Source organism: Stenotrophomonas sp. YJH_SMC_29, from assembly GCF_059371235.1.
Genome location: NZ_JCAFUK010000008.1, coordinates 169,382 through 211,666, shown reverse-complemented (window position 1 = coordinate 211,666; position 42,285 = coordinate 169,382). Strand labels below are relative to the sequence as shown.

Annotated in this window: 41 protein-coding genes, 3 tRNA genes and 1 pseudogene (1 of these 45 running past the window's edge); 9 read left to right on the top strand and 36 right to left on the bottom strand. The window is 67.0% G+C overall.

The window, feature by feature from the left end; translation table 11 throughout:
• Nucleotides 1–125: pseudogene (locus AC5P9I_RS11280) on the top strand (IS110 family transposase); the annotation flags it as partial.
• 148 nt (nucleotides 126–273) lie between these two features.
• Here AC5P9I_RS11280 and pgsA read toward each other — a convergent pair.
• The 12 genes from pgsA to AC5P9I_RS11220 form a co-directional block, all read right to left on the bottom strand.
• Nucleotides 274–900, bottom strand: a complete 627-nt coding sequence (gene pgsA / locus AC5P9I_RS11275; RefSeq protein WP_049464736.1) for a CDP-diacylglycerol--glycerol-3-phosphate 3-phosphatidyltransferase — start codon at nucleotides 898–900, stop codon at nucleotides 274–276.
• A gap of 18 nt (nucleotides 901–918) precedes the next feature.
• Nucleotides 919–2,763, bottom strand: a complete 1,845-nt coding sequence (gene uvrC, locus AC5P9I_RS11270) for an excinuclease ABC subunit UvrC (RefSeq protein WP_049464739.1) — start codon at nucleotides 2,761–2,763, stop codon at nucleotides 919–921.
• Nucleotides 2,760–4,172 carry a nhl repeat protein gene (locus tag AC5P9I_RS11265; RefSeq protein ID WP_049464740.1) on the bottom strand — a complete coding sequence of 471 codons (1,413 nt, stop codon included), beginning with the start codon at nucleotides 4,170–4,172 and terminating at the stop codon, nucleotides 2,760–2,762. The genes uvrC and AC5P9I_RS11265 overlap by 4 nt, the downstream gene beginning before the upstream one ends.
• Nucleotides 4,169–4,657, bottom strand: a complete 489-nt coding sequence (locus AC5P9I_RS11260; RefSeq protein ID WP_049464742.1) for a low molecular weight protein-tyrosine-phosphatase — start codon at nucleotides 4,655–4,657, stop codon at nucleotides 4,169–4,171. The genes AC5P9I_RS11265 and AC5P9I_RS11260 overlap by 4 nt, the downstream gene beginning before the upstream one ends.
• A complete protein-coding gene (gene kdsB, locus AC5P9I_RS11255; RefSeq protein WP_049464744.1) occupies nucleotides 4,654–5,427 on the bottom strand; it encodes a 3-deoxy-manno-octulosonate cytidylyltransferase in 774 nt (257 codons plus the stop codon). The genes AC5P9I_RS11260 and kdsB overlap by 4 nt, the downstream gene beginning before the upstream one ends.
• Before the next feature lie 75 nt (nucleotides 5,428–5,502).
• Nucleotides 5,503–6,522 (bottom strand): tetraacyldisaccharide 4'-kinase, encoded by a 1,020-nt coding sequence (lpxK, locus tag AC5P9I_RS11250; protein WP_049464747.1) that lies wholly within the window; start codon nucleotides 6,520–6,522, stop codon nucleotides 5,503–5,505.
• Entirely contained in the window at nucleotides 6,522–8,270 is a 1,749-nt protein-coding gene (gene msbA, locus AC5P9I_RS11245) for a lipid A export permease/ATP-binding protein MsbA (RefSeq protein ID WP_049464749.1), read from the bottom strand. The genes lpxK and msbA overlap by 1 nt, the downstream gene beginning before the upstream one ends.
• Nucleotides 8,267–8,689 (bottom strand): ExbD/TolR family protein, encoded by a 423-nt coding sequence (locus AC5P9I_RS11240; RefSeq protein WP_019658998.1) that lies wholly within the window; start codon nucleotides 8,687–8,689, stop codon nucleotides 8,267–8,269. The genes msbA and AC5P9I_RS11240 overlap by 4 nt, the downstream gene beginning before the upstream one ends.
• A gap of 3 nt (nucleotides 8,690–8,692) precedes the next feature.
• On the bottom strand, nucleotides 8,693–9,355 hold the full coding sequence (locus AC5P9I_RS11235; RefSeq protein WP_019658999.1) for a MotA/TolQ/ExbB proton channel family protein: 663 nt from the start codon (nucleotides 9,353–9,355) through the stop codon (nucleotides 8,693–8,695).
• Nucleotides 9,356–9,358: 3 nt separating this feature from the next.
• Nucleotides 9,359–11,758, bottom strand: a complete 2,400-nt coding sequence (locus AC5P9I_RS11230; RefSeq protein ID WP_049464753.1) for a DNA internalization-related competence protein ComEC/Rec2 — start codon at nucleotides 11,756–11,758, stop codon at nucleotides 9,359–9,361.
• A gap of 59 nt (nucleotides 11,759–11,817) precedes the next feature.
• Nucleotides 11,818–13,161, bottom strand: a complete 1,344-nt coding sequence (locus tag AC5P9I_RS11225; RefSeq protein WP_049464755.1) for a sensor histidine kinase — start codon at nucleotides 13,159–13,161, stop codon at nucleotides 11,818–11,820.
• Nucleotide 13,162: 1 nt separating this feature from the next.
• Nucleotides 13,163–13,834 (bottom strand): response regulator transcription factor, encoded by a 672-nt coding sequence (locus tag AC5P9I_RS11220; protein ID WP_005415973.1) that lies wholly within the window; start codon nucleotides 13,832–13,834, stop codon nucleotides 13,163–13,165.
• A 176-nt stretch (nucleotides 13,835–14,010) separates the two neighbouring features.
• Here AC5P9I_RS11220 and AC5P9I_RS11215 point away from each other — a divergent pair, with 176 nt between their 5' ends.
• Nucleotides 14,011–14,295, top strand: a complete 285-nt coding sequence (locus tag AC5P9I_RS11215) for a hypothetical protein (RefSeq protein WP_049464757.1) — start codon at nucleotides 14,011–14,013, stop codon at nucleotides 14,293–14,295.
• Between the two features lie 96 nt (nucleotides 14,296–14,391).
• On the opposite strand, the gene AC5P9I_RS11210 is transcribed toward AC5P9I_RS11215, so the two are convergent.
• Entirely contained in the window at nucleotides 14,392–14,532 is a 141-nt protein-coding gene (locus AC5P9I_RS11210) for a hypothetical protein (RefSeq protein WP_164688803.1), read from the bottom strand.
• 182 nt (nucleotides 14,533–14,714) lie between these two features.
• Between AC5P9I_RS11210 and AC5P9I_RS11205 the strand changes: the two genes are divergently transcribed.
• The gene (locus AC5P9I_RS11205) at nucleotides 14,715–15,023 is read left to right on the top strand and encodes a hypothetical protein (RefSeq protein ID WP_049464759.1); all 309 of its coding nucleotides are present in this window, start codon (nucleotides 14,715–14,717) and stop codon (nucleotides 15,021–15,023) included.
• Between the two features lie 132 nt (nucleotides 15,024–15,155).
• Here the strand turns inward: AC5P9I_RS11205 and AC5P9I_RS11200 are convergent.
• The 3 genes from AC5P9I_RS11200 to uvrB all read right to left on the bottom strand — a co-directional run bounded on the left by AC5P9I_RS11200 (nucleotide 15,156) and on the right by uvrB (nucleotide 17,535).
• Nucleotides 15,156–15,230: transfer RNA gene (locus AC5P9I_RS11200), tRNA-Val, on the bottom strand.
• A 98-nt stretch (nucleotides 15,231–15,328) separates the two neighbouring features.
• Nucleotides 15,329–15,403, bottom strand: a tRNA-Val gene (locus tag AC5P9I_RS11195).
• 107 nt (nucleotides 15,404–15,510) lie between these two features.
• Entirely contained in the window at nucleotides 15,511–17,535 is a 2,025-nt protein-coding gene (uvrB, locus tag AC5P9I_RS11190; protein ID WP_049464761.1) for an excinuclease ABC subunit UvrB, read from the bottom strand.
• Between the two features lie 128 nt (nucleotides 17,536–17,663).
• Here uvrB and AC5P9I_RS11185 point away from each other — a divergent pair, with 128 nt between their 5' ends.
• Nucleotides 17,664–18,194, top strand: a complete 531-nt coding sequence (locus AC5P9I_RS11185) for a GspH/FimT family protein (protein WP_160314605.1) — start codon at nucleotides 17,664–17,666, stop codon at nucleotides 18,192–18,194.
• Nucleotides 18,195–18,265: 71 nt separating this feature from the next.
• Here AC5P9I_RS11185 and AC5P9I_RS11180 read toward each other — a convergent pair.
• From AC5P9I_RS11180 to grxD, 11 genes are all read right to left on the bottom strand, one after another.
• A tRNA-Asn gene (locus AC5P9I_RS11180) sits at nucleotides 18,266–18,339 on the bottom strand.
• 55 nt (nucleotides 18,340–18,394) lie between these two features.
• Nucleotides 18,395–18,844: a type IV pilin protein gene (locus tag AC5P9I_RS11175; RefSeq protein WP_080355550.1), complete on the bottom strand. Its 450-nt coding sequence runs from the start codon at nucleotides 18,842–18,844 to the stop codon at nucleotides 18,395–18,397.
• Between the two features lie 18 nt (nucleotides 18,845–18,862).
• Nucleotides 18,863–22,729, bottom strand: a complete 3,867-nt coding sequence (locus AC5P9I_RS11170; RefSeq protein ID WP_235645191.1) for a pilus assembly protein — start codon at nucleotides 22,727–22,729, stop codon at nucleotides 18,863–18,865.
• A 10-nt stretch (nucleotides 22,730–22,739) separates the two neighbouring features.
• Nucleotides 22,740–23,249 carry a pilus assembly PilX family protein gene (locus tag AC5P9I_RS11165; protein WP_049467547.1) on the bottom strand — a complete coding sequence of 170 codons (510 nt, stop codon included), beginning with the start codon at nucleotides 23,247–23,249 and terminating at the stop codon, nucleotides 22,740–22,742.
• Nucleotides 23,250–23,253: 4 nt separating this feature from the next.
• Entirely contained in the window at nucleotides 23,254–24,420 is a 1,167-nt protein-coding gene (locus AC5P9I_RS11160; RefSeq protein ID WP_049467545.1) for a PilW family protein, read from the bottom strand.
• Nucleotides 24,417–24,893 carry a type IV pilus modification protein PilV gene (pilV, locus tag AC5P9I_RS11155; RefSeq protein WP_049467543.1) on the bottom strand — a complete coding sequence of 159 codons (477 nt, stop codon included), beginning with the start codon at nucleotides 24,891–24,893 and terminating at the stop codon, nucleotides 24,417–24,419. The genes AC5P9I_RS11160 and pilV overlap by 4 nt, the downstream gene beginning before the upstream one ends.
• Nucleotides 24,890–25,408: a GspH/FimT family pseudopilin gene (locus AC5P9I_RS11150; protein WP_049467541.1), complete on the bottom strand. Its 519-nt coding sequence runs from the start codon at nucleotides 25,406–25,408 to the stop codon at nucleotides 24,890–24,892. Before AC5P9I_RS11150 ends, pilV begins: the two co-directional genes overlap by 4 nt.
• Nucleotides 25,409–25,568: 160 nt before the next feature.
• Nucleotides 25,569–26,957, bottom strand: coding sequence for a nucleotide 5'-monophosphate nucleosidase PpnN (gene ppnN, locus AC5P9I_RS11145; RefSeq protein WP_049467539.1), 1,389 nt, complete (start codon nucleotides 26,955–26,957; stop codon nucleotides 25,569–25,571).
• 253 nt (nucleotides 26,958–27,210) lie between these two features.
• On the bottom strand, nucleotides 27,211–30,414 hold the full coding sequence (locus AC5P9I_RS11140; protein WP_231353036.1) for a TonB-dependent receptor: 3,204 nt from the start codon (nucleotides 30,412–30,414) through the stop codon (nucleotides 27,211–27,213).
• Nucleotides 30,415–30,646: 232 nt separating this feature from the next.
• Nucleotides 30,647–31,423, bottom strand: coding sequence for an SDR family NAD(P)-dependent oxidoreductase (locus AC5P9I_RS11135; protein WP_049467535.1), 777 nt, complete (start codon nucleotides 31,421–31,423; stop codon nucleotides 30,647–30,649).
• Nucleotides 31,420–31,740, bottom strand: a complete 321-nt coding sequence (gene grxD / locus AC5P9I_RS11130) for a Grx4 family monothiol glutaredoxin (protein ID WP_049467533.1) — start codon at nucleotides 31,738–31,740, stop codon at nucleotides 31,420–31,422. The genes AC5P9I_RS11135 and grxD overlap by 4 nt, the downstream gene beginning before the upstream one ends.
• Before the next feature lie 121 nt (nucleotides 31,741–31,861).
• On the opposite strand from grxD, the gene AC5P9I_RS11125 reads away from it, so the two are divergent.
• On the top strand, nucleotides 31,862–32,440 hold the full coding sequence (locus AC5P9I_RS11125; protein WP_049467552.1) for a superoxide dismutase: 579 nt from the start codon (nucleotides 31,862–31,864) through the stop codon (nucleotides 32,438–32,440).
• Nucleotides 32,441–32,554: 114 nt separating this feature from the next.
• Here AC5P9I_RS11125 and AC5P9I_RS11120 read toward each other — a convergent pair whose 3' ends face one another.
• The 3 genes from AC5P9I_RS11120 to purE form a co-directional block, all read right to left on the bottom strand.
• The gene (locus AC5P9I_RS11120) at nucleotides 32,555–32,896 is read right to left on the bottom strand and encodes a carboxymuconolactone decarboxylase family protein (protein ID WP_049467531.1); all 342 of its coding nucleotides are present in this window, start codon (nucleotides 32,894–32,896) and stop codon (nucleotides 32,555–32,557) included.
• A 110-nt stretch (nucleotides 32,897–33,006) separates the two neighbouring features.
• Entirely contained in the window at nucleotides 33,007–34,155 is a 1,149-nt protein-coding gene (locus tag AC5P9I_RS11115; protein ID WP_049467529.1) for a 5-(carboxyamino)imidazole ribonucleotide synthase, read from the bottom strand.
• Nucleotides 34,152–34,655: a 5-(carboxyamino)imidazole ribonucleotide mutase gene (purE, locus tag AC5P9I_RS11110; RefSeq protein ID WP_005412808.1), complete on the bottom strand. Its 504-nt coding sequence runs from the start codon at nucleotides 34,653–34,655 to the stop codon at nucleotides 34,152–34,154. The genes AC5P9I_RS11115 and purE overlap by 4 nt, the downstream gene beginning before the upstream one ends.
• 58 nt (nucleotides 34,656–34,713) lie before the next feature.
• Here purE and AC5P9I_RS11105 point away from each other — a divergent pair, with 58 nt between their 5' ends.
• The 4 genes from AC5P9I_RS11105 (at nucleotide 34,714) to AC5P9I_RS11090 (ending at nucleotide 37,366) form a co-directional block, all read left to right on the top strand.
• Nucleotides 34,714–34,983: a Trm112 family protein gene (locus tag AC5P9I_RS11105; protein ID WP_005408847.1), complete on the top strand. Its 270-nt coding sequence runs from the start codon at nucleotides 34,714–34,716 to the stop codon at nucleotides 34,981–34,983.
• A complete protein-coding gene (gene nadC / locus AC5P9I_RS11100; protein WP_049467526.1) occupies nucleotides 34,980–35,831 on the top strand; it encodes a carboxylating nicotinate-nucleotide diphosphorylase in 852 nt (283 codons plus the stop codon). Before AC5P9I_RS11105 ends, nadC begins: the two co-directional genes overlap by 4 nt.
• A 115-nt stretch (nucleotides 35,832–35,946) precedes the next feature.
• The gene (locus tag AC5P9I_RS11095) at nucleotides 35,947–36,948 is read left to right on the top strand and encodes a DUF2272 domain-containing protein (RefSeq protein WP_049467524.1); all 1,002 of its coding nucleotides are present in this window, start codon (nucleotides 35,947–35,949) and stop codon (nucleotides 36,946–36,948) included.
• Between the two features lie 67 nt (nucleotides 36,949–37,015).
• Nucleotides 37,016–37,366: a DUF3301 domain-containing protein gene (locus tag AC5P9I_RS11090; protein ID WP_005415950.1), complete on the top strand. Its 351-nt coding sequence runs from the start codon at nucleotides 37,016–37,018 to the stop codon at nucleotides 37,364–37,366.
• Nucleotides 37,367–37,451: 85 nt separating this feature from the next.
• Here the strand turns inward: AC5P9I_RS11090 and AC5P9I_RS11085 are convergent, their stop codons facing one another.
• From AC5P9I_RS11085 to AC5P9I_RS11060, 6 genes are all read right to left on the bottom strand, one after another.
• A complete protein-coding gene (locus AC5P9I_RS11085; protein ID WP_014646584.1) occupies nucleotides 37,452–37,904 on the bottom strand; it encodes a ClpXP protease specificity-enhancing factor in 453 nt (150 codons plus the stop codon).
• A gap of 84 nt (nucleotides 37,905–37,988) precedes the next feature.
• Nucleotides 37,989–38,624: a glutathione S-transferase N-terminal domain-containing protein gene (locus AC5P9I_RS11080; RefSeq protein ID WP_021203577.1), complete on the bottom strand. Its 636-nt coding sequence runs from the start codon at nucleotides 38,622–38,624 to the stop codon at nucleotides 37,989–37,991.
• Nucleotides 38,625–38,758: 134 nt separating this feature from the next.
• Nucleotides 38,759–39,508, bottom strand: coding sequence for a cytochrome c1 (locus AC5P9I_RS11075; protein WP_032960911.1), 750 nt, complete (start codon nucleotides 39,506–39,508; stop codon nucleotides 38,759–38,761).
• The gene (locus tag AC5P9I_RS11070; RefSeq protein WP_049467520.1) at nucleotides 39,501–40,760 is read right to left on the bottom strand and encodes a cytochrome b; all 1,260 of its coding nucleotides are present in this window, start codon (nucleotides 40,758–40,760) and stop codon (nucleotides 39,501–39,503) included. Before AC5P9I_RS11070 ends, AC5P9I_RS11075 begins: the two co-directional genes overlap by 8 nt.
• The gene (petA, locus tag AC5P9I_RS11065; protein ID WP_004151998.1) at nucleotides 40,760–41,380 is read right to left on the bottom strand and encodes a ubiquinol-cytochrome c reductase iron-sulfur subunit; all 621 of its coding nucleotides are present in this window, start codon (nucleotides 41,378–41,380) and stop codon (nucleotides 40,760–40,762) included. The genes AC5P9I_RS11070 and petA overlap by 1 nt, the downstream gene beginning before the upstream one ends.
• A gap of 201 nt (nucleotides 41,381–41,581) precedes the next feature.
• On the bottom strand, nucleotides 41,582–42,285 hold the 3' portion of the coding sequence (locus tag AC5P9I_RS11060; RefSeq protein WP_049467518.1) for a lytic transglycosylase domain-containing protein. Its footprint extends 226 nt past the window's final position; only the last 704 of its 930 coding nucleotides appear in the window; its start codon lies beyond the right edge, outside the window; it ends in the stop codon at nucleotides 41,582–41,584.

The following is a 42,285-nucleotide window of genomic DNA, read 5'->3' as shown; positions in this document are numbered from 1 at the left end:
TTTACGCTGGCCTGAAGGCCAAGGGCAAAGCGAGCAAGGTGGCGCTCGTGGCGGTCATGCGCAAAATGCTGGTGATCCTCAACGCCCGTAAGCGGGACGCCGAGGTGGCCCTCGGCTGCCCCTGACAAGACAGTTGCTACTACAGCATCCCCGCACACCGATGGATCCGCATCCTTCGTGGATGCGGCATTTCCAGTGGATCCACGCCATGCGTGGATGGCAGCAACCGTGGGGTCAGAGCCCTTTCCTGCGGAAAGGGATCCGACCCCAGGCTCAGTTGCCCAGCTTCTTCTGCCGCGAGCGCTCGCGCGCGGCACGCTCATCTTCGCGCAGGCTCGGCCAGGCGGCGTGCAGGTACTGCAGGCCCGACCACAGCGTCAGCACCGCGGCGATGGCCAGGGTCCAGTCGCCGATGTGGAACACCGGCCAGCCCATCCAGATGTCCTGCACCGGCACGTTCGGCGCCACCGAGTACAGCAGGCACAGCAGCGCGACCATCTGCGCGGTGGTCTTGATCTTGCCGATCATCGCCACGCGCACCTTGGCGCGCTGGCCCAGCTCGGCCATCCATTCGCGCAGCGCCGACACCGCGATCTCGCGGCCGACGATCACCGCCGCCCAGAACGCCATCCACGGCGTCGGGTGGCCCTGCACGATCAGGAACAGCGCCACTGCCACCATCAGCTTGTCCGCGACCGGGTCGAGGAAGGCGCCGAAGGCCGACTCCAGCTGGTAACGGCGTGCGATCCAGCCGTCGAGCCAGTCGGTGATCGCGGCCAGGCCGAAGATCGCCGCCGAAGCGAAGTTGGTCCAGGTATAGGGCAGGTAGAACACCAGCACCAGCACCGGGATCATCACGATCCGCAACAACGTCAGCCAGGTGGGCAGGGTCAACTTCATGCTTGCGTGCTTCTCTCTCTACTCGGCCGCATCGGGCGTGGCCAACCCGTGCAGGTTAGCGTAGATGCGTGCCGCGAGGGCGTCATTGATGCCTTCCACCTTGGCGATTTCGGCTTCGCCGGCCGCTTTCAGGCCCACCAGGCCACCGAAATGCTTGAGCAGGCTGGCCCGGCGGCGCGGCCCGATGCCGGGGATATCCTCCAGCTTGCTGGTCATCCGCGCCTTCTGGCGGCGGCCGCGATGACCGGTGATGGCGAAGCGGTGGGCTTCATCGCGAACCTGCTGGATGAACTGCAGCGCCGGGTTGGCCGCGCCCGGGCGCAGCTCGCGTCCATCGGGCATCACCAGCGCTTCATGGCCTGCGCGGCGCTCCACGCCCTTGGCCACGCCCACCAGCAGCACCCCTTCCACGCCCAGGTCGGCCAGTGCGGCCTCGGCCTGCGCCAGCTGGCCGGCGCCACCGTCGATCAGCAGGACGTCCGGCAGCACGCCCTGCTCCTCCACGGCGCGGCGGAAACGGCGATCGATGGCCTGGCGCATGGCCGCATAGTCGTCGCCCGGCTCGATGCCGCTGATGTTGAAACGGCGGTACTGCGCGCGCACCGGACCGGCCGCGTCGAACACCACGCACGAGGCCACGGTGGCCTCGCCCAGCGTGTGGCTGATATCGAAGCACTCGACCCGCTTCACCGGCTCGGCCAGGCCGAGCATCTCGCGCAGTGCATCACTGCGTGCGTGCTGTGCGTTGCGGCTGTTGAGCTCGGTGGCCAGGGTCAGCTGCGCATTACGGCTGGCCAGCTCCACATAGCCGGCGCGCTCGCCGCGCACGTTCCACCTCAGCTGCACCTTGCGCTCGGCCGAGGCCGAGAGCGCGGCGACCAGCAGGTCGGCGTCGGGAATTTCGCGGTCCAGCAGGATCTCGCGCGGCGGCTCGAACTCGATGTAGTACTGCGAAACGAACGCGGCCAGCACTTCTTCCGGGCTCTCCTCACCATTGGTGCGGGGGAAGAACGGGCGGGTACCGAGGTTGCGGCCATCGCGGAACGCCAGCAGCAGCACGCAGGCCTGCGACCCCTGCATGGCCACCGCCAGCACGTCCAGGTCCGCGGCGCGACCGTCCACGTACTGCCGGGTCTGCATGCTGCGCAGCGAGGAAATCAGATCGCGCAGGCGCGCGGCCTGCTCGAACTCCAGCGCCTCGCTGGCGGCCTGCATCTGCTCGCCCAGCTCGCGGGTGAGCTCGTCGCTCTTGCCTTCAAGGAACAGGGCGGCGCGGCGCACCGACTCGGCGTACTCCGCTGCCGGCACCAGCTCCACGCACGGCGCGCTGCAGCGCCCGATCTGGTACTGCAGGCACGGCCGCGAACGGTTGCGGAACACGCTGTCCTCGCAGCTGCGCAGCTTGAACAGCTTGTGCATCAGGTTCAGCGTTTCGCGCACCGCAGTGACGCCCGGGTACGGACCGAAATAGCGGCCCGGAATGGCACGCGGGCCGCGATGCAGCGCGATGCGGGGCCAGTCCTCACGGGTCAGCAGCACATGCGGATAGGTCTTGTCGTCGCGCAGGGAGACGTTGTAGCGCGGCGACAGCGATTTGATCAGCTGGTTTTCCAGCAGCAGCGCCTCGGCTTCCGAGCGCGTCACGGTCACGTCCATGCGCGTGATCTGCGAGATCATCGACATGATCCGCGCATTCTTCGGGCTGCCGTTGAAATAGCTGCCGACACGGTTGCGCAGCGCGCGCGCCTTGCCCACGTACAGCAGCGTGTCGTCGGCGGCGTACATGCGGTACACGCCGGGTGCAGTGCTGAGCTGGGACGCGAAGGCCTTGCCGTCGAAGGCCGGGGCGGGAACGTCGGTCATTCGCTGATCGGGACTTCGCTGAGCACGCCGCTGTCGGGGTCGAATCGCAGCACTGCGTGGGCGTCGGTCTCTGCGATCCACACCGCCCCGGCGCCCACCGCCAGCCCGGCCGGGCCATGCAGGCGACGCGGCAGCGGCTGGGTGGTCAACTCACCGCCGCCCAGGCGCAGCGTGCGCAGGCGTCCATTGCCGCTATCGGCAATCCACAGCAGCGGCGCCTCCGGGCTCAGCGCAATGGCCTGCGGGAACTGCAGGCTGGCCTGCGCGCGCGGGCCGTCTTCACTGCCGAAGCGCCAAGGCCCCTGCCCGACCAGGGTCTGCACCAGATCGCCGCGCAGTTGCAGCGCACGGATAGAGGATCCCAGCGCATCGGCGACGTACAGCACCTGCTGCACCACGGCCAGCGCGGTCGGCTGGGCGAAGGCCGCCAGATGGCCGCTGCCGTCGCGCTCGTCGATGGCGCCGCTGCCGGCGCGCCACTGCAGGCTGCGCTGGCCGAGGTGGTAGCTCCAGATGCGGTTGTCGCCAGCCATCGCAATGTGCAGCTGGTTGTCGGCGATGGCCAGGCCGACCGGATGGTCCAGCGAGACCTGCCGCGCCTGCGCCACCGGGCCTTCCACCGGCGCGCCGGGACGCCCGTTGCCACACAGCGTGTCGATGATGCCGGTCAGCAGGTTGATGCGGCGCACGGCATGGTTGCCGGTATCGGCCACGTACAGCGAATCGCGCTCCAGCACCAGCGCCTGCGGGCGGTGGAAGGCCGCTTCGGCCAGGTTGCCGTCCATGAAATCGGCGGTGCCGAGGCCGAACTGGCGCAGGATGCGGCCGCCGTGGCTGCATTCGAGAATGCGGTGATGGCCGCTGTCGGCGATGTACAGACGCTCGGTGCTGACTGCCAGCCCCAGCGGAAAACGCAGGGCCTGGCGCGGTTCCGGGTGCAGTTCGCTGCCGCCACGCGGCGGCGCCGAGGGAGCGCCCTGGCACAGCGCGTTCAAGGCGCGTTCGAGTTCACCGGGTGCGCCCTGCCCGACCAGCCGTTGCTGTTCGCGACCCTGCGCATCCAGCAGCACCATGGTCGGCCAGGCGGTCACGCCGAAGCGGCGCCAGCCATCCCAGTCCGCATCGAGCAGCACCGGCATGGCCAGGCCCTGGCGGCGCAGCAGCTTCAGTGCGGCACTGGCGTCGCGCTCGAAGTCGAAGCGCGGCACCTGCAGCACCAGCGGCTGCAGCTTGCCGGGGTGGCGCGACAACCATTGGCCGAACTCGGCCAGGCGTTGCGCACTCCAGGCCGAGGCCGCGTTGACGAACAACAGCGCGACCGGCCGACCGCGCAGTTCGGTCAGGGTGCAGGGGGTGGCATTGAGCCAGGTGGCGAACTCGGGCAGGTCCGGGACGGGCTGGACGTTCATGACCCGATTATGCCGGAGTCGGCGTCATGCAACAGTCGTGCCACTGCACGTTTTGCAGCATCGTCGACCAGCGACCAGACCTGTTCGAAATGATCGCTGCCGCCGGTATAGGGATCGGGGATCGCTGCCCGCCCCTGCCCGCCGGACCAGGGCAGGTACAACGCCAGCCGTTCACGCTGGGCCGCCGAGGCCAGGCGCCCGGCATCACGCAGGTTGGCCTCGTCGGCACACAGGACCCAGTCGAAACGGTCGAAATCCACGGCCTGTAGCTGGCGTGCGCGCAGGCCGCCGATGTCCACGCCGTGCCCGGCCGCGCAGGCGATCGCGCGGCGGTCCGGCGGCTGGCCCACGTGCCAGTCGCCGGTGCCAGCCGAATCGACCTGCACCCGCCCGGCCAGCGGCGAGGCGTCCAGGCGTGCGCGCAGCGCCCCTTCGGCCATCGGCGAACGGCAGATGTTGCCCAGGCAGACGAGCAGCAGCCTCATCGCGCGGTCGTCGCCCGCAGCAACGCCTCGGCCCGTTCCAGGTCCTCGGGCGTGTCGATGCCCGGCGGGAACGGCTCGGGCGAGATCGCCACGCTGATCGGGTAGCCCGCTTCAAGCACGCGCAGCTGCTCCAGCGATTCGACCTGCTCCAGCTGGCCCGGCGGCATCGCCGCAAACTGCTGCAGGAAACCGGCACGGTAACCGTAGATGCCGATGTGGCGCAGCCAGGCATGGCCTTCCGGCAGCGTGTCGCGGCTGCGCGCGAAACCATCACGGTGCCAGGCGATCGGTGCACGGCTGAAGTACATCGCCTCGTTGCGCACGTTGCGTACCAGCTTCACCACGTTCGGGTCGAACAGGGTGTGCGCGTCCTCGACGGTCGTGGCGAGAGTCGACATCGGCGCATTGCCGGCGACCAGCGCATCGGCCACCGCGCGGATGCCGGCCGCCGGTGCGAACGGTTCGTCGCCCTGCAGGTTGACCACCACCGTGTCACCGGCCCAGCCGGCGATGCGCGCGCACTCGGCCAGCCGATCGGTGCCGGAAGCGTGCGTGGCCGCGGTCATCGCCACCTTCACTTCGGCCAGCCCGGACAGCGCATCGGCGATGCGCGGGTCGTCGGTCGCCACCCAGACCTCGCGGGCGCCAGCCTGCAGCGCGCGGCGCGCCACATGCAGCACCAGCGGCTCACCGCCCAGCAGGCGCAACGGCTTGCCGGGCAGCCGCGAGGCAGCATAGCGGGCCGGGATGGCGACGACGAATTCGGTCATGTGGGCGATACTCGGCAGGCTCGTTACAACGGGAATGCGGCCAGCGGCGCGTGAATGCAAGCGCCACCGCGCCGCTCAGTTCGGTCGCAGCTTGTCCAGGCGATCGGTCAGCGCCACCCAGAACGCGGCGGGCAACTCGGCGCGCAGCGGAACCGCGTAGTGCCAGTCGTTGCCGAACGCACGGCATTTCACCGCGTCCTTCTCGGTCATCAGGACCGGCAGCTGGCTGCCGAAGGACAGGTCCTGCGGCTGGTAGGCCTGGTGGTCGGCGAACGCATGCGGCACCACGCCGATCCCGCGCGCGCGCAGCATGTCGAAGAAGCGTTGCGGATGCGCGATACCGGCCACCGCATGCACGCGTTGGCCCTTGAAATATGCCAGCGGGCGCGCGCGGCCACCGGCCAGTGGCTGCGCACTGTCGATGTGCAGCGCCATCGGCCACTGGCCGAAGCCACAGGCCTGTGCCGCCGTCTCCTCATCGGCCTGGCCGAGGTTGACCACGCGGAAATCGCACTCGCTGGCGCGGCTGACCGGCTCGCGCAGCGGCCCGGCCGGAATCATCCGGCCATTGCCGTAGCGACGCTGCGCATCGACCACTTCGATCTCGATGTCGCGCGCCAGGCGATAGTGCTGCAGGCCGTCGTCGCAGACGATCACATCGCAGCCGGCCTCGACCAGCGCCTTGCCGGCCGCAACCCGATCACGGTCCACGCGCACCGGCACGCCGGTCTTCCAGGCGATCAGCACCGGCTCGTCACCGCCCTTGGCGGTCGGCGTATCGGCCTGCACCCACAGCGGTTTGTCGGCGTCTTCGCGACCGTAGCCGCGGCTGGCCACACCGGGCTTCCAGCCGGCCGCGCGCAGGCGTTCGACCAGGGCAATGGTCAGCGGCGTCTTGCCGGTACCGCCGGCGGTGATGTTGCCGACCACGATGACCGGCACCGGCAGCGCGTGACGCTTGCGCCAGCCACGCCGATAGGCGCGCCGCCGCAGCGCGGTGACACCCGCGTACAGGGGCGCCAGCAGGCGCATGGCCCACGGAACCGGGGTGCCGTCATACCAGTACGGCGGGGTCTGGGTGCCCTTGCCGGCCATCAGTCCTGCCTTTCGCGGAACTGCATGCTGTGCAGGTGCTGGTACAGGCCGCCCAGTTCGAGCAGCTCCTTGTGGGTGCCACGCTCGACGATGCGGCCATGGTCCATCACCAGCACCTGGTCGGCATGCTCGATGGTCGACAGGCGGTGCGCGATGACCAGCGTGGTGCGCTCCGGCATCAGGCGCTGCAGCGCATCCTGCACCAGGCGCTCGGACTCGTTGTCCAGTGCCGCAGTGGCTTCGTCGAGGATCAGGATCGGGGCGTCGCGCAGGATCGCGCGGGCAATCGCCAGGCGCTGGCGCTGGCCACCGGACAGCAGCGCGCCGTTCTCGCCGACCGGGGTCTGCAGCTGCTGCGGCATGCGTGCGATGAACTCCCAGGCATTGGCTGCTTCGGCCGCCGCACGGATCTGCTCATCGGTCGCCTCCATGCCATAGGCAATGTTGGCGGCGATGGTGTCATCGAACAGCATCACCTTCTGCCCGACGATCGCCACCTGCCGGCGCAGGTCGGCCAGTGGATAGTCATCCAGGGCCACGCCATCGAGGGTGATGACGCCGCCAGTGGGCTCGTAGAAGCGCGGAACCAGCCGGATCAGGCTGGTCTTGCCACTGCCGGAACGGCCGACAATGGCCGTCACCGTGCCCGGCTTGGCGACGAAACTGATGTCGTCCAGGGCGATGCCACTGTCTTCGCGGTAGCGCAGCATGACGTGGTCGAACGCCAGTTCGCCCCGTACGCGCTGCACGCGGTGCTGGCCGTCGTCGCGCTCCACCGGCATGTCGAGGATGCCGAACAGGCGCTCGGCGGCGGAGACGCCGCGCGAAATCGAGGTCTGTACGCTGGTCAGTCGGCGCAGCGAGGGAATGATGGCCATCATCGAGGTCATCAGGCCCATGAACTGGCCGGCATTGAGGCGGCCGGCCAGGGCTTCGCGGGTCGACACCCAGACGATCACCGCCAGCGCCAGTGCGGCCAGGAACTGCACCACGCTGGACGCGGCGGCGCGGGTGACCTCGACCTTCATGTTCAGCGCCAGCATGCGGTTGGCCAGGCGCGAGTAACGCGAGATCTCATGCTGCTGGGTGCCGTGCACCTTCACTTCCTGCTGCGCGGCCAGCGACTGCTCGGCAGTCTGTGCCATCGTGCCCATGCCGTCCTGGATGCCGCGGCTGATGCGACGGTAGCGCTTGCCCACGTAGGACACGATGCCACCGATCAGCGGCACCACCAGCAGCATCGCCAGGGTTACCTTGACGCTCATCTGCAGCATCACCGCCAGCATCGCGATGATGGTGAGGGTGTCGGCCACCACGGTCTTCAGCGCGTCGGCGCTGGCCTGGGTGACCTGTTCGGTATCGAAGTTGAGGCGGCTGACCATCACCGGCGTCGCTTCGGTGTCGAAGTGCGACGACGGCAGGTGCAGGTACTTCTGCAGCACCTGCTCACGCAGGTCGCGGACCACGCTGCGGCCGGTCTTGGCCAGCGTGTAGTCGCTGACCCAGGTGGCCAGGCTGCGCATCAGGAACAGGCCGAGGATGGTCAGCGGCAGCACCACGGCCGCGCGCGGCTGCGGATCGACGAAACCCTCGTTGACCAGCGGCTCCATCAGCTTGGTGAAGTGATAGCCGGCCAGGGCTTCGACCACCATGGCGATGACCGCGCCCACCATGAACACCCAGTAGGTGCGGGTGTAGCCCAGCAGTCGTTTGTAGATCGGCCACACCGGCGCGTGATGGGAACTCATGGACGCACCTCTGGCGCAGTTGCAATGGCGATACGACGGAAACCGAGCTGACCGAGCGCGTCCTGCGCAGTCACCACGGCCTGGTAGGGGGTGCGTGCGTCGGCGCGCAGCAGCACCGGCTGGCTGCGGTCGCTGCCGGCGACCGATGCGATGGTCTGCTTGACCGACTCGACATCGCTGCGCAGCACTTCCTGGTCATTGATGAAATAGCGGCCTTCGGCGTTGATCAGCACGCTGAGCGAGCGCGGCGGCTCGTTGCTGGGCTGCTGGCTGGCGGTCGGCAGCTGCACCTGCAGCGTCGAGCGCGCATCGAAGGTGGTGGTGACCACGAAGAAGATGATCAGCACCAGGATGACGTCGATCAGCGGGACCAGATCGATATGCGGCTCATCCTGGGATCGGTCATTGCCGATACGCATCGATCAGGCCTTCGCCGTGGCAGCGTGGGCCGGTCGCGCCGGCGCGGCCGGGTTCATCACCCCGGGGCGACCGTCGAGCGTGTCCAGCAGGGCACTGGCTTCCTGTTCCATTTCCACCACATAGCCGTGGATCCGGCCCTTGAAATAGCGATGGAACATCAGCGCCGGGATGGCCACGATCATGCCGGTGGCCGTGCACACCAGCGCCTTGCCGATGCCGCCGGCCAGCTGGTTCACATCGCCCACGCCATGGTCGAGGATGCCCAGGAACATCTGGATCATGCCGATCACGGTGCCCAGCAGGCCCAGCAGCGGGCCGGCCGAGGCGATGGTGCCCAGCGCGTTGAGGAAGCGCTCCATGCGGTGCACCAGGTGGCGCCCGGTGTCCTCGATCCGCTCACGGATCTGGTCGCGCGGGCGGTTGCGGGCTTCCAGCGCAGCGGCCAGCAGCGCGCCCAGCGGCGAGTTGGCGCGCAGGGTCTGCAGGTGCGCCGGGTCGAGCTTGCCGCGTGCGGCCCAGTTGCGCACTTCCTGGCCAAGCCCGGGCGGCAGCACTTCCGTTCGCCGCAGGGACCAGAAACGCTCCAGGATGATCGCCAAAGCCAGTACGCCCAACAGCAGCAGCGGCACCATCGGCCAGCCACCGGCCTTGACCAGTTCCCACACGTTTCAACCCTCCGGCCCAACGGCCGCTTGTTCGATCGACGATAGGATAGCAGCCGACCGCGCCCGCCCAGCGGCATCCCACCACCGGGATGCATGGATGCGCTGTTCACGCAGCTGCAGCCCTTGTGCGCCAAGCCATACGCGGATCGCCCCGGACTCCGCGGTGGACACCACCTCGGCGCCCTGCGCCTGCCAGCGCCGGACCACGTCTCGACGCGGGTGGCCGAAGCGGTTCTGGTGCCCGGCCGAGACCAGCGCCAACCGTGGTGCCACCGCGGCCACCCACGGGGCACTGGAACTGCCCCCGCTGCCATGGTGCGGCACCAGCACCACGTCGGCCTTCAGCGCCGCCGGAGACGCCCGCAACAGCGCCTGTTCGGCCGGACGGCCGATGTCGCCGGGCAACAGGACCACGCCATGGGCGCTGGCCACGCGCAGCACGCAGCTGTCCTCGTTTTCGGCCCGCCGGCTGCCGGGATCCGGGTGCAGCACCTGGAAATCGACCCCGTCCCAGCGCCAGCTCAGGCCCCGCTGGCAACGCCCCGCTCCGGTGATCGAGCTGCCCGGCGGCGCCAGCAGTGGCAGTGCCGGCAGCTGTAGCCGCAGACCCGGCAGGTTGCCCGCGTGATCCAGGTCATCGTGGCTGAGCAGTACGCGGTCAGGCGGCGCCTGGCCGAGTGCCCGCAGTGCCGGAACCAGAGTCCGCTCGCTCCCTTCGCTGCCGCTCGGCGGCCCGACGTCATACCAGAGTGCATGCCGCGCGGTGCGCAGCAACACCGCCGTGCCCTGGCCGACATCGTGCAGCAGCAGCTCAAGCTCTCCCTCGGCCGGCCGCTCGCGCAACGGCCACAACAGCGGCAGGCACAACAGCAGGCCAGCCAGCCCGCCGCCGGCACCCCGTGGCAGCAGCCACCAGAACACCCCCAGCAGCGCCGCCGGCACTGCCCAGGCCGGTGCCTCGGCCAACCACCACATCGCCTGCGGATGCGCCGAGAGAGGCTGCAGGGCCTGCCAGCTGACCTCGAACAGCCACGCCGCCGCACGCCAGGCCCAGCGCCCGGCCCCGTCATGCAGCACCTGCAGGGCGGTACCCAGCAGCGACAGCGGCACCACCAGCAAGGTCCACCAGGGAATGACCGGCAGGTTCACCAGCGGCCCCAGCCAGGCGGTGCCACCGAACAGGGCGATGCCCAACGGCAACAGGCCGACGCTGGCCACGCCCTGCGCGGCCAGAAACCCGCGCAGGTTGGCGGCCATCCCGCGCGGACGTCCCTGTGGCAGGCACCACGCCAGCCACAGCACGCCGCCGAAGCTGAGCCAGAAGCCCGCTGACAGCACCGACAGGGGCGCCGGCAGCAGCAGCGCCAGCGCCGCCAGCGCGAGTCCCTGCACGAGACCGAGCGGGCGCCGCCCGCTACGCGCCAGGGCCACCAGCCCGATCATCAGCGCCGTGCGCACGGTCGGCAATTCACCGCCGGCCAGCACTGCATAGCCCGCCGCGGACAGCGCCGCGGCGCAGGCCGCCGCCTGTGGACGCGGCCAATGCCGGGCCAGCAGGGGGCACAGCCACCACAGCCCTCGGCACAGCAACGCCCCCAGCCCCGCCACCACCCCGACATGGAACCCGGAAATGGCGATCAGGTGGGTCAGCCCCAGCGCCCGCAACTGATCCCAATCGGTGTCGGACAGGCCGCGCGTATCGCCCAGGGCGAGCGCCTGCACGAAGCGCGCGGCGGGATGGGCCACCTGCAGGGCGATGGCGGCGCTGGTGCGCTCACGCCATGCCGGCAGGCCGCGCGCAGACTGCAGCGCGTGGGCACTGGCCGGCGCCCTCACCGTTCCAGTGCCAGCCACGCCACGCAGCAGCGCATGGCGCTCGCTGTCAAAACCCCCGGGATTGATCCGAGAGCGAGGGGCCCGCACACGCAGCGCCAACCGCCACTGCGCACCGGCCAGGACCTGCCTGCGCCGTACCTCGGCAGCGGCGCTGGACCTGCCCTGCCAGCCGTCGTTCCAGGTGACCTGCAGGCGCTTGCCGCGCAGCGATGGCAGTTCGCTGCTCTCACTGACCTGCAGCAGGAAGCGGGTGCGCGTGTCGACATGATCCGGCAGATCGATGACCCGGCCACTGACCACCACGTCCCGAGCCGGCTGGCCCGGTGGCAGCTGGTCCTGCAATGCCCAGTGCCCGTGCAGCGCTGCCCAGCCGGCACCGAACAGCACGACCGCCGGCAGGCGCCCGCGCCAGCGCAGGCCCCACCCCGCCATGCCAAGCACGACCATCACCGTGCAGACCCACAGCGGCGGCAGCTGCGGCAGCTGCACGCAGGCCAACGCCCCCAGTGTCAGCGCGGCAGCACAGCCACTGCCCAGCAAGGGAGACGGGAAACGCTCGGCGGCCATGACGCCAGCGTGCCGCCATCGGCAGCAGGCTGCCTATCGGGACTTGCCCCGCAGTCGCATCAGCGCCGAACGCTTCCGCGATGGAAATTGACCCGGAAACTCGCACCGCCCCCCGGCGCCTCGCCGACGCTGACCGAGCCACCGTGGTGCTGCACGATTTCCTTGACCAGGTGCAGGCCCAGGCCACTGCCGCTGCCCGCCGCGCGCAGGCGATGGAACGGCTCGAAGATCGCCTCGCGATCGCCTACTGGAATGCCCGCGCCCTGGTCGCTGACTTCCAGCACGCCGCGCGTGTCCAACCGCACGCAGATGGTGCCACGGCCACCACCATGCACGATTGCGTTGTGCACCAGGTTGGCGATCACCCGCCCCAGCGCCAGGCTGTCGCCATGGATCCACACCGGTGCCTCCGGCGCGTCGACTTCGAATCCATAGCCGGCACCCACCACCAGCGGCGCCAGGTCCGCCGCGGCCTCACGCACCAGCTGGGCCAGGTCCAGCCGCTGCAATGCGCCCACGTTGCGGTCCAGGCGCTGCAGGTCGAGCAGGTGCTCGGCAACATTGCCCAGCCGTGCCACGTCGGTCAGCAGCTGTGACTTCAACTCACCCTGCGGCAGCTGCGACAGGCGCGCCTGCACCACGGCGATCGGCACGCGCAGTTCGTGCGCCGCGTCGGCGAGGAACTTGTCGCGCGCGGCATAGCCCTGCTGCACCTTGTCGATGGCGTCGTTGAATGCTTCCACCAGCGGCGCCACTTCCGTCGACACCAGGCGCGCGTCCAGCCGGGCACCCGGCTGGCCGATGTCCAGCTCCTTGGCCTGCTGCGCGGAACGGCGCACGCCGCGCATCGCACGGTGGATCACGGTCGGCATCACCAGCAGGGTGACCACGATCAACGGCAGGAAGAACCACAGGCCGATCAGCCGCAGCACCATCAGTGCGCCGTCCAGCAGCCCGCCCTTGGGTGCGCCTCCCACCATCACGGTGATGCGGCGCCCATCCTCGTTGCGGATCATCACCCGCGCCACGTCCAGATAGGGCGGCACCAGCGACCCGAGCTCGCTGGCACCCACGGTCGGCAGCCGCGCAAGCAGCGGCGCGTGGACCGCCGGGATGGTGCCGCGCTCAAGCCAGACGCCCTTGTCGTCGACCGCAGCGAACCAGAGATTGCCACCGGCGTCGGTATCGAGCGCGTCCCAGCGCGCCTGGTCCAGCACCAGGCGGCCGCCTTCGCTGTGCACCGCCTTGGCCACCGCCTCGGCAATGAACATGTCCATGCCCCAGGAGTCCTTGTCGCCCCAGGTCAGGATCAGGGCGACCACCGCGAACAGCACGGTGAAGGCCTGCGCCAGGAACAGGCGCCAGGCCAGGCCCAGGGTGATTGAACGGATCGGACGGGCCACCTCAGGCCTCCGCCAGCAGGTAACCGACACCCCGGATCACATGGATCTCCACGCCAGCACCGGCCTGCTGCAGCGCCTTGCGCAGCTTGGAGATATGCGCGTCGAGCGCATTGGACTGGATCTCATCGTCGAACCCGTACACCGCGGCCTCCAGCGCGCTGCGGGTGACCGTGCGCCCCTGCCGCATCGCCAGGGCCTGCAGTACCAGCACCTGACGCCGTGGCAGTGCCAACGGCTGGCCCTCCACCTGCGCCTGCAGCGATTCGAAATCGAATTCGAGCCGCCCCAACCGCAGGCTCGGCGTCACCATCGCTGACGGCCTCCGCGACACGGCGCGGATCCGCGCCATCAGCTCCTCGATCGCGACCGGCTTGACCAGATAATCATCGGCGCCGACATCGAGGCCTTCGACCTTGTCGGACAGCGTGCCCTTGGCGGTCAGCATGATCACCGCCAGGTTCGGCCGCAACGCGCGCGCAGTGGCGACGAATCCGGCACCATCGCCATCGGGCAGCTGGCGGTCGAGCAGCAGCAGCTGGTGCACCGGTTCGCGCAACGCGAGCGCGGCCTCGGCCAGGCTGCCGACCACATCGGCGACCACGCCCTGCCGCTCCAGGCCCGATTGCAGGGCGCGGGACAGATCGGGATCGTCTTCGACCAGGAGGATGCGCATCAGTCACTCGTCTATCGGAAACGCTGCCGATCATAGTGCCTGGCGCCCTGCTTTGGCGCCCATGGATGCCAGCGGCTGCAGGCGCAATGTTCTGACAATGTTGCCCCTTCAGCATGCGCAGCCATCCCCCGCAACGTGGCCGAACGATGCTGTCGCTGCCCCTGACAAGGACCCCCATGGCCTCCGTCTCCCACACTGCCGACGCCCACGCCATCCTGCGAGCGCCTGACCTGGACAGCGCCGAGCGCGCCTATCTGGGGCTGATGCCCGACCTCGAACACGTGAACGCACTGGCCCGTCGTGCCGTGGGCCTGTCACGCGTGGCCGACGCGGCACGCGGCTATGCGTTGTCGATGACCCTGGTCGGACTGCGCCTGCAGGAGCTGGAGATGGGCGAGCCGACGGCCAGGCAACATCGCCAGGCGACCCTGCACAGCCTGCGCCAGGCCTTCAGCGCCTGAGGGCGCGCGCGCCTGGAGAGCGACGCGGCATCTTCGCGGTGCCACCGGCATCCATCGCATCAGCGCGGCGCGCAAGCACTGCACGACCGCGTCACGTCAGCGCAGCGTGCTCCACGCCAGCAGCACGCACAGGATCGCGACCCAGGCCACGGCCTTGAACGTGCCTTCCAGCATGTTGCCGCCAAACAGGCCCTCCAGCAGTGGATTGGGCCTGGACACCGGGACGTGATCGCTCATGCAGCAGTTCCTTTCCGTGGTGGCGCAGTTGCGCGGTAACCCGGAGTCTACGCCTGTGCATCCCGGATTCATCGTCGCCTGCCTGCCTTTGGCGACGCATTCCGGGCCTTCGTCGCAGGCCGGCTGCGATACCCGGCGCGCCATGCCAGCCTGCACGCACTTTCCCGCTGGAGCACCGTGCCATGCCGATGCTTGCCCTGATGCTGCTGTTCTCCAGCCTGTTCGGCGACGGCGATGGCGGCGGTCCCACCGAGAACGCCCTGCGCAGCCAGATCCTGCGCGTTGAGGCCGCGCAGGATGCGCACGGGGCCGAGCCGCTGCAGCTCTATCACCTGCGTCCGGACCGTATCCTGCGCCTGGGCTGCCAGCGGCTGCCTGACCCGCACAGCGCGGCGCCCGATGCCGGGCCGGTCCAGGTCCGCGTGGCGCAGCTGTGGGAGCGCGTGGATGGGCGATGGCAGATCCGGCGTTCGATCAGCATCCACGGCTGAATTCACGCCACTGAACCGGCGGGAGCTTCCCGCTTTCACGGGAAGGACAGGCCACCTCATCGGAACGAAAAAAGCCGGCCCAGGGGCCGGCTTTCATCGTTTCCACCGCTTCACCGGCGGACCGGAAGCAGGTGGTGGGCGGTACAGGGTTCGAACCTGTGACCCCTACCATGTCAAGGTAGTGCTCTACCGCTGAGCTAACCGCCCATCATGTTCTTGCCGCCCGCGGGCTGGCCTTGTTACGTAAAAACCCGGCGCCAGGGCCGGGCTTTGCAGTTCACGACAGTCCCCTTGCGAGGGCTTCGTGGTGGGCGGTACAGGGTTCGAACCTGTGACCCCTACCATGTCAAGGTAGTGCTCTACCGCTGAGCTAACCGCCCGTTTTTGCTTCTGCATTTCCGCGATTGCGTCGGTGCAGGCCGCGTATATTACGGATGCCGGCAGGGAAGCGCAACACTTTTGTGAAGATGACGCAGCACTGCCACGTTCAGCCGAGGCTGGCTTCCTTCAGCTGCCGGATCTGGTCGCGCACGCGCGCGGCATCCTCGAACTCCAGGTCCTTGGCGTGCTGGTACATCTGCTGTTCCAGTGCCTTCAGACGCACCCCCAGCTGTGCCGGCGACAGCGAACGGTAGTCGGCCGCCTCTTCGGCCACGCCCGGCCGGCCCTTGCCCCGGCCCTTCTTCGCTTCCTTTTCGGCCGCATCCGAACGTGCGCCTTCCAGCACATCGACGATCGGGCGCGCCACCGAACGCGGCACGATGCCGTGCTCTTCGTTGTACTCGACCTGCTTGGCGCGGCGGCGGTCGGTTTCATCGATCGCCGCCTGCATCGAACGGGTGATCTTGTCGGCGTACAGGATCGCCTTGCCGCGCACGTTGCGGGCCGCACGGCCGATGGTCTGGATCAGCGAGCCGGTGGAGCGCAGGAAGCCTTCCTTGTCGGCGTCCAGGATCGCCACCAGTGACACTTCGGGCATGTCCAGGCCTTCGCGCAGCAGGTTGATGCCGACCAGCACATCGAACTTGCCCAGGCGCAGGTCGCGGATGATCTCCACGCGCTCGACCGTGTCCACGTCCGAGTGCAGGTAGCGCACGCGGATGCCGTGTTCGGTGAGGTACTCGGTGAGGTTCTCGGCCATGCGCTTGGTCAGCGTGGTGACCAGCACGCGATCACCGGCCTTGATGCGCGCGTTGGCCTCGCTCATCAGGTCGTCGACCTGGGTCCCGACCGGGCGGATCTCCACCACCGGATCGATCAGGCCGGTCGGGCGCACCACCAGTTCGGTGATCTCGTCACCCGCCTCGCGCAGCTCGTAAGGACCGGGCGTGGCCGACACGTAGATGCTGCGCGGGCAGCGCTCCTCCCACTCCTCGAAGCGCAACGGACGGTTGTCCAGCGCCGACGGCAGGCGGAACCCGAATTCGACCAGGGTTTCCTTGCGCGAGCGATCGCCCTTGAACATGGCGCCGATCTGCGGAATGGTCACGTGCGACTCGTCGATCACCAGCAGCGCATCCGGCGGCAGGTAGTCGAACAGGGTCGGTGGCGGCTCGCCGGCCTTCTTGCCGGTCAGGTGCCGGGAGTAGTTCTCGATGCCATTGCAGAACCCGACCTCGGCCATCATCTCGATGTCGAACTGGGTGCGCTGCGCCAGGCGCTGCGCCTCGACCAGCTTGTTCTCGGCGTACAACTGCTCGAGCCGTTCCTTCAGCTCGACCTTGATGGTTTCCACCGCGGCCAGCACGCGCTCGCGGGTGGTCGCGTAATGGGTCTTGGGATAGACGGTGAAGCGCTGCATGTTGCGCAGCGTCTCGCCGGTCAACGGGTCGAACATCGTGATCTTCTCGACCTCGCCGTCGAACAGCTCGATGCGCAGCGCCTCGCTGTCCGACTCGGCCGGGAACACGTCGATCACTTCGCCGCGTACGCGGAAGGTACCGCGCTGCAGCTCGTATTCGTTGCGCGTGTACTGCAGCTGGGTCAGGTGGTTGATCAGGTCGCGCTGGTCGATGCGTTCGCCCTTGGACAGGATCAGGCGCAGCGACAGGTAGTCTTCCGGTGCACCCAGGCCGTAGATCGCCGACACCGTGGCCACCACGATCGCATCCGGGCGCGACAGCAGGGTCTTGGTCGCGGCCAGGCGCATCTGCTCGATGTGCTCGTTGATCGAACTGTCCTTCTCGATGAAGGTGTCCGACGAGGGCACGTAGGCCTCCGGCTGGTAGTAGTCGTAGTAGCTGACGAAGTACTCCACCGCGTTGTGCGGGAAGAAGGCCTTGAACTCGCCATACAGCTGCGCCGCCAGCGTCTTGTTCGGCGCCATGATCAGCGTCGGCTTCTGCACGTTCTGGATGACGTTGGCGATCGTGTAGGTCTTGCCCGAGCCGGTGACGCCGAGCAGCGTCTGCTTGGCGATGCCGGCCTCGAAGTTGCTGGTCAGCTTGGCGATGGCATCGGGCTGATCGCCCGCCGGCGAGTACGGCGAGACAAGTTCAAAACTGTCGCTCATGGTGTTGCCAGTTCCCGGGGAAGATGAGTATACGAGGCGTGGGGTGACGGCTGGCTGAGGGGTCTCCGGGCAGCCCGCCGCGGCGCTTCCCGATGGCAGCCGCCGGGCCAGGCGCGGAGGCTGAATGCATGCGCCCTGCCCACGCCCCCTGCCCCGTCGGCCCCCGCCCAGCGCGGGGCGTTCACCTGACCGAACTGCTGGTGGTGGTCGTGGTGCTGGCGGTGCTTGTCAGCCTGGCACTTCCCGCCCTGGGAACCGCACTGGAGCAACTCCAGTCGGATCGCCTGCGCATGCAGTTGCACAGCGCCCTGAACCAGGCACGGGCAGCTGCACTCAGCCGGCGCAGGACCATCGGCATCTGTCCCAGCCCAGACGGGCTGACCTGCGGCGACGATTGGAGCCATGGCTGGTTGCTGTACCAGCCTGGACACGATGGCTCGACTGCCCCTTTCCTGCATCAGGCGCTGACCCCGCGCAGGCGATTGGCCGCCCGCAGCACGACCGGGCGCCCAGCACTGGAATTCCGCGCGAACGGGCGCAGTCATGGCCGCAACGCGAGAATCCTGATATGCCAGCACGGCCGTGCCCAGGCCGAGGTCGTCGTCAGCAATACTGGACGAGTCCGCTCCCAACGATTGGATGGAGACTCTGGTTGCTGAAGGCCTGCCTGCAGACGCTGCAAACTGCAAAAAAAAAAGCCGCGAGTCATCGCGGCTTTTTTTGCATCTTGCGCCCGAAGTTGGACTCGAACCAACGACCCCCTGATTAACAGTCAAGTGCTCTAACCGGCTGAGCTATTCGGGCGGGGACGCGCATTCTAGTAGGTGCCCGGGAGGGATGCAAGCCCCACCCACAACATTCACCAGCAGGCCGCCACCGTCGACGCGCTTGCGGTCTTTACGCCGGCTTGATTGATGGACAGGGTGCCGCACTTGTCCTTGGCCTGGTCGCCCTGGGGAGTCGCGGTCAGCGTGAACGTCCCCTGTGCGGCCTGTACCGTCACCGCATAGTGCGCCGTGCCGCCTTCGCGCGGCGACTGGGCCGTCGTAGCGCCGCCGCTGAACCGGAAGTTGGCATAGGTGTTGTTGGTCGTATGCGAGCGCTCGGCCAGCTGGGCGTACTCGACAAGATCCGCCTTCGCCTGGGCGCGACGCGACTTGCGAACCTGTTCGACATAGGAAGGATAAGCCACCGCTGCCAGGATCGCGATCACGGCAACGACGATCATCAGTTCGATCAGGGTGAATCCCTTCGCCTGCGCAAACGCGCGAGGCTGGCGCACCAACGACCCTGCATTCGTGGGGAACATGCTCACTCGAACTCTCCGTTACTGGATCTGGCGCCAGGACTGGCGACCGCAGGGATAGGGGGCATACATGGGCGCGGCGCCTGAGACATTGACCGCGATCCAGCAGCCAGCGCCACTGGGAATCGTCGGAATCTCGGCATCGTCCGAGGACTTACTGGCCGGCTGCAGACGGGGCACCACCGAGACGCCCACATCCTTGACCGGAGCATTGCCGCCGGTACTCAACTGCAGACCAGCTGTACCTTCGGCTGCCGCCGTACCCGTGATCGACCCAAGCCGCATGCCCGCCAGTGCTCCCAACCCGGTCCGCGGACTCAGCCCCAGCAGCCAGTTGGCACCACTGGTGCTGCAGCCGCTGGTGATGGATTCGGGCGCATAGGTCGTGATGAACAACGTGCTTGAAGCAAGCTCCGGATAACCCACGGCACGCTCACCTGCGGGGAGATCCACGTACCAGCCACGCGACCCGGTCGGTGCCGTACCCGCCTGGATGCTGCGCGCGCCCCCGGTGGTGGACAGTGTGTTGGGCGTGAGATTGGAACGCGTCAACGTGGTTGTGATCACACCAGCGGACAGATCATTGAATCCGTAGATGCTCTGGATCTGGGTACCGGAGATCGGCAGCGTGTCATCGTTGAACGAGAAGCTGCCCGTGCCAAACATCACCAGCACGCCACCACTCTCACCGGACGCCACCTGCAGACCGCCGGTAATAGGCTGCCGGTAGGTGGAACCGCTCTGCACGAAGGTCCCGGTGGTGAACGCCGGTACCGTTACCGTTGCCGCATCGGACAGCAGATCGAACTTCCACACCGCCCCCTTCAGGTCTGCCGCATAAACGGTATCGGCGTAGCCATCGCGGATACGGATGGGGGCGTTTGTGGTCGGATCCAGACGCGTGCTGTCCACTCGATCAAGCACCACGATGTTGCCCAGGCCATTCTTGCCCGCAATGGTCGAGCCCGGTTCACTGGCTTCAATCATGCGCACCCGAGGCGTCGCTCCGGTGCCGATATCCACCACGAACAGGACTGCCTTGTTGCTGGCGCTGGAATAGCCATTGCCGAAAATCGCCTTCCAGCTGACCGAGCCATCGGCCGCACGCACCGGCACAATGACCGGCTTTCCGAGCACGTGGCCGATGTTGGCGCGGACCGCCGTATCGCCGGTGAGATCATTGATTTCCCACAGTCGGTTGGCACCAGCGAAGGTGTCGGGCGCGCTGACATCCAGCGCAAACACGCCACGGCCGCCGGCACCGGTGGTACCTACCAGCGTCGTATGCCAGTCACCGCCGTAGAAGGTGTCGCCGACGGTCAGCGGACCGTCCACGAAGTACTTATGCACGAACGGCTGTGCGTACTTCTTCTCGGGATCGTTCGGGATCAGCAGATTGCCCATGTGGCCATACGAGGTGGCCGGAATGTAGCCAAACAACTCGCGGCCGCCCTGGCCACCCACCACTCCAGCCGCATCCATGCCGCCATCAAACGCATGCAACATGCCATCATTGGCTCCGGCATAGACCACATAGCGGCGGTTCGCGCGTTTTGCCGTCAGATAGTTGGAATAAGTGGTCCCGAGGCTACCCGCCAATGCGCGATAGCCGAAGTCGTCTCCCGGCGCGCTGATGACCGGCGTGGAATTGATGATGTCGCCCAGCAACGTCGTGCGATCGCGCAGCCGCCCACCACGACGGACCTCGCGACTGGTGTCGCCAAGCAGATAATTTGCCGCTGCCGCAGCATCAACCCCCAGCGCGGTCAGCGTTGAGGCATTGCAGATGGACTGCGCCGGATATTGCGTGGACGAGAGGCCGCACAACCCCGCCAACGACACCGTGGTCGTGCCGAACTTGCGCACTGTTCCGGCATCATTGAAATAAACGTTGCGCGCGGTGGCGGCAGGGAACTGCTCGCTGGCTTCCCAGATACGCGTGTACTGCACTTCGCGAGTCGTCGGATTGATCGTGGCCTGGCTGGCGGTGAGGCGGCTGAACCAGTCAGTGCCATTGTTCTGGACATCGTACATCGGCACGACCGTCAGCGACCCTGGGCCGATGCGGGCACCACTCTGAGCGAACGTTCCCGACGGCGAAGAACCCGAACTGACCGCCGACAGCACCCGACGCATCGCATCGGTCACGTCGGTAGGCGTCTTGGCATTGATGAACTCGCCGCGACTGTTGATCGAGGCGTGCCACAATTCGTCGATCACGCGGCCGTCGTCGGCCGTCACCGGGTCGCCGTTGGCGTTCCAGTTCGGCGGGTTTGCGTAAGGATCATCAGTCGACGCCTGATTGACTTCGTAGATGTTGCCCTGCGCCCCCAGCGTCACACCGTAGAAATTCATGTGCAGGTTGGTCTGGCAATCCAATCGCTTCCAGTCCGGCGAAGAGGAATCGAGACTCTTGCACTGCTCCGGAACGGGCACCAGGCCAGCCGGGAAGCTGGCGCCGGTACGCAATGGGGTGGACGCGCCGGCGTAATAGGACGCGGCGATATCGGCAATGGTATTGCTGTAACCATCGGCAAAAGGCGCGCCCGGGAAGTGGGTGCCCCCGGCCGCGTCGGCATTCCCATAGCCGCTGGCGACATTGTTGGCATTGGTGTAACCGTCAGTAAACAGCATGCCGCCATTCTTTTGGCAGGCGCGAACGACCGGGGCGCCACTGTCGGTCCGGCGGAACTGTTCACCGAGGAACGCGACCGCCTGTCGGTTGGGCGTACCGCCGGCAGGCTTGAGTCGATAAATCTGCGCAAACAGGTCCGCGCGCTGGGTAGCCACGTCGAACATGGTCACGTTCTGGCGGTTGTTGATGGTGAAGTAGCCCACACGCATGTTCTCTACGCCTGCCATCGCATGCGAAGAGGAGCCCACCATCGACAGGATACGATTGCGGTGGTACTGGAACCAGTTCGCGAAATTCTTCTTCGCCTCGGCGAGCTGGGGCGAGCCCTGCGCGTAGTTCGCGTCGAGGATCTGATAGCGGCGCATGTCGCAGCCTAGACCGCAAGCATTGCGGATCAAGGGCCGGTTCACGTCCGCGGTCAAGTAGCCGGCCGGTGCCGGCGCACTGGCGGGCAAATAGAATGTCGCCGGTACATACCCCATCTGCACGGTGCAGTTCGCGCGCACATCGACATCATTCGCCAAGGTGATCCAGTTGCCGTTGGAACTGGCCAGGCCATTGCTGCTGGTCGAGTTGCAGCTACGGGCGGTGGAGCGATAACGGGTGCCCGCCGGGATCGTCATCCCCGTCATGAACTGGAAGGCTTCACCATTGACTTCACGATAGGCCAGGTTGTAAATCGTGCCGTATCCAGTCGAGAAATCGGTGCCATAAACGCCGGGATCGCGCGGGTCGGTACGGGCGTTGCCGAAGTCTGCATCCGGCCACAGGGTGTTGTTGCTCGCATCGGCCTGGGGAAGTTTCCAGGGACTGTAGGTCACGTCGGGGTTGTAGTAACTCGCGTTGTAGGTCGGAGAACGCGCGAAACCAAAGGAATCGATTGGCGGGATGGCGCGTCCCGGCGAGTACGACGCGGCGAATCCCGAATGCGGGAAAAGATACAGGTAGCAGTCCGCCGAGTTGGTTGAGCAGCCCTCACCGACGTTGTAGAACACACCCGCCGAGCTGAAGAAACTGCTGCCCGTCCACTGCATGCGACCATCCCCCCCCTTGAAAATGCGCTCGAACGTCATTGAGTTCGAATCATCAACCGCCATGATGAAGGCGGGCGGGATGGCCGTGGTGTTGTTAAGCGGTGCCTGGGCGAGATCGCCCTGCCCTTGCGCTGCGAACAGGCTGTAGGCGAAATAGCCGCCCACGCCCAGCAGGGCGACAGCGGACGCAGCGATGATCCGGGGGGTTCGACGGGACATGCCGACAACCTCAGGGCTTGAAGATGGAATCGATCGACGCCGTCGACGAGGAATCCGTCGGGGTATCGGTAGCGAAGGTGGTGATCTGGTAGATCGGCGTCACCGGGTCGAGCGGCTTGCCCATCGACAGCGAACCGCCACCGATGACACAAGAGTCGATACGGCGCACATTGACGGCTTCACGGGTCGTCAGTGCACGCCCCCGGCCCCATGCCACCGGATCGAAGGCGATATCACAGTTCTGCTGGACATCGGTATCCACCAACGGCGCATCACTGGCCGCCGCAACACGGTTGGCGATGTTCTCGAGTGCATGCTCACTGCGCCGGGTCACACCCTCGGCGTTCTGGAAAGCGACATTGGTCGCGCGGTAATTGGACGCCATCTTTTCCTGCATGCCGGCGACCTGCATGCCGGCGATGCCGATCAGCGCCAGCAGGATGAGCATGATCAATGCCACATAGAGCACCGCACCACGCTGGGTACGGGCCATGGGGCGCTTGCGGACTCGAGCATTCATGGCATCAGTTCCCGAACAGGCGGTTGCGCAGCGCAATCGTGGATTCGTACGTTGAGCGGTAGCGCCCATCGCTCGGGCTTCCCGGCGCGAAGCCCACGCCCAATGCGCGTGGATAGTTGACTGCATTGGCAGGAGCTTCTGCCTGCGACGGCAGAGGACTACGGGCGAGGATGCCGACCTGGACCTGCCCGACGCGGCGCCACTGCGCCGCACCGGCGGCGCCGGTAGCGGCAGTCACGCCGGTGGCGGTGGACAGTCCGGTGATGTTGCCGGTCGGCGGCGAGGTGGTGCTGATGGCAACCGTGCTGTCAAGACCGAACAGCAGCTGCAGGTTCTCGATCCCCTCAACCAGCTCCTCCGGCGTGCCGTAACCGTTGTTGCCGTCCGCACGCGCCCGCATCAGCGCCGGCTGCCCAGTGGTGGCCGAGGTTCCTACGTAGTACACCAACGACTCGGCCCGATAGATCATGGTCTGACCGGTCGGCTGCACGGTGTATCGCCCCAGGTTGGAACCATTGGCCGTGACCTTGCCGGCCGCGTAGGTGCCCTTGAACACGTTGACGTGGCTGCAGTCGGCCACGCCGAACACATTCGGCGCGGCAACACCTCCTTCGACCATGCGGGCCCCAGCGGTGGTGTCAAACCCCACCACACTGTTGCTGCTTGGCGCCAGTCCGGTGACCGGAACGCCTTCGGGCGCCAGATAACGCAGCACCAGAATGTCACTGCCTCCACGGGGAGACAGTGCGGCGATCGACGCCGGGAGTGCGGTCGGCGTCGCCCAGGAGCCGCCGAGGGTGAGGTTCGCCCCCGGTTCCGTGTTCGGCGCCTCATAGCCCTGGATCGTCACGCTGAAATCCAGCGGATGACCTGAGCCGGTGGCGGCACCGGTATCGATGACCGGATCACCCTCGCCACGTACGAAATGCGCCTGGTCGTTCACGCAGCCGAAATGGCCCGCCATGCGGATGTCACGCTGCAGGAACTCGAGAGCGAATCGACCATTCTCCTGCGCACGTCCGTTGCCCTCGGCCAGCCGCGAGGCCGCCCGCGAAGCGAGGAAAACCTGCGCGACGCCCAGCATCAGTACCAGGCCGATGACCATGGCGATCATCGTTTCGATCAATGAAATGCCGGCCACCCGGTGCGGCGGGACGGGACGAAGGCTCATAGCTGGGATACCAGGGTAAAGGTGGTCCGGGTGTCTGGGTTGCTGGCATCCCAGCGCTGGTCACCCCAGGCGATGGCCACGGTGACCTGGCCATTGGCGTTGAGGACCGTAGCGCTCGCGCCTTCCCCCAGCGCCTGGACGACCTGGCACTGCCATCGGGTGATGTTGCTGGCCACGCCCAGGCCCGCTCCCAGTGTGCGGGTGCATGAGCTGGATTTGATCGAGTTGGCGGCGAACGTAGCGTTGGTATACCACGCGGCCTGGTACCGGTTGCTTCGCATCTGGTCAAGCATGTCGTAGGCCAGGTTGGTGGCCTGCGTGCGATAGTTCGAGCTCTGCACGAAGCGCACGTTCATGGTCTGCAACAGGGCGAACCCAAGCAGACCGAACGCCAGCACGATGATGGTGACGAGCACTTCCATCATGCTGAAGCCGCCCTGGCGCCGGGCAAAGGACGGGAGACGACGGTTCATTGGCAGGCTGCCTTGGTGGACGTGATCTGGCCCGCCGCATTGACGGTCAGTGTGCGCCGAAGTGCATCGCTGCCACAGCTCTTGGGCTGCAGCACGATTTCCTGGGTCGCCGCGGCGCGGCGGCGGCCTCGGTTGTCGAACGCAATCACGCTGTCGGAGGGAGCGGTGACGCTGATCGCATCGGAAGAAATGGTCACGAAGCGCAACACCGCCTCACCCGTCTGCATCGCGCCGTCACCGTTGGCATCGGACCAGGCGAGCATCCCCGATGTCCAGGCATTGTCGCAGCTGGTCCCAGTAGAACTGCCACAGACGCCGCCGCCCCGCTTGTTGCGCACCGCTTCACTGCGCGCCAATGACAGCAGGCCGGTGATTTCATTGCCCGACGAGGCGATCCGATTGGAGCGGATCGTGCTCTGGAAGCTGGGGAACGCAATGGTCGCCAGGATCGCCACCACGGCGATCGTGACCATCAGTTCAACCAGCGTGAAGCCGTTTTGCCGGCGCAAAGACATTGGACGCTCCCCAGCGTGTTGGTGGCCACGATGGGCCATCGCCCCGCCACCGGCAAGCGGCGGCAGGATGAACGGTCAATCCGGGGCGACGGGCGTCAAAGGCTTGACGTGCACCCTCCCCGACCGGTGCCGGCGCGATCCCCATCGCGCCGGCCCGGGTTCAGGCCAGCACCTGGTAGCAGGGCTGGTATTCGCCGGAGATCTTCATCCGGCGCTGCTCGACGAAGGCGCGCAGCAGCGCGTCCAGCGCCTGCATCATGTCCGGGTCACCGTGGATCTGGAACGGCCCGAACTGCTCGATGCGGCGCATGCCGTCCTCCTTCACGTTGCCGGCCACGATGCCCGAGAACGCCCGGCGCAGGTCGGCCGCCAGCGCGTGCGGCGCACGCCCGTGATGCAGGTCCAGCGCCGCCATTGCCTCGTGGGTCGGCACGAACGGCTGCTGGTACTCCCACGGAATCTCGATCGACCAGTTGAAGAAGAACGAGTCCTTCTGCGCCAGGCGGTGTTCGCGCACGCGCTTGATGCCACTGGCCATCTTCCTGGCCACGGCCACCGGGTCGCCGATGATGATCTCGTAGCGCTCGGCAGCCTCGTCGCCCAGGGTCAGGCGGATGAAGCGGTCGATCTGCTCGAAGTATGGCGCTGCCACGGTCGGGCCGGTCAGGATCAGCGGGAACGGCAGGTCCTTGTTCTCCTCGCGCAGCAGGATGCCGAGCAGGTACAGGATCTCTTCGGCCGTGCCGACGCCACCGGCGAACACGATGATGCCGTGGCCGATGCGGACGAAGGCCTCCAGGCGCTTCTCGATGTCCGGCATGATCACCAGATGGTTGACGATCGGGTTCGGCGACTCGGCCGCGATGATGCCCGGCTCGGTCAGGCCGATGTAGCGCGTGACGGTGCGGCGCTGCTTGGCGTGTGCGATGGTCGCGCCCTTCATCGGGCCCTTCATCGCGCCCGGGCCGCAGCCGGTGCAGATGTCCAGGCCGCGCAGGCCCAGCTCGTAACCCACCTGCTTGGTGTACAGGTACTCGTCGCGCGAGATCGAGTGGCCGCCCCAGCACACCACCAGGTTCGGATCGCCCGGGTTGAGGATGCGCGCGTTGCGCAGCAGGCCGAACACCGCGTTGGTGATGCCCTCGGACGACTCCAGCTCGGCCGCGTAGGCCGGGCCCATCTCGATGGCCATGTAGGCCAGGTCGCGCACGACGGCGAACAGCAGTTCGGCGACACCGCGGATGATCTCACCGTCGACGAAGGCCATCGCCGGCGCGTTGACCAGGTCGATGCGCACGCCGCGATCCTGCTGCGCCACCTGGATGTCGAAATCAGGGTAGAGGTCGCGCGCCGCGCGCGGATCGTCCGAGGCGCTGCCGCTGGTCAGCACGGCCAGCGCGCAGCGGCGCAGCAGCTCATGCATGCCGCCGGCGGAGGCATCGCGCAGGCGTGCCACTTCGGCCCGCGACAGCACGTCCAGCCCACCGCGCGGGTAGATCCGCGCATCCTGCACCGGCAGCGCACGGGCTGATTTTTCGTTCGTGGTCATATCCAATTTTTCGCTTCCTTCAAGGTTTCCGACTGTACTGCCGCCCCCTTAAAAAGCAAAACGGCCGGGAAGCCCGACCGTTGGATGTGTGCTGCCCGCGTTCGCCTGTCCGGGACCGCCTGGGCGGCGTTGACGCCGCGCACATTTCTGGATGCTACGCCGTTGCCCGACACCCTGCAAGGACTTTCGCCTGAACGGAAAACGGCCGGGTTTCCCCGGCCGTTTCCATTTACAGCAACGCTACGTCAGTGCATCAGAACTGGTAGCGGAAGCCCAGCTGCAGCGACCACTGCGAGACACCGACGTCGAAGCCGTCTGCGTCGTTGTTGGCCACCGTCGGCAGGTCAGCGCCGCGGAAGTTGTAGACGTACTTGCCGTCCTTCATGCCCTGCAGGGTAGCTACGCGCGCATCGGCGAAGAAGCCGTAGTCGTAGATGTTGCCCCACTTCTTGTTGAGCATGTTGCCGACGTTCTGGATGTCAAGCCACACTTCCGACTTGTGACCCTTCATGAAGCCCGGCAGCTGCTGGCTGATACGGATATCGAAGGTGTTGATCCAGCCGGTACGGAACTGGTTCGCCGGAGCGTAGCCGCCTGCGTACTTGGCCAGCTGCGGATTGGCCGCCAGCCATTCGTAGAACGACTTCTCCATTGCCGCATCCGGGGTGAATTTGTTGCCCACCAGATTGCCGAACAGAACCTCGCCCGGGTTGGGCACGTAGAACAGGTCGTTTGCAGAACGGCCGTCGCCGTTGGCATCGTTCGAGTACACGTAGCTGTACGGACGGCCGCTGCGGCCCTCGTACACCAGACCGACCTTGGTTTCGTAGTCGCCGAAGAACTTGTGCTTCCAGTTCAGCGAGCCCGACAGGCGGTCACGGATCTGGTAGCGCGAGGTGTTCTCGGTTTCGCTGTTGGCGTTGAAGGCGTACTGGTAGTTCCACCCCGAGCTTGCGGTGGAGCTGGTCAGCGAGCCCACTTCGGTAGCGTCGGTGTAGGTGTAACCGATGTTCCAGGACCAGTCACTGGCGTCCGACCACGGCTTGCTCAGCGACACGGTGAACTGCGAGGTGCGACCCTTGTTGGTGTTGGCGATTTCGTACACCGAGTCGTAGGCACCATTGCGCCCGGCGCGCGCGTCGCTGTTGGTCCAGAGGTTGCCGTTGCGCGCTGCTGCGTAGTAGAGCTCACGACCGTCCGGACCCAGCTGCTGCACCGGACCCAGGTTCAGGTTCCTGTAGTACAGGGCATCCTTGACCTTGGTGACCAGCAGCTCGGCCGAAGCCACGATGCCGTACCACGGGGTCTCATGGTCGAAGGCCAGGTTGGCCTTGTACACCGACGGCATCTTGAAGTCGCTGCCGACGAAGTTGACGTTCTGACGGTTCGAGCCCGGGGTGGTCGGGACCGGCTGGCTGTCCTTGTTCCCGTTGAACTGCAGCGCCGGGTTGTAGGCGGTGTAGGTGTACACCGAGTTGTTGAAGCCGGTCGCCGAGTAGCTGTTGCTCAGCCACACCTGCGGCGCATCACCCTGGAACAGGCCGATGCCGCCGCGCAGCTGGGTCGGGCGCTCGCTGTCGAAGGTGTAGTTGAAACCGAAGCGCGGCTGGATCAGGAACTTGTTGCTCAGCACCTCGCTGTTGTCGCGACCGAAGAACGTCGAGGCTGCAGCGTTGTAGGTCGGGGCCGGGCTGGTGTCGGCACGGTCGGCACGCACGCCCATGGTCAGGGTCAGGTTGCTGTTGACATACCAGGTGTCCTGCACGAACAGGGCCAGGTTGCTGTACTTGTAGTCAGCCGGAATCGAGCCCGGGGTGCGCTCCGGGTTGTAGTTGTAGCTGCTCCAGCGGCCAGCGGCGAAGTTGTCCAGGCCGTAGAAGGTGTAGGCACCCCACGAGTTGGCGCCGAAGTAGTTGTAGATGTCGTTGGTGTCGTACGACGCACCGAACTTGACGTCGTGGTCACCCAGGGTCCAGGTGGCGGCGGCGTAGTAGTTCCATGCCTTGGTCTCGAGGATGTTGTCCTGCGAGTTGACTTCGGTACCCAGGTACAGCGAGTCACCCGATGGCGCAGCCTCATTGCCGCCGAAGAAGATGCGGATGCTCGGCGCGCCGGTGGACACGTTGCGGATCGCCGAGTACTCGCGGTACGACGCCTTCAGTTCGGTCGAGAAGTTCGGGGTCCAGTCGCTGAACAGCTGGGCGACGTAGCTCTCGTTGGTCTTGTCATGCTGGTACCAGTACGAGCTCAGCGAGGCCGAACTGGTGGTCATGCCGTTGATTCGCAGCTTGCTCTGGTCGATCTTGCTGTAACGGATGTTGGCGCGGTGGTTGTCGCTGATGTTCCAGTCCAGCTTCAGCGCGTACTCTTCCATCTCCGTGTCGCCGTTGCTTTCCAGGCCACCGGCGTTGATGCCATAGCCCTGCGCGATCTGCTGCGCGCGGGTCACATCGGCCAGGGTGAACTGCGGGTTGGCCTTGCCCAGCGCGGTGCCGCTCAGGTCGGCGCCCGGGGCGGCCTGCTTGAACTTTTCGTAGTTGGCGAAGAAGAACAGCTTGTCCTTGACGATCGGGCCGCCCAGGGTCATGCCGTAGGTTTCTTCCTTGGTGAAGCCCTTGAACGGCTGGCCTTCCGGGTTGTCGCCGAACCAGTCGCCATCACGGTAGGTGCCGTACACCGATCCGTGGAATTCATTGGTACCCGACTTGGTCACCGCGTTGACGGTGGCACCGGCGGCAGCAGCGATGCTGACGTCGTAGTTGGACAGGTTGATGTCCAGGGCTTCGATGGCTTCCATCGCGACCGGCTGGCGGCGGGTCGGCATGTTGTTGCCTTCCAGGCCGAAGGTGTCGCTGGCCGAGACGCCGTCGATGTTGATCGAGTTGAAGCGCGGGTTCTGGCCACCGGCCGAGATCGAGCCCGAGGCGCGATCGATGAAGGTCACGCGCGGATCCAGGCGCATCAGATCCTGGATGTTGCCGCCGATGGACGGCGCAACTTCGATCTGCTGCTGGCTGATGTTGGTGCCCGAGCCCATCTTGGTGGCGCTGAACACTTCCGAACCACCGCCGACAGCGGTGACCTGCACGGTGTCCAGGTTGGTCGCGGCGAGGTCGCCGGCCAGGGTGGCATTGATGGTGCCGGTCTGGTTCACGCCCAGGTAGACGCCATCTTCGGTCTTGGTGCCTTCACCCGGCTTGGTGATGGTGATCGAGTACGGACCACCCACGCGCAGGCCGCGCGCGTTGTAGCGGCCGGCCGCATCGGTGGTCGCACGCGAAACGGTGCCCGACTCGGTGTGGGTGATGGTGACTTCAGCGCCGGCAACGGGCTGGCCGCTGCGGGACACGACCTGGCCGCCGACACCGGCAGAGGTGCTCTGGGCGAAGGCGGGGGCGGCGGCAAGTGCAGCCACGAGACCAAGGGTGAGCTTGGACATCCGGAGTGGGTGGGTCATTTTTCGGTAGCCTCGATGCGAGTTGGCGATGGCGGAAAAAAAGCGCATCCAAGCAGCCCTGCGGGTGGCTGATCGGAGAGTTATCTGGGGTTCCCTACCGCTCGGCTGAAGGCAGCCCTAACGGTTAACACTAGATTAACACGCTACGCCATCAATGTGACGGTTGTGCGACAAACGGCACCGGTTCGCAACGCAATCGTGACGGGTTCTTCACTCCGCCTTTCCATGGGACTCACTTTTCCCGGGCCATCCCACTGGCATCAAGAATCTGCCCACGCCAGGCGCTCCCGGCCCCGGACAACAGGGTCACCGCCGCTGCCGCTGCGGCTTCCGGGCCTTGCGCAGCCGGGTCCTGGTCGACGGAATAGGCACGTGCGCGCAGCGCCGTGCGCAGGGGGCCGGGGTACAGGCCGCTGACCCGGACGGGACTGCGGCCCAGTTCATCGTGCAGGCTGGCGATCAGGCCACGCAGGCCGTGCTGGGCCACGCCGTACCCTCCCCAGTAGGCCTGCCCCACCCGTTCAGGGGCATCGACCGCGAACACCAGGGCGGCATCCTCGCGCTGTCGCAGCAGCGGCAGGCAGGCCTGGGCCAGCCAGGCCGGGGCCGTCAGGGTGACATGGACCGCGCGGGCGAAGCTGGCCGGGTCGGCCAGCTCGAACGGGGTCAGCCCCGGGAAATGCGCGGCGCAGACCAGCAGGCCGTCCAGCCGCCCCAGCTCGCGCTGCAGGGCCTGGGCCAGTTCGGCGTAGTCGTCGGGGCCGGCACCTTCCAGGTCCAGCGGGTACAGCAGGGGTTCCGGGCCGACCGCCTGGACCTGGGCATAGACCCGGTCCAACCGGCGCGGCTTGCGCCCCAGCAGGACCACGGTGGCCCCGGCGGCTGCGGCAGCAACCGCCGCGGCACTGCCCAGCCCGCCGCCGGCCCCGGCAACCAGCACCACGCGGTCCTGCAACGGGCGGCCATCGAACGCCCCGTCAGTCGGTGACGTCGACGGCCAGGCACTCATCCCTGGGTCGCCTCTTCGACGATGCGCTTGAGCTCGCCGGATTCAAACAGTTCCATGACGATGTCGCAGCCGCCGATGAGCTCACCGTTGATGAACAGCTGCGGGAAGGTCGGCAGGTTGGAGAAGCGCGGCAGGTTGGCACGGATCTCCGGTTCCTCGAGCACGTTGACGGTGCGCAGGGCGACAGCGCCGGCCGCCATCAGCGCCTGCACGGCGCGACTGGAAAAGCCGCACATCGGGTACTGCGGGGTGCCTTTCATGAACAGCACGAGCGGGTAACGATCGACCTCGGCCTGGATTTGCTGCATCACCGCCACAACCACACTCCTTGCTTCGCCGGACAACCCGACCGTGATGGTCGGCTAGACTGCCCACGGTAGCCGCCATTGTAAGCGGATGGAACAGGCTGCCGCCGTCCCCCTGGCCACGAACCTGTCCATGCCCGTCGAATTGCCTGCCCTGCCCTACCTCTCCGGCTCCCTGCAGCCGCACCTGTCCGCGCAGACCGTGGAGCTGCATCACGGCCGCCACCACCGCGCCTATGTCGACGCGGTCAATGCCGGCACCCTCGGCACCGAGTGGGAGGAGGCGTCACTGGAAGAGATCGTGCGCCATGCCCAGGGCGCTCTGTTCGATGCGGCCGCCCAGGCCTGGAACCATGGCTTTTACTGGCAGTGCCTGCGCCCGCGCGGCGGCGGCGAGCCGCAGGGCCGGCTGGGCGAGCTGGTCAAGCGCCAGTTCGGCGACGCACAGCGCCTGCGCGAGGAGTTCAACCGCACGGCGCTGGGCCTGTTCGGCTCGGGCTGGGTGTGGCTGGTGCAGCACCCCGGTGGCCAGCTGGGCATCCAGGCCACGCGCAATGCCGGCACGCCACTGACCGGCGAAAGCACCCCGCTGCTGTGCTGCGACGTCTGGGAGCACGCCTACTACACCGATTACCAGAATGATCGCGCGCGCTACCTGGACGGGTTCTGGCAGCTGGTCAACTGGGAATTCGCCGAGAGCCAGCTGCGCTGAGGCAGCGGCTCGGTCACCGGGTAGTGCCGGCCGCTGGCCGGCAACCCACTGGACGTACAAGGATGCCGGGGTTGCCGGCCAGCGGCCGGCACTACCGAAATGCAGAGCGGAGCGTCACGCGCTCTCGTGCGCGGCCACCGCATCCATCACCCGCGCCGAGTACACCAGCGCGGCGCCGGCGTTGAGCGACACCGCCACGCCCAGTGCTTCGGCGATTTCCTCGCGGCTGGCGCCCTGCTTCAACGCTGCGTCCACATGCACGGTGATGCAGCCGTCGCAGCGGGTGGTCACCGCCACCGCCAGCGCGATCAGCTCGCGGGTCTTGGCATCAAGGTGGTTGGTCTGGGCGCCGGCGTTGGCCAGGGTGGCGTAGCCCTTGATCGTGTCGGGCGAGAGCTTGCCGATCTCGCCGATACGACCCTTCAGTTCCTTGCGGTAGGCATTCCAGTCGAGCATGGTCGTGACTCCTGTAAAGGAGCTCCACGCTACCACCGGAAATGTTGCGCCAATGCCTGCACCGGCGCGCCACATCGTTGCATTGCCGGCCAGCGGCCGGCACTACCGGCTCAGCGGTTGCGCAGCGCGTGCACCGCAGGTGCGACCTGGGCCTGACGGTCCAGCTCCAGGCCAATCTGGTCCAGCGCATCGGCCAAGGCCACGGCATCATCGTCGCGCAGCGTGGCGTGGCCGACCTTGCGGCCCTCGCGCGGCTGCTTGCCGTAATCGTGCCAATGGCCGCTGGCCTGGGCCAGCACCGGTGCCGGGTCGGGCATCTCGCCCAGCCAGTTCAGCATGCAGGCGTGGCCGAGCATGCGGGTGCTGCCCAGCGGCAGGCCCAGCACGGCACGCAGGTGGTTCTCGAACTGCGAGGTCTCGCTGCCTTCGATGGTCCAGTGGCCGGAGTTGTGCACGCGCGGCGCCATCTCGTTGGCCAACAGCTCGCCATCGCGGCAGAACAGCTCCAGCGCGAACACGCCGACGTACTGCAGGTGCTCGGCGACACGGCGCGCGTAGCCGATGGCCGCCTGCTGCTCGGCGTCGGACAGCACCGCCGGCGCCACGCTGGCCGACAGCACGCCATCGACATGCCAGTTGCCGGTGATCGGCCAGGCCTCGAAGCCGCCATCGCGGCCACGCACGGCCACCACGCTGACCTCGCGCTGGAAGGCGACGAAGCCCTCCAGGATCAGCCCGGTGCGCTCGACCTGCGCGCCCAGCGCCTCCCAGGCGGCGTCGACGTCGGCCTCGCTGCGCAGGCGGAACTGGCCCTTGCCGTCGTAGCCCAGACGGCGGGTCTTGAGGATGCACGGCAGGCCGAATTCAGCGGCCTTCGCCGCCAGCTCGTCGCGGCTGCGGATGTCTGCGAAGGCCGGCAGCGGAATGCCCAGCTGCTGGAACAGGGTCTTCTCGCTCAACCGGTCCTGGGCCACCGCCAGCGCAGCCGGGGGCGGGTAGACCGGCACGCGGCCGGCCAGGAACTGCGCACTGTCGGCGGGCACGTTCTCGAAATCGAAGGTGACCACGTCGACCTTGGCGGCGAAGTCCGCCAGCGCCTGGCGGTCATCGAAGGCACCGACGGTGAGCGGCGCCAGCGGGCCGCTGCAGGCGTCGGCTGCCGGGTCGTACAGTTCGAAACGCAGCCCCAGCGGCGCACCGGCCAGGACCATCATGCGGGCGAGCTGGCCGCCGCCCAGGATGCCGACGGTCAGGCTCATTGGCGCGGATCGTCGTGGGCCATCACGTCTTCGGTCTGGCGTGCACGGAAGGCGTCCAGCGCCTGGCCGATCGCCGGCTGGTCGCTGGCCAGCATCGCCGCCGCGAACAGCGCCGCGTTGGAGGCGCCGGCATTGCCGATGGCGAAGGTGGCGACCGGAATGCCGGCCGGCATCTGCACGATCGACAGCAGCGAGTCCATGCCGTTGAGGGCCTTGGACTGCACCGGCACGCCCAGCACCGGCACGGCGGTCTTGGCCGCGATCATCCCCGGCAGGTGCGCGGCCCCGCCGGCACCGGCGATGATCGCGCGCAGGCCACGCGGGCCCGCCTGCTCGGCGTAACTGAACAACACATCCGGGGTCCGATGCGCGGACACCACCTTCACTTCGAACGGAACACCCAGGGCTTCAAGCTTCTGGGCGGCGTGCTGCATGGTTTCCCAGTCGGAACGGGAACCCATGACGATGCCGACGAGCGGCGCGATCGGGTTGGGGGTCATTGGCCGTCACCTGCCTTAAAGACGTATTCTAGCCATCTTCCACGCAAGACGAAGAACCATGGATCGCAAGCTGCTCGACCTGCTGGTGTCGCCGGACACCCGCCAGCCCCTGTCCCTGCTGGATGGCAAGGGCCTGGAAGCCCTCAACAAGGCCATCTCCGCCGGCGCGGTGAACAAGGCCGATGGCAACCCGCTGGCGCAGCCGCTGCGCGAAGCGCTGGTCACCCGTGACCGCAAGCAGGTGTTCCGCGTCGACGACGGCATCCCGGTGCTGCTGGCCGAGGAAGCCATCCCGACGGCCCAGATCGCCGACTTCCCGGCCGCATGAGCACGCTGCCGACGCCGGATGCGGCCCTGGTCGCCGCCGATGTCGCGCGTGCACTGGCCGAGGACCTGGGCAGCGGCGACGTCACCGCTGCCCTGCTGCCCGACCAGGCTGACAGCGCCTACCTGCTGTGCAAGCAGGACGCGGTGATCGCCGGGCGACCCTGGTTCGACGCCACCCATCGCGCGCTCGACCCCGAGGTGCGCATTGAATGGCACATCGCCGAAGGCGATGCCGTCACCGCCGGCACCGTGCTGGCGCTGCTGCACGGGCGCAGTCGCAGCCTGGTCAGCGCTGAGCGCACCTCGCTCAATTTCCTGCAGACGTTGTCCGGCACCGCCACGACCACCGCCCGTTACGTGGCAGCGGTGGCCGGTACCGGCACGCGCATCCTCGACACCCGCAAGACCCTGCCCGGCCTGCGCCTGGCGCAGAAGTACGCGGTGCGCTGCGGCGGTGGCGAGAATCATCGCTTCGGCCTGTATGACACGGTGATGCTGAAGGAGAACCACATCCGTGCCGCCGGTTCGCTGGCCGCGGCGGTGGCCGCCGCACGCCGTGAGTGGTCTGCGCTGCCGCTGGTGGTCGAGGTCGAAGACCTGGCGCAGCTGCGCCAGGCCCTTGAAGCCGGGTGCGAACGCATCCTGCTGGACGACTTCAGCCCCGACCTGCGCCGCGAAGCCGTACGCATCACTGCCGGCCGCATTCCACTGGAAGTCTCCGGCAGCGTCGGCCTGGGCGGCCTGCGCTCGATCGCCGAGGATGGCGTCGACTGCATCTCCATCGGCGGCCTGACCAAGCACGTGCAGGCGATCGACCTGTCGTTGAAGCTGGGCCCGCCACCGGGCTGAGGCCCGGCGCGGGGTCCGATCCCTTTTTCATGGGAAAAGGGATCTGACCGCGTTCTCACACCCGGCGTTCACGACAGCGCTGCGACGCTGCGGGCATCCCCCACAGGAGCCGCGCATGCCCCGGATGCTCTTGCCTGCCTGTCTGCTGCTGGCTGCGGCACCCCTGTCCGCAGCGGCCGCCGAAGCCTGCGATGTGCCGCCCCGCTTCGGCCTGAGTCCGTTGGCGGTGGCCATCCGCAATACTGCCTGCAATGAACACCGGCTCTGGTTCCGGCCTTTCATCGATCGTGATGGCCGTGCGGCGAGTCTCAGTGTCACCGAGGCCGAGAACGAACACCTGGCCGACAACGGACTGATCGCCTGGCAGCGCGTGGCCGGCTACTGGCGCAACAGCGGCACGCTCAACGCCATGGGCAGCATCGCCGGCGCCAGCAGCTGCCTGGCACCGCTGGGCACGCGCTATGCCGACAGTGACTGCCGCGCGTTCCTGGTCGACAACCCGTGGTCGGCTGCCTTCATTTCGTGGGTGATGGTGCGTGCCGGTGTGCCCGGCTTCAATACCTCGCCACGCCATATCGACTACATCCGCGCCGCGTACCAGGGCGGCCCCTCGGGCGTGCCGTACAGGCTGGTCGATCCGGCCACGGCCAAACCCGCGCCCGGTGACCTGCTGTGCTTCCTGCGCGACCGCAGCAGCACGCTCAGTTACAGCGGATTGGTGCAGGCGCTGGGCAACGGTTCGGTGGGCCACTGGAAATCACATTGCGAAGTGGTGGTGGCCGCCAACCTGGGCGGCGACCAGACCCTGTACCTGGTCGGTGGCAACGTGATGAACACCGTGGCGATGCGGTTGCTGCCGCTGGATCGTACCGGGCTGATCAAGTTGCCGCCGGCGCGCGAACGCAACAGCACCGGCATTGACCCCAGCTGCACCCCGGGGCGTGAGGACGAATGCAGTTTCAACCGCCAGGACTGGGCGGCCCTGCTGCAGCTGACCGCGACCACGCCCTTGGCGATGCCTTCGCCCAGCACAGCACCGATGCAGGCAGTGCCGGCCACGGTGCCGGCCACCGCACCCCCATCACCGATGACCGACCCGCAGCCGCCAAGGCGGTGACACAGGCGCTTGATCCAGCACGCATTCGCCGCCATCTTTGCCGGATCCACCTCTGACGGCTGACGCCATGCCCACCCTGCTGCTGTTGCTGATTGCCGGCGGAATCATCTACTTCTTCTGGAACGCCGCGCGCTCGGCCGCCGAGCGCGCGGTGGAACTGGGACGCAATGCCTGCCGCGCCGCCGACGTGCAGTGGCTGGACCAGGCGGTGCACGCCACCGGGTTGCGGCTGTCGCGTGGCGAGGATGGCCGGCTCGGCTTCGAACGCACCTTCAAGTTCGAGTATTCCTACGATGGCATCGACCGCCACGTGGGCCGCATGGTGCTGCGTGGCGACCAGTTGATCTCGTTCACTGGCCCCGGTGCCGCGCGGATCAGCCAGATCCGGCCGGATGTGGAGGATGCCGAGGATGTCTAGGGTTTAAGGATGTCCTGACCAACGGCAGGCACCCACCGCAAACGGGCAAAGAAAAACGCCGCCCATCGGGGCGGCGTCGGAATGGTTACTTGACCACGCGCAGGTTCGGGCGGCCCTTCGGCGGCGGGCTGGCCGGCGGCGTATCGTCCGGTGGCGTGCCGTCCTCATGCAGCAGCTCGTCGCTGGTCGGCGCGGTTTCGCTGCCCGGGATGTCATCCGGCAGCGCCATGCCCTGCCCGGTCTCGCGGGCGTAGACGGCCAGTACGGCGCTGATCGGCACCTGCACCGGGTAGCTGGTACCGGAGAAGCGCGCCGAGAAGCTGACCATCTCGTTGTCGATCATCAGCCGCACGACAGCACGTTCGGCGATGTTGAGCACGACCCGGCCATCCTTGACCGCCGAAGGCGGGACCTGCACGCCGGGAACGCCGGCGTCGACCAGGATGTGCGGGGTCAGCTGGTTGTCGTTGATCCATTCCACCAGCGCCCGCAGCAGGTACGGGCGGTGGCTGGTCATGTGGAAGAAGTCTTCGGTCATGCGTGAAGTGTACGCGCCCGGCGGCCTGCCGGGGCGGATCGCCTGCACGCCGGTCGGCGTGCAGACGGGTACTGCATGGGCCGGTCAGGCCGGCAGGTCGCGCAGTTTCTTTTCCTGCTCGGTCAGGCTGCGGACGAAACCGGGGTGGCGGAAGATGCGGTTGCCGTAGTCCTCGATCGCCTTGCCATCCTTCGGCAGCGGAACATCCAGCGACTGCAGGCGCCAGATGATCGGAGCCATGGCGCAGTCGGCCAGGCTCATTTCCGGGTTGAGGAAGAACTTGCTGGCCTTGAACAGCGGCAGCGAGGCCGTCAGCAGTTCCTTCAGGCGCTTGCGCCCGGCCTCGGCCTGGGTCTTGTTGCCCAGCTGGATGGCCTGCACCTGCGGCACCCAGTCGTGCTCGATGCGCAGCATCGCCAGGCGGATGCGCGCACGGGACAGCGGATCGACCGGCATCAGCGGCGGATGCGGATAGCGCTCGTCCAGGTATTCGCTGACCACCGACGCGGCGTACAGCACCAGTTCGCGCTCGACCAGGGTCGGCACCGAATGGTACGGATTGAGATCGATCAGGTCTTCAGGCGGGTTCTGCGGATCGACCGGGACAAAGTCGAAGGTGACCCCCTTGGCCGCCAGGACCAGGCGTACACGGTGGCACAGTACGTCGTCGTTCGAGGAAAACAGCGTCAGTGTATTGCGCATGCGTACGCTCGCCGCCATCAAAGGCTCTCCCACGACAGGAGACCGCCTGCCGCATCGGCGCCGCCGGCACCGTGCCGGCGGTCGACTCCTCCCCGAGTGTGCAACCGACCATCACAAAAGCCAATAGGCCCGTGCGATGGCCAGCGGCAGAATCAGTGGACGTCCTTCCAGTATTCCTTCTTCAGCAGGTACAGCAGGAAAGTCAGCAGGGCCAGGAACAGGATCACCCACACGCCCAGCTGCTGGCGCTTGAGCGCGGCCGGTTCACCGGCGTATTCGAGGAAGTTGGTGATGTCCCGCACGGCCTGATCGTACTGGCCGGCATCGACCGACCCGGGCGTTTCGATTTTCAGGCCGGTCACCGGCGGGTCCATGCCGGGCGCTTCCGCCTTGCCGTGCACCGCATGCTGCAGGCCCTGCATCTCCCACAGCGGGTTGGGCATGGAGGCATTGGCGAACAGCGCGTTGTTCCAGCCCAGCGGGCGGCTGCTGTCCAGGTAGAACGACTTGAGATAGGTGTAGACCCAGTCACTGCCCCGCACGCGCGAGATCAGGCTGAGATCGGGCGGCATCTTGCCGAACCACTTCTCCGCGTTCTCCTTCGGCATCGCCACCGGGATCGGGTCGCCGATCGCCGAGCCGGTGAAGTTGAGGTTGTTCATCACCTCTTCCTCGGTCAGGCCCAGGTCCTGCGCCATCCGCGAATAGCGCAGGTACTTCAGCGCGTGGCAGCCGGAGCAGTAGTTCATGTACAGCTGCGCGCCGCGCTGCAGCGAGGCGCGGTCACCCAGGTCGTTGCCGGCCTGCAGCAGCGGGGTGCCGCCCTCGGCGGCGGAGGCCAGGAAACTGCCCAGCATCAGGGTGGCCGCCAGGGCCAGCCGGACCATCCAGCGCTCAGTCATGCGTGGTCACCCTCTCCGGTACCGGCTTGGTCTTGTCCAGCCTTGTCCATAGCGGCATGGTGATGAAGAACGCGAAGTACAGGAAGGTCAGCACCCGCCCGATGTAGGTCTCGTGCACGTCGGTACCCGGGCCGGAACCAATCACGCCCAGCCACACGAAGCACACGGCCAGCACGCCCAGCATCACCTTCGAGATCCAGCCGCGGTAGCGCACCGATTTCACCTTCGCCTTGTCCAGCCACGGCACCAGGAACAGGATCGCGATGGCCGAGAACATCACCAGCACGCCGCCCAGCTTGTTCGGCACCACGCGCAACATCGCGTAGTACGGCGTGTAGTACCAGACCGGCTTGATGTGTTCCGGGGTCACCAGGCGGTTGGCCTCGGTGAAGTTGTCGTGCTCCAGGAACAGGCCGCCGAAACCGGGGGCGAAGAAGATGATGAAGGCAGCGATGATCAGCAGGAAGCCGGCGCCGACGCCATCCTTGAGCGTGTAGTAGGGATGGAACGGGATGCCATCGGCCGGTGCATTCGGCGACCAGCGGTTGCCCTTGGGCCCCTTCTTGATCTCAACGCCATCGGGGTTGTTCGACCCCACTTCGTGCAGCGCGCCCAGGTGCAGCACCACCAGCAACAGCAGCACCAGCGGCAACGCGATGACGTGCAGCGCGAAGAAGCGGTTGAGCGTAGCGTCACTGGGCAGGTAGTCGCCCATGATCCATTCGGTCAGGCCGTTGCCGATCACCGGTATCGCGCCGAACAGCGAGATGATCACCTTGGCGCCCCAGAACGACATCTGTCCCCACGGCAGCACGTAGCCCATGAAGGCTTCGGCCATCAGCACCAGGTAGATCAGCATGCCGAGGATCCACACCAGCTCGCGCGGCTTCTGGTAACTGCCGTACAGCAGGCCGCGGAACATGTGCAGGTAGACCACGATGAAGAACAGCGAGGCACCGGTGGAATGCATGTAGCGGATCAGCCAGCCCCACTCCACATCACGCATGATGTATTCGATGGAGCCGAACGCCTCGGCGGCGTTGGTCTTGTAGTGCATCGTCAGGAAGATGCCGGTGACGATCTGGTTGACCAGCACCAGCAGCGCCAGCGAACCGAAGTAATACCAGAGGTTGAAGTTCTTCGGCGCGTAGTACTCGCTGACGTGCTTGCGATAGACCGGCATCAGGCCCGGCGCGCGGGCATTGACCCAGTCGGCCACGCCGCTGGCGGTACGGCTGAGGATATTGGCCATCAGGCAGCCCCCTGCGGATCGACACCGATGATGATGGTGTTGTCGTCCTGGTAGTGGTGCGCGGGCACCTTCAGGTTGATCGGCGCCGGCACGTCCTTGAAGACGCGGCCGGACATGTCGAAGCGCGACTTGTGGCAAGGGCAGAAGTAGCCGCCCTTCCACTGCGGGTCATAGGGCTCGGGCCGGATCTCGGCGACCATTTCCGGCGAGCAGCCCAGATGCGTGCACAGGCCGACCAGCACGGAGATGTCCGGCTTGATCGAGCGCAGCTCGGGGTTCTGCTTCAGCACGTAGTCCGGCTGCTGGTCCTTTTCGCCGGACTCGGGGTCCTTGAGGCGGCCGTCCAGCCCGTGCAGCGCATCCAGGATCGCCTTGGACCGCTTGACGATCCAGATCGGCTGTCCACGCCATTCCACGATCAGGCGTTGGCCTTCCTGCAGGGCGCTGATGTCGGCTACCACCGGTGCGCCGGCAAGCTTGGCGCGGGCACTGGGGTTCCAGGATTTGATGAAAGGAACGGCGGTGAAGCCGACGCCGACGGCGCCCACCACAGCTGTGGTGGCAGAAAGAAAACGCCGACGTCCGGTGTTGACTGGATCGTGTACCCCATCGTTGGCCATCCGGCACTCCGATATTGATTAGGTAGCTTTAAGGCTGCCAGCGGATCCGGTGGGGGCCAGAGCCGCATTGAATCGCGGTCGAGTGTAGCGGAACCGTCGCGCGCCACACAACGCATTGCAACAACATTGATTGCGGGGGTTGCCGGCCAGCGGCCGGTCGGTACCGGCCATTGCCCAGGGGTTGCCGGCCAGCGGCCGGCACTACTGGTGCGTCAATGCGGTGCGGTAACGCTCGGCCAGCTGCCCGACCCGGCGTACGTAGTACTGGGTTTCGCTGTAGGGCGGCACGCCGCCGTGGCGGTCGACCGCGCCTTCGCCAGCGTTGTAGCCGGCTGCGGCCAGGGTCAGGTCGCCATTGAAGCGCTTCAGCAACCACGCAAGATACTGCACGCCGCCGCGGATGTTCTGTCCGGCGTCGTACGCATCGCTGACCCCGAAGCGCGCGGCGGTCGGCGGCATCAGCTGCATCAGCCCCTGTGCGCCGGCGCGGCTGAGCGCGGTCGGGTTGTAGGCCGATTCGGCGTGGATGATGGCCCGCACCACCGCCTCCTCGACGCCGAACTCGCGTGCGGCCGAGGTGATCTCGGTCTGGAACGCGGTGGTGTTCAGGCGCACCGAACCGAAGTCCACGCGCGGGTTGACGCCGCAGGCGTAGCAGCGCTCCATGAAACTGTAGCGGATGGTGCGCACCGGACCGAGGTTGGCCACCTGGGTGGGCCGTGCGCTGGTGTAGTGGCGCACGCCATCCTTCATGAAGGAATAGACCTGGCCGCTGACCATGCGCCCGCTGCGCGAGGCGACCGGGGGCGCTGGCACGGCCGCAGGCGCCGGTGCAGGCGAGGCCGCGGGCGCCACGACCGGGGCCGCCGCACTGGCGGCCACGGCCACCGGATTGCGCTCGATGC

What these genes read in the sequence shown, in the direction of transcription:
- AC5P9I_RS11175 (WP_080355550.1), bottom strand. Translation starts at nt 18,844, where the DNA reads ATGTTCCCCACGAATGCAGGGTCGTTGGTGCGCCAGCCTCGCGCGTTT.
- AC5P9I_RS11210 (WP_164688803.1), bottom strand. Translation starts at nt 14,532, where the DNA reads ATGAGCGATCACGTCCCGGTGTCCAGGCCCAATCCACTGCTGGAGGGC.
- pgsA (WP_049464736.1), bottom strand. Translation starts at nt 900, where the DNA reads ATGAAGTTGACCCTGCCCACCTGGCTGACGTTGTTGCGGATCGTGATG.
- AC5P9I_RS11220 (WP_005415973.1), bottom strand. Translation starts at nt 13,834, where the DNA reads ATGCGCATCCTCCTGGTCGAAGACGATCCCGATCTGTCCCGCGCCCTG.
- AC5P9I_RS11120 (WP_049467531.1), bottom strand. Translation starts at nt 32,896, where the DNA reads ATGCTCGACTGGAATGCCTACCGCAAGGAACTGAAGGGTCGTATCGGC.
- AC5P9I_RS11125 (WP_049467552.1), top strand. Translation starts at nt 31,862, where the DNA reads ATGCCCGTCGAATTGCCTGCCCTGCCCTACCTCTCCGGCTCCCTGCAG.
- AC5P9I_RS11185 (WP_160314605.1), top strand. Translation starts at nt 17,664, where the DNA reads ATGCGCCCTGCCCACGCCCCCTGCCCCGTCGGCCCCCGCCCAGCGCGG.
- AC5P9I_RS11115 (WP_049467529.1), bottom strand. Translation starts at nt 34,155, where the DNA reads ATGAGCCTGACCGTCGGCATCCTGGGCGGCGGCCAGCTCGCCCGCATG.
- AC5P9I_RS11140 (WP_231353036.1), bottom strand. Translation starts at nt 30,414, where the DNA reads ATGACCCACCCACTCCGGATGTCCAAGCTCACCCTTGGTCTCGTGGCT.
- AC5P9I_RS11095 (WP_049467524.1), top strand. Translation starts at nt 35,947, where the DNA reads ATGCCCCGGATGCTCTTGCCTGCCTGTCTGCTGCTGGCTGCGGCACCC.
- uvrC (WP_049464739.1), bottom strand. Translation starts at nt 2,763, where the DNA reads ATGACCGACGTTCCCGCCCCGGCCTTCGACGGCAAGGCCTTCGCGTCC.
- AC5P9I_RS11090 (WP_005415950.1), top strand. Translation starts at nt 37,016, where the DNA reads ATGCCCACCCTGCTGCTGTTGCTGATTGCCGGCGGAATCATCTACTTC.
- AC5P9I_RS11075 (WP_032960911.1), bottom strand. Translation starts at nt 39,508, where the DNA reads ATGACTGAGCGCTGGATGGTCCGGCTGGCCCTGGCGGCCACCCTGATG.
- AC5P9I_RS11135 (WP_049467535.1), bottom strand. Translation starts at nt 31,423, where the DNA reads ATGAGTGCCTGGCCGTCGACGTCACCGACTGACGGGGCGTTCGATGGC.
- petA (WP_004151998.1), bottom strand. Translation starts at nt 41,380, where the DNA reads ATGGCCAACGATGGGGTACACGATCCAGTCAACACCGGACGTCGGCGT.
- pilV (WP_049467543.1), bottom strand. Translation starts at nt 24,893, where the DNA reads ATGAACCGTCGTCTCCCGTCCTTTGCCCGGCGCCAGGGCGGCTTCAGC.
- AC5P9I_RS11105 (WP_005408847.1), top strand. Translation starts at nt 34,714, where the DNA reads ATGGATCGCAAGCTGCTCGACCTGCTGGTGTCGCCGGACACCCGCCAG.
- AC5P9I_RS11240 (WP_019658998.1), bottom strand. Translation starts at nt 8,689, where the DNA reads ATGCGTATCGGCAATGACCGATCCCAGGATGAGCCGCATATCGATCTG.
- msbA (WP_049464749.1), bottom strand. Translation starts at nt 8,270, where the DNA reads ATGAGTTCCCATCACGCGCCGGTGTGGCCGATCTACAAACGACTGCTG.
- purE (WP_005412808.1), bottom strand. Translation starts at nt 34,655, where the DNA reads ATGACCCCCAACCCGATCGCGCCGCTCGTCGGCATCGTCATGGGTTCC.
- AC5P9I_RS11265 (WP_049464740.1), bottom strand. Translation starts at nt 4,172, where the DNA reads ATGAACGTCCAGCCCGTCCCGGACCTGCCCGAGTTCGCCACCTGGCTC.
- AC5P9I_RS11080 (WP_021203577.1), bottom strand. Translation starts at nt 38,624, where the DNA reads ATGGCGGCGAGCGTACGCATGCGCAATACACTGACGCTGTTTTCCTCG.
- AC5P9I_RS11165 (WP_049467547.1), bottom strand. Translation starts at nt 23,249, where the DNA reads ATGAATGCTCGAGTCCGCAAGCGCCCCATGGCCCGTACCCAGCGTGGT.
- AC5P9I_RS11215 (WP_049464757.1), top strand. Translation starts at nt 14,011, where the DNA reads ATGGCCTCCGTCTCCCACACTGCCGACGCCCACGCCATCCTGCGAGCG.
- nadC (WP_049467526.1), top strand. Translation starts at nt 34,980, where the DNA reads ATGAGCACGCTGCCGACGCCGGATGCGGCCCTGGTCGCCGCCGATGTC.
- AC5P9I_RS11085 (WP_014646584.1), bottom strand. Translation starts at nt 37,904, where the DNA reads ATGACCGAAGACTTCTTCCACATGACCAGCCACCGCCCGTACCTGCTG.
- AC5P9I_RS11260 (WP_049464742.1), bottom strand. Translation starts at nt 4,657, where the DNA reads ATGAGGCTGCTGCTCGTCTGCCTGGGCAACATCTGCCGTTCGCCGATG.
- AC5P9I_RS11150 (WP_049467541.1), bottom strand. Translation starts at nt 25,408, where the DNA reads ATGTCTTTGCGCCGGCAAAACGGCTTCACGCTGGTTGAACTGATGGTC.
- AC5P9I_RS11230 (WP_049464753.1), bottom strand. Translation starts at nt 11,758, where the DNA reads ATGGCCGCCGAGCGTTTCCCGTCTCCCTTGCTGGGCAGTGGCTGTGCT.
- AC5P9I_RS11070 (WP_049467520.1), bottom strand. Translation starts at nt 40,760, where the DNA reads ATGGCCAATATCCTCAGCCGTACCGCCAGCGGCGTGGCCGACTGGGTC.
- kdsB (WP_049464744.1), bottom strand. Translation starts at nt 5,427, where the DNA reads ATGACCGAATTCGTCGTCGCCATCCCGGCCCGCTATGCTGCCTCGCGG.
- AC5P9I_RS11160 (WP_049467545.1), bottom strand. Translation starts at nt 24,420, where the DNA reads ATGAGCCTTCGTCCCGTCCCGCCGCACCGGGTGGCCGGCATTTCATTG.
- AC5P9I_RS11170 (WP_235645191.1), bottom strand. Translation starts at nt 22,729, where the DNA reads ATGTCCCGTCGAACCCCCCGGATCATCGCTGCGTCCGCTGTCGCCCTG.
- uvrB (WP_049464761.1), bottom strand. Translation starts at nt 17,535, where the DNA reads ATGAGCGACAGTTTTGAACTTGTCTCGCCGTACTCGCCGGCGGGCGAT.
- lpxK (WP_049464747.1), bottom strand. Translation starts at nt 6,522, where the DNA reads ATGGCCGGCAAGGGCACCCAGACCCCGCCGTACTGGTATGACGGCACC.
- AC5P9I_RS11205 (WP_049464759.1), top strand. Translation starts at nt 14,715, where the DNA reads ATGCCGATGCTTGCCCTGATGCTGCTGTTCTCCAGCCTGTTCGGCGAC.
- ppnN (WP_049467539.1), bottom strand. Translation starts at nt 26,957, where the DNA reads ATGACCACGAACGAAAAATCAGCCCGTGCGCTGCCGGTGCAGGATGCG.